Below are 54,918 nucleotides of genomic sequence, written 5' to 3'. Positions count from 1 at the left end.
AGCCAGTATGCTTCTGTTGACTACCAAGAGCGTTTGAAAACGTACGAGATCAAGTCGAGTATGAGCCGAAAAGGCAACTGTTACGATAATGCTTGTATCGAATCGTTTCATAGCGTGCTGAAGAAAGAACTCATTTATTTAGAGAAATTCAAGACTCGGCAACAAGCTTACCGTGAACTTTTTGAATACATCGAATACTTCTACAACCGCAAAAGAATCCATTCGTCTATTGGCTATTTAACGCCAGATCAGTACGAACGTACGTACCGTAAAACTGTGTAACTTTCTCGATTCTATGTGTCCAATCTATTGACTGAGGTCCACAATCATTGTTGTTTTTAGTAGAAGGGAAAGTGAAAATAACTTCGAGTGTTGAAACCGGAAAGGCACTCTTACTGCGATTTATGCATCCATTTTCCATCATTGGTGATATTGAATTAATTCGTGATATTCCCGTCCAATCAGAAGTTAAAGCAGTTAGTAAATGTTTACTGATTGGGCTCTCGTTCGACTATATCAAGCAACATGAAATAGGTAATCCAAAGTTCTTATATACACTTTTAGAACACGTAAGCTATAAACTCCAAACTTGTACAACAGCTTCTCGTGTTAATTTATTAGCATCTGTTGAAAACAAGTTTGCGAGCTACCTTTTGTCTACAATATCGCCTGAACCTGGTAATAACTTCGGAATAGAGCTAAAGACTTCCAACGTTAAAGAGATTGCAGATCTACTCGGCACGACATACCGCCATCTAAATCGAATTATTCTTTCTCTATCCCAGAAAAAAATCATTGAGAGAGGCAAAAATTCGATTCGCATATTAGACTGGGCCAGTTTAGAAAAAGAATCCAATGGGATTCGGTACAAATAAAGAATGAATAACTTTTGACGTTCAAACCATAGCGTATATGCATAAAAAAAGGAACAACTTACCAAAAAAATGTAGACTACTCCGTGAATAGCCTTTATTCTAATATGAGTATTAATTCATCTGAGAAAGGGTTGAAGATCAGGCGTATCACTATTTTATAAATGAGATTGGTTTCGATAAATCATTACATGAAGTCAAGCAAATAGTAAATGTGAATAGAGAGAAGTATGATCAGATATATATTATTGGATTTAGTATAGGTGCAACAATTGCTTGGATGAGTAGTGAATATGATGTTGATGGAGTAATCGGATACTATGGATCGAGAATTAGAAATCATGTAGAGATAGAGCCAAGATGTCCAACCTTATTATTCTTTTCTAGAAATGAGAAGTCATTTAATGTATTAGATTTAGAAATAAAATTAAAAACTAAGAATAAAACTGTACTAGAAATTATTGAAGCTGAACATGGATTTATGAATCCTTTTTATAAAACCTATAAATCAAAAGAATATAGGGACTGTATACTGATTAGCTTTGAGTTTCTAAAGCAGATTGAGAGTCTATCAAATAATCCGTGTAACCTTGTAAAGTGAAGTTAGTAAACTGCAGTACCGCGGCTTGACATGGAGCCTGTGTTTGTAAAAATAATTTGGAATTATTAGCTTAACCATTACAGACTTTGGCCCAAGTATCTTATATCACCGTTTTCCCACTGATCTGCAGAAAAAAGCCATAAATTACATCAATTTATAAAGGAGTGACTTGTATGAACCCACCCAAGCATATAGTTTCGGCAGCTGCCATTGTAATAAATGACAAAAACGAATTGTTACTTATTAAAGGACCAAGAAGAGGCTGGGAGATGCCTGGTGGTCAAGTTGAAGAAGGTGAATCCTTAAGTCATGCAGCCATAAGAGAAACCAAAGAAGAATCCGGAATAGACATAGAAATTATCAAATTCTGTGGAATATTTCAGAACGTAGGAAACTCAATTTGCAACACACTATTTTTAGCGAAACCAATAGGTGGAGAATTAATACAATCATCAGAGAGCTTGGAGTCAGGCTTTTTTCCAATAGAAGAAGTTCTAAAAATAGTTGAATGGAAAGATTTCAGACAAAGAATTGAGTACTGTTTAAACCCTGAAACGCAACCCTTTTGTATTGAATTTATTGACGAGAAGAATATTTGAGAGGTGGGCGGATTTAGCCGGACACATCCATTCCCCTAAGATAAGAGCTATAATAAAGAATCTATTAAAAGAGGCAAATTATGAATAAATGCATAAAAGTACATAGAAGGCCAGAAGAAACACAAGAAATATTGCAAATAATTAGGCTTCTTACTCCGATGTGGTTTACTCAAAATGTGTTTGAGGACACTCGAAAAGATTTGACGTTTCAGGACGCTATTTGTTTACAGATAAATGATGAGTTAATGTCTTTTATTATTTTTACGTGCTGGGAAGGAACTATTTACATTACCTTAATGGCGACTCATCCAGATTATCAAGGTCGTGGATATGGCTCTGAATTAGTAACTGCTTTTTTTGAGCATGTGCAGGAACTTGGATTTAATGAAATAAAATTGCTAACAGTACCACAGGAAGTAAAGCCTATATATGAGAAGACAATAACTTTTTATAAGAAACAGGGATTTAATATATCGAGAAGATACAGTGAAATATGGGGAAGTGGAGCTATTGAATTGACAATACAATTAAAACAAAGGTGATTAAGATCAAGAAAATAAATAAAAAAACGAAATTCATTCTTGTTACTTTTATTGTATTTATTACAATTTACTTCTGCCTTGATAAATTTATTATAATAAATAATACAGAAACTACATATGGTATATATGATTTTGGTAAGACAAGTATAGATGCCGAACTTAAAGTTAAGGGTACAGGAAAACAGATGATTGATGGTGAAATAGTTTCTACTATGGTAGAAGTATTAGAAATAAAAAATATCCAAAAAGATCTGAATATAAAACGTGGAGATGAAATTAAAGTAAATGAATATTTTAAATTATTTAAGAACAGATACATATATGGAATACCGTTTTTACCAGGTAGAAGTGTAACGGGTATGGGAACTAACTATAAAAGATTACTTAATGGAGAGATTGGATTAGTTAGAATTCAATATGATCGAAAGTATGATAAGTTATGGATAGAACCGTATATAATAAGAATACCTTAGGATAGTTAGGTCTGGATAAGGTTTCTTTTTACATTTAGCAAACTGATAAGAAAAGCAGAAATTGGAGAGATCATTTTGAAAAAATATCAAACGTTATTATTTGATGTAGATGATACACTGTTGGATTTCGGATCAGCTGAGAAATTAGCGTTGCGTTTACTTTTTGAGGAACAAAAGATACCTTTAACTACTGAAATCGAGGCACACTATAAAAGAATTAATCAGGAACTTTGGAGAAACTTTGAACAAGGAACAATAACTCGTGATGAGGTCGTAAATACGCGGTTTTCGGTTTTATTTCAGGGCTACGGTAAAGTTGTTGATGGCGTCTTATTGGAAAAGAAATATCGCAGCTACTTAGAAGAGGGGCATCAGCTTCTTCATGGGGCTTTTGAATTGATAACAGATCTACAACATCAATTTGACTTATATATTGTTACGAATGGTGTTTCGAAGACTCAGGATAGACGTTTACGTGATTCAGGATTACATCCGCTATTTAAGGATATTTTTGTGTCGGAAGATACAGGATTTCAAAAACCTATGAAAGAATACTTCGATTATGTCTTTGCACGAATTCCAAATTTCACTGTGGAAAAGGGATTGATTATCGGAGATTCCTTAAGTGCGGATATTAAAGGCGGACAGCTAGCCGGACTAGATACATGTTGGTACAACTCTGATATGAAACCCAATAACACTGGGATTGTGCCAACCTATGAAATACATCATCTTGATGAGCTGTATCGGATTTTGAACGTATAGAAAGAATTGGTAGCTGTGAGTTAGTGCTTGTCCTGAATATCAAAGTAACGTTAAGGTATTCCGTTCACAATAGTGAGCATATTCATAGAGCAGAAAAGGCATACTCTACATGAGATGCGTTTCCTGCTCTATTGGTTCGTTTATTTATTTAAAATACTGTCCTCTAAAACAGCGAACTTATCACCGTATTCTTTAATGATGTGCTGTTCACCCCAATTACATAACGAATTCAAAATACTTTCCAGACTCGTTCCATATTCACTAAGTTCGTATTCCACTTTTGGAGGAATCTGATTATAAATAATTCGATTAATGATTCCATCAGCTTCTAATTCTCGCAGTTGCTGTGTTAACATTTTATGTGTAATCCCAGGCATTAACTTTTTCAATTCCGAAGTGCGCTTCTTTCCGTGGGTTAAATGACATAGAATTACACATTTCCATTTCCCACCGATGACCTCAAGTGTTGCTTCTACTGAAATGTTATATTTTTTCTTAATCATGATGTACCTCCGATTTAAATATTATGGGTACTTTAAAGTACTTATATCACTTTTAAGTACGTACTATTATTTTTGATTGATTTCATCTATCATAGCACTTGTAGGAACGGCAGACTATAACTTAAATACTAAAATAATAATGGGGGAAAATATAATGGTAAAGAATTTGCAAGATACAACAACACTGCATAATGGTGTGAAGATGCCATGGTTTGGATTAGGCGTATTTCTAGTGGAGGAAGGTCCTGAACTTGAAAATGCAGTGAAAACAGCGATCAAGAATGGTTATCGAAGTATTGATACAGCAGCTATTTATGGAAATGAAAAAGGTGTTGGTCGAGGGATTCGCCAAGGCATGGAAGAAGCGGGTGTTTCTAGAGAAGAACTTTTTATCACATCCAAAGTATGGAATGCAGATCTTGGTTATGAATCAGCGATAGCTGCTTATGAGACGAGCTTAAGTAAACTTGGATTGGAATATTTGGATTTATATTTAATTCACTGGCCTGTAGAAGGTAAGTTCAAAGAAGCTTGGAGAGCATTGGAGACTCTCTATAAAGAAGGACGCGTAAAAGCGATTGGTGTAAGTAACTTCCTTAAGCATAAGCTTGAAGAGCTAATGAACGATGCGGAGATTAAGCCAATGGTGGATCAAATGGAACATCATCCACGTTTGACTCAAAAGGGACTTCAAGCATTTTGTAAGGAAAATGGCATTCAATTTGAAGCGTGGTCTCCATTAATGCAAGGTCAGTTATTAGATAATACGGAGTTAAAAGAAATTGGGAATAAGTATGAGAAATCCATTGCCCAAGTGATCTTGCGCTGGAACTTACAAAGTGGCGTTGTAACGATACCGAAATCAACGAAAGAACATCGCATCATTGAAAATGCATCTATTTTTGATTTTGAGTTGACTAAAGAAGATATGGAACGAATCGATGGATTGAATCAGAATCTTCGAGTGGGTCCAGACCCAGATAATTTTGATTTCTAATCCTATGATAATCCGTTATTATACTGATGGTGGATTTAAGCACAGGTATGGTATGAAACTTATGAATTCTGGATTGAATCTTGGACAAGATCATATACTCATTGCAAATGTGACGTCAGAGATGTCTTTGATATATGCAAAACAAAAAGGTTGATCTCCTTCGTTGGAGATCAACCTTTTGTTTTGTAATATCTTGATTTAGTACATATTCTTGTCAGCCGACACCACCAGCTTCCAGATGTCGGACGACACCTAACATTGTCCCATACACGCCTTCAGAAACGTAAAACTCAGTTTATAAATAATCCAACAGATCTGATCTAATGTAATGTAGGATGCCTAACGATAATGTGACTAATGATAGCGGAAATCAAAAAAGAACCTGGTAATTTTATCAGGTTCTTGTATATTGCATATAAACAGACACGATGATATAATCTGATTACAACTTTTAATATCTATATGAACATAATTATTATATCTTACACTTTAATTCTATCATGCCGGTAAACTCTTGTCAATTGTTTTTTCTCAATTTAATGGTTAGGAGAGATATTGAATGAGTTCTTTGGTTCTCGGTTTTCAGGAAACGGAAAAAACGCAGCTTTTGCTCGTAGGCGGAAAAGGGTTAAATTTAGGGGAATTATCAAAAATTGAAGGAATACAAGTACCAGCAGGATTTTGTGTTACAACAGTGGGATATCAAAAAGCCATCGAAGAAATCGAAACGTATCATGCTCTGTTGGATCGACTAACAATGCTAAAAGTAGAAGATCGAGATCAAATTGGTGAAATCAGCAGGAAGATTCGACAAATCATTATGGAAGCAGAAATTCCTTCCGATGTTGTAAAAGCAGTTACTCACTATCTCTCCCTGTTTGGAGATGAGCATGCTTATGCAGTGCGTTCTAGTGCGACTGCTGAAGATTTACCATATGCCTCTTTTGCTGGTCAACAAGACACTTATTTAAATATCATCGGCGTCGATGCCATCTTGCAGCATATCAGCAAATGTTGGGCCTCCCTATTTACGGATCGCGCAGTAATCTACCGTATGCAAAATGGATTTGACCACAGTCAAGTTTATTTATCCGTTATCGTTCAAAGGATGGTTTTCTCACAGGCTTCAGGGATTTTATTTACCGCTGATCCGATTACTTCTAACCGAAAGCTGCTATCAATCGATGCCAGTTTTGGACTTGGAGAAGCACTGGTCTCTGGCTTGGTATTTGCCGATTGTTATAAAGTACAGAATGAGGAAATCGTCGATAAGATAATAGGAACCAAAAAATTGGCTATCTATGGACTAAAAGAAGGCGGAACCGAGACACAGCAGATCGATCCTGAGCAGCAAAAGACGCAAACACTCACTGAACAACAAATTTTACAACTGGCACGCATAGGAAGACAGATCGAAGCTTATTTTGGTTGCCCACAAGATATCGAATGGTGTTTGGTTGATGATACATTTTATATTGTCCAGAGTCGGCCAATCACTACTTTATACCCGATCCCTGAAGTTAATGATCAAGAAAATCACGTCTATGTATCAGTCGGACATCAACAAATGATGACCGATCCCATGAAACCATTGGGACTGGCTTTTTTCCTGTTAACGACTCCTGCACCCATGCATAAAGCTGGTGGAAGGTTGTTTGTTGATATCTCACATAATCTGGCTTCGCCTGACAGCAGAAAAAAGGTAATAGATGCCTTGGGAAAATCCGATCCGCTCATAAAAGACGCACTCATAACCATCGTAGAGCGAGAAGATTTTATCAAATCGTCACCAGATGATATAAAAGTGCCGAGTCACATTAAAAACAATACAGGTATATCGTCTTCGGGCTTTCAAGCACAAATCGATAACGATCCGACAATCGTTTCTGATTTGATTAAGAGTAGTCAAACATCGATAAAAGAGTTAAAACAAAACATCCAAACGAAATCAGGATCAGATTTATTTGATTTTATTCTAGAAGATTTCCAGCAATTAAAGAAGATTTTATTTGACCCACAAAGTTCGCGTGTATTTATGACTGCTATGGATGCTTCATCATGGATCAATGAAAAAATGGACAAATGGTTAGGTGAAAAAAACGTAGCAGATACGCTTTCTCAATCTGTCCCTAACAATATTACTTCGGAAATGGGTCTGGCGCTATTGGATGTCGCAGATGTGATTCGTCCTTATCCAGAAGTAATTGATTATTTACAACATGTAAAAGATGATTACTTTTTAAATGAACTGATTAAGTTTGATGGTGGACAGGAAACTGGGGACGCTATCTATGCTTATCTCAATAAATACGGAATGCGATGTGCCGGAGAAATCGATATGACTAAAACTCGTTGGAGTGAAAAACCAATTACAATTGTCCCGATGATTCTGGGTAACATCAAAAACTTTGAGCCTAATGCTGGCAAACGGAAATTTGAGCAAGGGCGACAGGAAGCTTTAGAAAAAGAACAAGAGTTATTAGATCGATTGAAACAATTACCGGATGGTAAACAAAAAGCCAAAGAGACAAAACGAGTGATCAGCCTAATCCGGAATTTCATCGGTTATCGTGAATATCCAAAATACGGCATGATTAATCGCTACTTCGTATATAAGCAAGCTTTACTGAAAGAAGCCGAACAACTCGTACAAGCTAACCTTATTCGTGAAAAAGAAGATGTATACTATCTCACTTTTGAAGAATTTCGCGATGTCGTATGCACCAATAAACTGGATTACCAGATCATCAGCAAACGAAAAGACGAGTACAAATTATATGAAAAACTAACTCCCCCACGTGTTATTACGTCTGATGGTGAAATCATTACGGGTAAATACGAACGAGAAAATCTCCCAGCCGAAGCTATTGTAGGTCTGCCTGTTTCTTCCGGAGTGATTGAGGGACGAGCACGTGTCATCTTACGTATGGAAGATGCTGATCTAGAAGATGGAGATATATTAGTCACCTCCTTTACTGACCCTGGCTGGACACCATTGTTTGTATCCATAAAAGGTCTAGTTACTGAAGTTGGTGGACTGATGACCCATGGCGCAGTTATCGCGCGTGAATATGGCTTACCAGCAGTTGTTGGTGTGGAAAATGCTACCAATCTGATAAAAGACGGGCAACGAATTCGCGTGCATGGAACAGAAGGGTATATCGAAATATTGTAATGGCTGAATACGTCAAGTAAGAACCTCTGTCATAATGGACGGCATTAAAATGTAACTTGCCATCCAACAATTGGATAGAATGAACATCTCTTTACGACAAGTATCCCATATGATTTTATTAATTTATCTTTTACAGCTTAATCGAACCGAAAGCATCGGGGGTTTGCAAAGTCTATCAGAGGCTTTGTGAGCCTCCTTTTTGATTTCCATATTTTACAATGATTGATATAATGGAAAGGCGGATCATGATGTACATGTGTGCAAAGGAGTTTCAAAAAAGATGAATAAACCACAGCTCATACTTGATATAGCAGGGGTAATTCTAACAAACCTATCTCCATCGTATTGGCAAGAAATTGCTCTTGCTGCGGAAATTCCTTATGACTACTTGAAAGTTCTATTTAAAAATGAAGTACGAGAAGCTCTATGGACTGGGAGAATAAGCGAGGAAGACTTTTGGGTATGGCTTAACAAGCATTTTCCAATTGTTGAACCTCAATATGCGCGTAATTTGATTGATAAACATCTAAGACAACTGCCTGCATTTGATCACCTTTCAAGTTGGAGTCAGTTAGCAGATATTCATCTACTTAGTAATCATCGTAAAGAATGGTTAACATAACATCTAAAATCAATCGCACCATATGTTAAGAGCATTACAATTTCTAGTGAGATGGGTAGTTGCAAACCAGATCCTCAAATCTATAAATTTGATGAATCTCATTTTGACAATGACAATAAGCAAATTATTATATTTGTAGACGATCAAGAGAAAAACCTCGATCCTGCAAGAGATTTGGGTTGGGTTACCCTAATTGCAGATTCAAAAGGTTAGTGGATAAATGATATATCAGTTCTATTAAAAAATGCTAATAAGATTTGAAAGTAGATTCAAAGAAGAGGTTCCTACGTATAACACCGTGTTCCCGCGGCAGATCGCAAGCGATCCTTGGTCTGCCAGAGGAATCTCGAAGAAGCGGATTCAGCAGACACATCTGCACCGACTAACCGCGTCGCGGCCAGTCCTTCGGGCTTTAAGTCGGAGAGGCATTGGGAACTCACAAACGTTATATGTAATTCCCGCAAACAAAACTATCAAAAATAAATCAAGTTCAAATTGAAAAGAGATGATTATTTTGTTAATACGAAATGCTGTATTTAAAGATATAGCAGAACTAATAAAGATGAGATGGGATTTTTCATTTGAATCCAAAAAAGAGGAATTAAGTATTTATAATGATTTTTTTGAGGAATGTAGAGTGTTTTTCGAAGAGATAATTGAAGGAGATAAATGGCACATTTGGGTCGCTGAAGATGAAGGTAAGCTAGTTTCTCATATTTTCCTTCAAGTAATAGATACTATTCCACGACCAGGACGAAAGAAATTACCATTCGGCTACATCACAAATGTCTACACTATACCTGATTATAGAAACAAGGGAATTGGTGGAATGATTATAGAAGATGTTAATAAATGGGCTCAGAATAATAACATGGAATTATTGATAGTATGGCCAAGTGACAAAAGCATAAATTTTTATGACAGACATGAATTTAAACCTTCTAAAGAAATATTGGAAAGACATTTAAACCCCTTTGAGTAAGTGACAAGCTTCGAAGTCGGGAACAACAAATAACACCACATTCACGCTGCGGGATTTTCGTCCCTTGATCTGCCAGAGGCAGTTCGAGGAAGTGGATTCAGGCAGATTACCCTGCATGACTAAGTCCGTCGGACCCGGCGCTACGCGCCTTAAGCCAATGAGGATTCGTGAATCTACGAACGTTAAGTGAAATTCCTTCAAGATCATAAATGACCTCTTAAAGGAGATTACATAAGATGATTCTATTTGGTGCACAAGAAATAAGTATTAGATTCCTTGAAGACGATGATGCTGATTTACTTGTGAAATGGCTCTCAAATCCCGTTTTATTAGAGTTCTATGAAGGTCGTGATCGTCCTCATAATAAAGACTTAGTAAAAAAACACTTTTATGAACACAGAGAAGAAATAACTCAGTGTATTATTCAATACAATTCAACTGCTATCGGATACATTCAGTTCTATATCATCGATGATGAAGAGAAAGAAAAATATGATTATAAAGATTATAAAGGCAACATATATGGAATGGATCAATTCATTGGGGAATCTGATTTCTGGAACAAAGGAATTGGCTCGCTTTTAATACAAGAATCAGTTAATTACTTAATAGGGATTAAAGGCGCAAATAAGATAGTAATGGATCCACAAGCCTGGAATACGAGAGCCCTTAGAGTTTATGAGAAGAATGGTTTTGTTAAGAAGAAGTATCTTGAAAAACATGAATGGCATGAAGGCGAATTAAGGGATTGCTGGTTAATTGAATATGAAAGATGAAAAGATAATTTTAAGATATTGCTTCTAAGGTGGGAACATCACTTAACACAGTATTCAAGTTGCGGCTATGCCTTGGTCACTGTGATGCTTTAGTAGAGTAGCAGATTCATGTGACAAATTCCTATGGAAGTTCGTGAATACAAGAACGTTATCGGGAATTACCTGTAAATATTTTTGTGAGGAGACAAATCGATGAAGAAATATTATTTTGAAGAACACGAAACGACCTATCAAGAAATAAAGAAAGACAATTTGGAAGCATGGGATCAATTCCATGATCCTAAACAATATAATTTTGAAAATTTTATGATGAGACCATTCTTAGAGAGAGCATTAGAATTATTCAATGTTAATTCTACGGAGTCTAAAGTGTTTGAATATGGATGCGGAACTGGCACGGGAGCTTGTTTTTTAGCTAATAGGGGATTTACTGTAGATGCAATTGATATTTCACCAACTGCAATTGAACTTGCAAAATCCATGGCATTAGATCGAAATTTAAAGATAAACTACAGTAACCAAGATTTATTAGAAATGTTAGAACTGAACAAAGAATATGACCTTATACTAGATAACTACTGTTTACAAAGTATTGTTACTGATGGTGACAGATCAAAACTGTACTCAGTTGTAAAATCAGGATTGAAGAAATCTGGTTACTATATTATCTCAACGGCAATGTATGATGAATTACGTTCCTATGATGAAGATACGTATTATTGTGAAGACACTGGAATTGTTTATGATCGGATAATATCTCCAGAATCGTACAATGAAGCCGTTAGGATCAATAATGAATGGTGGTTACCTCACAGAAGACATTTAAAGACAGAAGAATTGAGTGAAGAACTAACAAGAAACGGTTTTTCGATTCTTTTACAAGAAAATGGAAATATAGTATGCAGGAAGAATAAATAAAGCATGTAGAGACTTGAATGTATTTCAAAGTAGCAGGTAACTTCCGATAACAGCGTATTCATACTTAGGGGGACAAGCCCCCATGGTCTGCCCGATGCAATTCGGAGAAGCGAATTCAGACAGACAACCTAGAAAAAACATTAGCTCTCATAGTGCCGCGTTGATCGCGGCTTTCTTGTTTTAAGGGATAAAGTTCTTGTCATGGATAATTGAAAAGAACTTTATCCCATTTCCGGTTTTGACAAAAACATGATCTCATTCCCGACAGATCGCTGCGAAGGTCAGGTCAGTTATGGTTAAAACAGTTTATACCCTAATCAACAAAATTCGTGTAAAATAAAATTATTCTTTTGAAAGTGAGTTGAAAACTGATGATGTGGTCACCACTATTTGAAAATGATGTACCTGTAGTTATTCTCCCTTAACGGTAGAAAAACTACATCTCCGTTAAGGACAGGAATTGTCTAGATAAACGGAGGGTACAAAATGAAAAACACCTTATTAGGTTCTTTGTATTTATCACTCGCTGCTAGTATTTGGGGCGGGATGTATGTTGTGGTAAAACATGTGGTAGACGTTGTGCCACCACTTGAATTAGTATGGATTCGCTATGTAATTGCGATGTTTGCATTGTTAATTATTGGTGTTGTTACCAAACAATCATGGCGTATGGCGAAACGAGACTTGCTATTAATTTTCATAATTGGACTTATTGGAAATACAATTTCTATCTTAACCCAAGAAGTGGGTACGATGCTTTCTACTGCACAAATGGGTGCTATTATTACTTCAACGACACCTGCATTCATGGTGCTATTTGCGAGCATCATCTTAAAAGAAAAAATTACGTTTAAAAAAGCAATTTCTATTGTTTTAGCAACAATCGGTGTCGGTATTATTGTAGGAAGTGCCGATATAGAACCATCTCTTCAACTTGGTGGCGTATCCCTTCTTATTGCAGCACTTACATGGGCGCTTATGTCTGTTCTTATAAAACGAGTACCCACTCAATATTCACAAATTGTCGTAACGTGGTATACAACCCTTGTAGCCGTTGTTTTACTTACCCCTTTTACAATTAGCCGGTTACCTGAGCTTGATGTTCAAGCCATGATGCATCCATCTATTTGGGGCGGTCTTTTGTACTTGGGAGTTATTTCGACAGCCTGTGCCTTTTTAATGTGGAATCGTGGATTGCAAATGCTTAATGCTTCAAGTGGCGGATTATTTTTCTTTTTCCAACCTATTGTCGGTACTTTTTTAGGGTGGTTACTATTAGGTGAACAAATTGGCTTGTCTTTTGGGTTAGGTACTCTATTAATTTTTATTGGTGTACTATTAGTCATTAGAGAAGAGTGAGCATCGAAAAAAGTTGATTGGCATTACTTGCCGATCAGCTTTTTTCTGTGAAAAGACATCAGCACTCATGATGGGTCTCGTTTTTAGAAGTTGAAGGTTAGCAGAAAAATGACAACAGGATGCTCGGGAAACGAAATATTCGGTCCCATGGTTTAAAATATATGAAATGGGTTAATGCTTATAAGTTTGGCATCTTATGAGGAGCATTCTCGATATAAACTTGCTTGGTTTTAAGCATCTGATAGAGAATAACGAGCATTTTCTTCGCGAGAGCAACGAGCGCCTTTTTCTTGCCCCGACGTGAGGCTAGAGACCAGAATTTAGCAGATAAACGAGTGTTGCGGGTTTTGGAAGCCGCCCAGGCTGCCTCGCACAAAGCTGTTTTGATATGGGGATTGCCTTTTACCGTGCGGGTACTTTTTTTTGACCAGCGCTTTCGTGATTTCCTGGTGCCACACCAGCCCATGATGTGAGGTGAGCTGCCGTTGGAAATTGATCCATGTTATGACCCATCTCAGCGAGTATGCTGGCGGCTGTTGTTCGTTTAACGCCAGGCATCGTTTGCATGATCTCCATTTCTTCCTTGTAGCTGACGAGATACGCATCCATTCGCTCATCCAACTGGCGAATGGATTCCTCATAAAAGGCGATTTCATTCCAAAGAAAGCGGATCATAAATAGTTGGTGCTCATCGAGTGTTCCGAATAGGGAATCTGCCAAGGCAGGAACTTTTTTCTTCACGTTACCTTTTACGCGTTCTTCGATGTCGCTGGGATCAATAAATCCTTGTTCCATTAATCGCTGGAGCAGATTACGACCTGAAACGCCAAAAACATCGCTAATGACGGTTCCAAGTTTGATGTTGGCACATTCCAGAACCTTTTGAAGTCTGTTCTTCTTTGCCGTCAGTCCGCCAACTTGCTTCTTACGAAGACGCGTAAGCTCGCGGAGTTCGCGAAGGTCTGCCTGAGGTACAAAGCTCGGCTCGATTAAACCGTGACGAAGAAGTTTGGCAATCCATTCGGCATCGGATACATCGGTCTTGCGTCCCGGTACATTTTTAATGCGCTGGGCATTAGCCAGCGTGATGTCAAAGTAGCCCTCAAGTATATTGTAAACGGGACGCCAGTAAATGCCGGTACTTTCCATCGCGATATGCGTAACTTCCTTGGATTCGAGCCATTGCAAAAGTTCAAACAAGCTCTTGGTCATCGTTGAAAATGTGCGGGTTTCTACATGGGGAGAATCTCCAGCAGTTCCTGTAATCGCGCAGACGACAATAGTTTCCTGATGTACATCCATGCCGGCGCAGTGTGTAAGTAAGGTTTCCATACGTTTGCTCCTCATTGTAAAGGTACGCAATTGGTGGATTCGAAGGAAAAGTAACCATTTTTCTGTACGTGGTCATCCCTTCAAGAGAAGAGAGCCAACAAGGGGTTGTGCACGCTTCGAATCCTCACTGTTTTGTTTGCAGGGTCGAACCACCATAAAAAACTGCGTGTTTATTCCAATTACGTTCCTTACCAGTATGGAAAAACACTAAAACCGCTAAACCCAACATGTGATACTTTTCATGTCGGGGTTGCGGTAAAAAACCATGGATGTTTTGTTACGTTAAACATTCCTGTAAAGCCTTAATATTGAGGGACGAATTTATATGATCAATTAAACAAGCTGGTTCAGTTTGTATCCACGAGTGATGAGGGCTGTAAGATGATTAGCGAAGCTGTTGGGAAAATCGTCTATAATTTGCTTAAAAAAAGATACTTGCTCCATAAAAAAATAAAAGGGATTCACACTAATGATAAATATTAAGGTTTTAATAATGGACTAGTGCGACTACACTGGGAAAATCATTAATTGTGCTAAATGATATAGCGTTATAGCCCCTTCATTTTCTACTAATCTACATATGATATTACTAGATTAGTCCTTAGGATATATTGGAATAAATGGGATTAATTAATAAAATGTAGAGGCGGAGATTTAGTAATGGGAGACGATGATTACAAAAAGAAGTATAAGGAATACAAGAAGAAATATGAAATCCTTGTAAACAAACAAAAACAACAGCAGCTTCAGGGACAAGCCCAAGGACAGTTACAAGGACAAGCACAAGGAGTGACCGACACAGATACTATCTCCAATGTAGGTAATCCTGTTATCAATGTGAATGTATCCACAAGCACAAGTGATGCGTCAAATCTAGTGAAGGCTTCAGCATTTAAGGCTACTGCTATACAGGATGTGCAGATACCTCTTCAAACACCAACCAAGCTTTTATTCACATCTGAAATATTTGATTTAGATAATGAATATGATACATCTACATCTACATTTATCCCCAAAACAGCAGGTGTATATGTTGTCACTGCATCTGCAATGTATATTAAAAACCTTTTTTCAGCCAGTAATGAAAGTAATGTAATTTTGTATATTACTGTAAATGGTCAGATGATCGATGAAGAAGATGATTTTAGAATGAACTTTGGATTATCTACAACAGGTCAGATCGTATCAGTAAATGATATTTTAAACTTAAATGCGGGAGATCGAGTGGAAGTGGGATGTTTTCAAAGTATTTTCACAGATGATGTTGGTGGTACAGTTTTAGGTAGACCATTCGCCACATTTTTTACAGCAGCAAGGGTCCCTTCATCAATAACATAGACAATAGATAGATCAAATTATGTGCTAACGACTCCATGCTAAAGCCAACCCAAAGGGTACCCTTTTTTCTAGTTTAACCCAAGAAGTGGGTACGATGCTTTTTACTGCACAGATGGGCGCCATTATCACTACAACGACACCTGCATTCATAGTGCTTTGCGTGCATCACCTTAAAAGAAAAAAATTACGTTTTAAAAAGCAATTTCTATTGTTTTAGCAACAATCGGTGTGGGCATTATTCTAGGAAGTGCCGATATAGATCATCTCTTCAACTTGGTGGTGTATCCCTGCTTATTGCAGCACTTACATGGGTGCTAATGTCTGTTCTTATTAAACGGGTACCCGGTTAATATTCACAAATTGTCGTAACGTGGTATACAACCCATGTAGCCGTTGTTTTACTTACACCTTTTACAATTAGCCGGTTACCTGAGCTTGATGTTCAAGCCATGATTCATCCATCTATTTGGGGCGTTCATTTGTACTTGGGAGTTAACTGAGTTGCAATCGATCATACAATTGTCCTATATTTGGAAACATCAATAAAAAATTAATTTGCATGAGTCTTGGTAGACATATCAAAATCAACCTCTTCAATAAATTCGATAACTTCTCCGTTGGGACTGTGAATGACAGCATTCTTGACTACAAGGGGTGGTTCGCCAAGTGAAAGGTAATCCGGTTCTACAAAAGCCTTTGCTCCATGAGCAAGGGCTTTTTGAAACATTTCATCTACATTATTCACATAGAAGGCTAAATGTAATAACGCTCCGTGAGCTATATCTTCTTCGGACGATGCTTTCTTCCCTTGTGCAGGAATGACTGCGTCGTTATCAAAGACTTCAATACAAGTCCTTCGGTCAGGTGAAACTAGCATGGAAGCTTCTTTGATTTGAAAGGATGGCAGACGCCAATGATGACCAACCTTGAATCCTAAAACTTCAGTATAGAATGTAATTGTTGCTTTATAGTTTTTGGCTTGGATCGCCACATGTGAAAGACCGTTTACGCTCATTCGAAATTTCTCCTTATTAATAATTTGTTTATAGTATACAGAAATTAACTTGATGAAATACATATGTTAAATGAGGATATAGTGATAAAGTGGTTATTAAATATAAGTTAATTTGATTGGATATGGCTTAATTTTATTATTTAATTATGGAGGTCTTATGATTATGGATAATCTAATCGATGATATTGATAAAAAGATTATGCAACTGCTTCAGCACAATGCACGAATGTCTATTTCTCATATCAGTAAAGAAATCAGTATGTCCCAACCTTCGGTTAAAGAAAGGATTTTGAAGCTAGAAGACAAAAAGATCATCACCGGGTATTCGACAGAATTCAATTTAGGAAATCTGAATCGGGGCATGACTACTTTTATTCTACTAAAAACTGAACATTGTCAGGAGACCGTTGAGTTTTGTGACAAGGCTAGGGAAGTAACGGATTTATATCGAATAAGCGGGGAATATAATTATCTTATCAAGGTACAAACGGCATCCATTGAGGAACTTGCCGAATTTCAAGATTCCCTTATAAAGCTTGGACCTTCAAAGTCTCATATCAGTTTGAAAAATATATTGGAACATAGACTTTTAATCTAAATCTGCAAAAATCATTCTGAAAATGATAGCTTGTCAAACTTGCCGTTATAGTCAGCGCGGTCAGGCAGTATGTCGGTGTTGCAACCGGTGAAGTCATCATGGGTGCTAATATCGGGAGAGACCTTCTTGCTTCATTTAGAGATCTTGTAGGTGGGCGTTCGAAAGCCTATGAAACCAAGCTAAGGGAAGCAAGAGACGCAGCCTTTAAAGAAATGACACACCAAGCTTCGCAAATGGGAGCCAATGCCGTTATCGGTGTAGATATCAATTACGAAGTTGTCCGCCAGGACATGCTGATGGTCGCTGTCAGTGGAACAGCAGTTATTCTCTAACACAGTGCGGCGAATGCGTCCTATCAACCGCTGACAAACACGATTACGTTCCATGCTGCGGCTAGTCAGGCGCCATCTTATGATAAAAACCAAAGCGCAAGTCAGAATTATGGGGGTATAGGTGCAATTATTGCGCATGAAATCTCTCACGCCTTTGATACAAATGGATCAAAATATGATGAGGTTGGAAATTTGATAAATTGGTGGACAGAAGAAGACTACAAGAAATTCGAGGCAAAAGCAAAGGCTGTTGTTGATCAATACAATAAAGTGGAGTATCTGGGCCAAAAAATCAATGGGCAACCATGACAGAAGGCTCGTCCTGAAATTGAAGCATTGCTTTTAACAATCGATGCTCATGCGCCAAATAAAGTTAGGGTCAATGAAGTTGTTTCAAATACCTATGATTTCTACTCCACATTTGATGTAGAAGTAGGCGATGCTTTGTACATTGCTCCAAAGGACAGAGTTACTCTTTGGTAAAATAATATATGTACGAATAAAAGCTGCGGGGTTATTAGCCTGGCAGCTTTTATTCTTTAGTAATCTTAGAAAATAAGATGAAGTGTTCGCAAAACATGTAAAAATCCCTTATTCACAAAAAGCCGCGGCCGTCTGCCTGACATGGGAATGAAGTGTTTCCTGTTTTCGCTCAACAGGGCAACCAAATCTCAATTTTTGTGCCTTGCCACACCTTGGATTGAACCTGGATTTCGCCGTCGTGCGATTCCACGATGGTTTTGGCGATGCTCATCCCGAGCCCTGAGCCATTTGTCGATTCTTCAGTATTTGTTCCCCGGTAATAGCGATTGAACAAATGGTGGAGTGTTTCCTCGTCCATTCCTTTGCCATTATCAATTACTCGGATGTATGCCTTGTCGTTCATCCTGCCGACAGAGACGGTTATGCTCACGCCCGGCGGATTATGCTTCACGGCGTTGGACAGCAGATTGTCCATCAGCCGCTGGAGCCAGATTTCATCTGCCTTTACCAGTAGGGGAAGCTCCTCCCCAACGTAGAGAAACTGATACTGAGGTATCGTGACGTCGTTGACGTACTTTAGTACGGAGCAGCGCACCAGTTCAACCAAGTCCATCTCCCGGAGCTCCATGATCGAATCTCCTTGCTTGAGCTGATGAATCATAGAAAAGTCGGAGATTAGCTCCAGCATATAATCCCCCTTTTCGCGGATCGTCGAACCCATGATTCGCATCTCCTCTTGGCTCCATTGCTCAGGCAAGCTCTCCAGCATATAACCATAACCTTGAATCGTGGATAGGGGCGTGCGCAGATCATGGGAAATCCCTGACATCCACTCTGCTTGCGACTTCTCCAGCCTCTCGCGCTCCTTCTCGGTTTGAGCTAATTGATGGGTCATCTGATAGAAAGATTCAATTACTTCCTTATAGAGCCTGTAGCGGGTTCGCATCGTGCCGTTGCGGCGGAATACCTTGCGCTTGTCCTTGTCGGTCAGTACCTGGTCGTACTGTCCCCGGCCCATACGTTCGAACCAGCCTGCGAACAGAATCAGAGGCTGACCGTAGCGGTAGCCATGCCAGATGGAGACTGGAACCGCCAAGAGCAGGATTAGACCTGCAAACCAGACGAGTCCACGCGTTGCCGTATCCAACGCAGGATGCTTCAGAGGACCCCCTTCTGCATTGGGTGTATAGAGGATCCAGGTCATACCGCTAGATTGGTCCCGATGGGTGACAATATTCGTGTCATAGTTGCTGGGCGATTGCTGAATGGCCAGGATATCCAGCAGACGATACGCCTTCTGCACGTATGCTCCATCGCCGATGCCTTGTACGATATGGCTCCCGGGGTCGATCACCTGCAGATAGCTTCCGGTTTCGCGCAATCGCTGGTCCAAGAGGGGAACCGCTTCGCTCCGCACGATTCCATGCTGCCCGTAGGCATCGAACCAGGCCACGAGCTGGTCAAGTTCAGGACTATGGTAGCCTAACATATACAGAAGCGGCTCGTTGAAAGCAAAATTCAGTTGAGTGTGTATGGCATACGTCCCAAGCGTCCGTGTCTCTTGGATATCGAGTAGTTGAGCGATGGAGTAGGAGGTAGGCAGGGCATAATGCGGAGATGTATTGAAGGCATAAATTACCTCACCTTCGGCATTGACAACCTGCAGCCACATTCCTTTCTCTTTGATGAGCTTGTCCCACTCGGGGGAGATTCGAATCGTCCCGTCCTTGGAATATGCTTCTTGAGCGATCGGTTGCAGAGCGCCAACCGGAAAGTTTCGGCGTAACTCATTATTCGTCATGTTCTGGAAGAACATGACGCAGGCAACCAGAGTAATGGCCAGAATTAGCAGGGCATAGAAGATCAATTGATACGTGAAGTGGAATGCCATGCGCTGTTGTATCTTCATCGCTCTTGCGACTCCTTCGCCAGCTTGTAGCCGAGCCCGCGTATGGTAAGCAGCAGCTTCGGATTGCCAGGATCGATCTCAATCCGCTCCCGTATGCGCCGGATATGCACCATCACGGTCGAGTCATCGCCCTGTCCATTGATCCCCCAAACCTTGTCGTAGAGCTGTGTTTTGGAAAATACGACCCCGGGAAACTTACAGAAGTGCAGCAGCAGCTGGAATTCCTGCGCGGGGCAAGGAACTGGCTGTCCCTCCACAATCAGCTCGCCTTCCGACTCGTTGACAGTGAAGCGGCCGAACCGGTAAACCCCCGAATGGGGCCGCTTCACCAGACTGGCTGTGGGGGCTTCCGTCTCCAGACGGCGTATGCGTGCCTGAATTCTTGCGGCTACCTCCAGAGGATTGAAGGGCTTCGTGATATAATCGTCCCCACCCATGGCGAAGCCGCGCAGGACATCGAGATCGGAAGCCTTGGCCGTCAGAAACAGAATATGCGGATTCCCGTATTCGCGTAGCTTGGAGCAGAGCTCCAGGCCGCTGCCGTCGGGAAGCATAATGTCGAGCAGGACGATATCAGGAGCTTCACGTTTCGCTAAATCGAGTGCTTCCGCGCAGGTGGAAGCCGCGTACAGCTGATGAAACCCTTCTCTGCGAAGCACCATTTGCAGCATCGTGACAATCGAAGGCTCGTCGTCGACGATTGCAATTTTAATATCGGAAAGACAAGTCATCGTTTTCACCCTTTTCCATAGTAGCATAATCACCTTAACAGAACCTAAACGGTGAGAGCAAAATTAAGCTGATGTTTATCTAACCGTTTAAGTTCTGTTTCATTGGGGCTGGTAGGATAGGGGATGAGAAAACTATACTTTCAATTAAAATTTGCTGGCGGTGGAGAAGTCGACTGGCAAGCGACCGCAAACACGACGACCGCCAAACCTTTTATCACATTGCATAATATGAAGGGGACAAGCAGCTTATCCAGGTAAGTTAGTCACTAAAAGCCTCTGATTATCTACATTTTATCATTTTACAAGAAGGAGCTTATATGCAGATGATAAAAATTAGCGCTTTATTTCTCTACCTATTCTTGTTTTCTTCTTTATACTCTTCCGTTCATGCAGCAGAGCAAGCCATGACCGTATGGCTAAATGGGGAGCAATTCCAGTTCGGCAAGTCCGAACCGATCTTAGAAAATGGTGTGACACTCGTCCCGATGCGTCCGATTCTGGAGAAGCTTGATGTGAAAGTGAATTGGGATGAAGCGACCCGTACCGCTAGTGGCGCCAAAGTAGGTCTCTCCTTGTCCTTTCAGAATGGCGGCACAAATGCCACTGTAAACGGTAAGGCGGTCAAGCTGGAAGCAGCGCCAAAGCTAATCCAGAATGTAACGTATGTGCCGCTCCGTTTTGTCGCTGAAACTGCAGGCTATAAAGTTGCCTGTAACCAGTCGCTGCGCCAGGTTACACTTACCTCTGAGCAGCAATCAGATGGAAGCCGCGGCTTTTTGTGGAAGGTAGAGAATAAAGGCAACACGGTGTATATGCTGGGTTCACTTCATTACGTGCTCGATGGGATGTACCCGCTGCGTCCGGAAATTGAGGATGCATTCCAAGCTGCTTATTACTTAGGTGTAGAGGTTGACTTGTCTCCCGAAAAATTACAAAAACAGATATTGGAACTAGGTGTTTATAAAGACGGAACCACACTGAAGGATCATATCCCCGCAGAAACGTATAAAAAAGTTACAGCATTAGTGAAAGCAAATGGGTTACCGGAAAACAGCTTCGATAACTTCAAGCCGTGGTTCGTCCAGCAAAACATCTTGGGCATTATAGTTGGAAATGAAGGCTATCAATCGGAAAAAGGGATTGACCAGTACCTGATCGATAAGGCTAACAAAGCGAAAAAACCAGTTATTTCGCTGGAAAGTATTGATTCCCAGTTCCAGACGAACAACAACTACTCCGACTCTTTGCAAGAAAAGCTGTTGCTCCAAACACTGGACCCGTCTTCTTGGGTTACCCTTGCTCCGAATGGAGGGATCGATGAGTTTGCTAAAATGTGGAAAGAGGGCGATTATAACGCCTTGCATGAATATACCAACTCTTCTGATTGGGATGCTGAATATCACAAAGCCCTGCTGACTGACCGCAATGCAGAAATGGCCGACAAGATTAAAGGATATCTGAACGGTGATAAAAAAGAAACGTATATGGTTGTCGTTGGAATGCTGCACATGCTGGGCGACCAAGGTGTGGTTCCATTACTGGAGAAGAAAGGCTTCACGGTGGAAAAACAGTAGCACTTTATTATCCTTGTTCATTACACGACGAGGGTGTCCCAAAAGCCATGAAAATGCTGAGGAGCCCCCTCTTTTTTATGTCAAAAATGATTCTAAGTTATTGTGGGGACAGGGCTGTAAAATGGAACATGGAACTTTTGAAATCGATCCAAATGGGGATACTAGACCCATCATCATTCGATTTCGGAGGGAACAATTAATGAAATGATGGATATCAAGAAAGTGAGGCAATAGTATCTATGGGCGAACAAAATAGCAGAAGCCGACATCTGATTGATCTGGAGATTATTAGTGCCATTGATTTAATTCCAACAAGCGATCTTTCCGAAACTACGCTAATGGAATCACGTAAAAATCAATCAAAGATGTTACCGCAAATCGATGTAACACAGATGTTCCCTGTCACATTTGAAGAAAGGGCAGTGCCAAGTTATTTTGGCGGTCCTGATATTCGCATAGAAATTATTAAGCCCAGCCAACCAAAATATAAAAAGATGCCGTTATATTATTCGATTCACGGTGGAGGGATGGTTTTGGGTAGTCCAGTCGGTGATCGTCCAAGTAATGCGTCACTAGCGGCACAACATGGTTTTTGTTGTGTATCTGTGTATTATCGCCTAGCACCAGAACATGTTCAGCCAAGTCAATTGCAGGATTGTTATTCGGGCCTAAAATGGTGTATTGAACATGCCGAGGAATTAGCGATAGATACTCAGAAAGTCGCTCTTGCTGGCAGCAGTGCTGGCGGTGGTTTAGCAGCGGGTCTAGCCCTATACATTCGTGATCAGAAGGAATTCGATATCCATCATCTGAGGCTACGTAGCCCAATGCTCGATGACCGTACTGGTATTTCGCCGGAACATCCATATGCTGGTGAATTTGTTTGGACAAAACGAAGTAATTATTTTGGCTGGAAATCTGTATTAGGGCATGAACCCGGTCAGGAGGGGGTTAGTGAGTATTACGTGCCTGCGCGTGCAAATTCACTTGCTGGCTTACCATCCACTTATATCAGTATAGGCAGCATTGATTTGTTTATAGATGAAGCCTTATCATTTGCAAAACAACTGGTTTTTGATGGCGTCTTAGTCGAATTGCATGTATACCCTGGATATCATCATTTGGCCCCAATGTTTCCGAATGCACATTTTTCTCAAGAAGGCATTAAATCAAGTGAATACGCCTTACTGAAAGGTTTAGAGCTACTTTGATTGTAAGCCCAACTTAGGAGTGCCGTCGGAGTGGAGTCATCAGTCAAGGAGCAGTAATCATTTAAAAGCGACTATAGTTTAAGAAGAGCAGCGGTAATCTAAGACTTATTTTTCAAGTCCTAGAGCACCGTTGTTTTGTTGTACCACCACTAATGAGCTTTCCAGATTCGTCGCCACTGGAAGCGAAGTTCGGATTAAGTGTCATTGCAATTTGGAGTTGGATCGTATATTATGGATACTGCAGGTCTATATTAATGATAATCATGTGAACGGAGGTGGGAAACTTGCAGTTCTCCAAAAGTACAGATTATGCTCTACACGCCTTAATTCATCTGGGACTGGGACATTCGGAGCGGAGCAACAATGTCGGGATCAAGGAATTATCTGGGACACTTGGTGTTTCGGAAAGCTATTTATCCAAAATCATGTCCAAGCTAAGGCAGGATGGAATCGTACGTGCTGTGCCAGGGGTGAACGGCGGTTATGAGCTTGCTAAGCCGGCTGAACAGATTACGTTTCTTGATGTGATTCAAGTGATTGAAGGAAGACAGAAATTGTTCGAATGTTCCAATACGAAGTCGCAGCAACATCGGTTGTTAGCGGAAGAGGTGACTGCCCAGAAGGAGCGGGATCAGGAGCATTCAGGAAAGAGCGAATGTTTGGTCGAGAAGGTGATGGAGGGCGCGGAACAGCATCTGCACCAATACTTGCGGGATCACACGATTCAGTCGTTACTGGATGAGGCTTTCAAGCGTTGCAACCATGAGGCAAACAAGAAGTGACACACTTCTTGCGTCACAATTATGGATATCATAGATCTATGGAGGTATATATTCGTGATGGAAAAACAACTTTTCGATGTGGCAATTATTGGCGGCGGACCGGCTGGGTTGAATGCCGCCCTGGTGTTTGGGAGGGCAAGGAAAAAGGTAGCGGTGATCGATGAAGGCCGTCCCCGCAACGCTGTGACTCGCGAGATCCACGGGTTTCTTACCCGCGACGGGATTAGTCCGAATGAGTTTCGGCGAATTGCGAAAGAAGAGATCCGCGCCTATCCCGCCGTATCATTCGTGGCGGATACGGCGGTGACCATCGTGGGAACTGACGGTCAGTTTCAAATTGAGACGGAGCAGGGACAAACTTTTGCAAGCAAAAAAATATTGTTTACCATCGGCATGAAGGATCAGCCCCTTAACATTCCGGGACTGGCGGAAGTATACGGGAAGAGCGCTTTCGTCTGCCCGTATTGCGACGGATGGGAGTTAAGGGATCAGCCGCTTGTCATCATTAATAGGGGGTCTGAGCTTATGCATTTTGCTCCACTAATATCCGGATGGACGAACCGTTTTACCGTCTGCACCAATGGCCCCGATGAACTGACAGATGCCGAGCGCGAGGAGTTCCAGTGGAATCATGTGCCTCTGTTCGACTCGCCGATTCGGCACATAAACTCTAGCGACGGGATCGTTCAGCAAGTCGTTCTTGAAGACGAGACGATCGTTCCATGCAAGGGGATCTTTTTCAAACCGGATCTGGTTACAGGATCGGACTTGCCGCAAACGATCGGATGCGAGATGACGGAATGGGGGGCGATCGTCGTCGATGAATTCGGAAAAATGAACATTCCGGGCGTCTATAGCGCTGGGGATTCTGCATCGCGAATGCATCAGGCTATAGCTGCCGCTTCGATGGGCGCATTTGCCGCAGCGGTCATAAACAATGAGCTAAATGCAGAGGCTTGGAGGAAAAACGGATGATCGATTTAAATAATATTAAGCGCGGTCCGATCATGTTTGCTCTGATTGTCGGCATGTTCGTCGCCGCTTTGAACGAGACGCTAATGGGCAATGCCCTTCCCGAATTAATGAAATCGTTTGGCGTGTCTGCGGCAACGGGGCAGTGGCTTTCCACCGCCTACATGCTCGTCGTTGGCGTGCTTGTTCCGGTGACGGCAATCCTGCAGCAATGGTTCACCACCCGGCAAATATTTCTGTCGGCGATGAGTCTGTTCTTCGTCGGTACGGTCACCTCGGCGGTGTCGCCGGAATTCGGCGTGCTGCTGGTCGGGCGGATTATTCAAGCAATAGGAACCGGCATGCTGCTGCCGCTTGTAATGAACGTAATCATGACCATTTATCCGCCGGAAAAGCGGGGAGGCGCAATGGGGATGTTAGGGCTCGTCGTCATGTTCGCACCGGCGATTGGCCCGACGATATCGGGTTTAATCGTTGACGGGCTTTCATGGCGCTGGCTGTTTTATCTTGTGATTCCGTTTGCGCTGCTCTCCATTATTATAGGAGCCGCCGTCCTGAGGAATGTGTCGGAAGTCACCAAACCGCGAGTGGATCTCTTATTCATCGTGTTGTCGACGATCGGCTTTGGCGGAATCGTCTATGGGTTCAGCAGTGCTGGCGAATACGGTTGGTCGGAACCGATTGTCATCTGGACGATCGCCGCGGGCAGTGTTTCCTTGTTGCTGTTCGTCTGGAGGCAGCTATTGTTAAAGCAGCCTGTCATGGATTTACGTGCGTTTCGGTATCCGACATTTGCGCTAGTCGCGGTGCTGATGGTTGTGCTTATGATGACATTTTTCTCATCGGCGATCATGCTTCCGATGTTTATGCAAGGCGTGCTCATGGTAACGGCATTCAAGTCCGGTTTGATCCTCCTTCCTGGCGGGATTGTGAACGGGTTCATGGCCCCGATCTCAGGCAAGCTGTTTGACAAGTTTGGGCTTCGCGTACTGGTCATCCCAGGACTGGCCGTTGCCGTCGTCTCGTTGTGGCAATTCACCCGATTCGACGAAGCTACGAGCACTGGCTTCCTCGTCGCCGTTCACATCGCGCTGATGATTGGCATCGCGTTAGTCATGATGCCCGCACAGACAGCGGGCTCAACCAGCTGCCAAGCCATCTGCACCCGCACGGGACAGCGATCTTGAATACGCTGCAGCAGGTGTCCGGCGCAATCGGTACTGCCTTGTACATCATTATTATGTCGGGCGGACAGAAGCAGTACTTGAGCGGAGCGAGCGATCCGCAGGCTCCGGCGGAAATCGAGAAAGGACTCGCAGCCGGTATCAACAACGCGTTCTGGTTCGGCGTCATCATCGCGCTAGTTGCGCTCGTACTTGGTCTTTTTCTCCGTAAAGGGAAATCGCCGGAACATGAACAGGCGGCAGGATGATTCAGGCCGTTCGTATAAGGAAATCCATAAACTATAAGGAAAGCGTGGGATATATTCATGAACGATTTTTTTAATGCAGCCAACTGGGAAAAAGCGTGGAAAGACGAGTCCGATTTGAAAATCAACAGGATGAAAAAGAATGGAATTGATCCTACCAGATCTTTTGACCAAAAAGCAAAGACCTTCAACGAACAATCGTTTAGCGAAGAGGGAAGAAAACGAACCAAACGAATCGTGAACTGGCTTGAAGGACTAGGAGTTCGATTCGAAAACGCCTCCGTTCTGGATATTGGCGCCGCATCGGGAGTGTTCTCAGTGCCGTTTGCGGAGCGTGGGGCCCGTGTAACTGCCGTAGAGACCTCACCCCCGCTGATCGAATTACTGGAAGAAAACATCTCGAACTTCGCCGAAGACCAGGTGAAGATTGTACCCATACCGTTTGAAGATATTGACGTAGAGGCCAAGGGCTGGAACCAGGCCTACGATCTCGTCTTTGTCTCGATGAGCCCGGTCATTCACAATTGGGAGAGCGTGGAGAAGGTGCTTCAGTGCGCTCGAAAGTTCTGTTATATCAGTATGCCGATAATTCCTGCGGAGCACAGCCTAGTGAATGAAATTTGGCCGCTCATCACCGGTCAGCCCTACCATACGAAACTTACGGAAATGGGATATTTGCTGCATCTGCTGTATCTTAAAGGTTATGCATACGAATCGCTAATCACGCGGGAAGCGAAAACGACAGAAGTCTCCAGAGAAGCGGCGTTACAGGAAGCGTTGACTTGGCTTGGCCATCATCGTATGCCTGTAGATGAGCAGAATCGGAACATCATTGCTGACTATTTGGAGCAAGCCTATCCGTCCGGAAAAGTCGTCATCCATGAGGGCGGACGTTTTGGCAAAGTACTGATTCAATTGCAAGATCAGAACATATACAATAGAGAGATTTGATTCAGATGTTGATTTTTAAGAAGCTGGACTGGATGTCAATTAGGACTCAGTTATGATTGCAAATATCTTTGACGGTCATCGTTTGGTTCATTTTGCAGCCAAAGTTGGAAAGGGAGCTGAGTTAACAGAATGCCTTATTCGCGCTTACCTTCGCAATCCATGAATATCGCCGACCACAACGTAAACGTCATCCGATACAGTTGCTCAGTAATCCCGCCATTGTGGAACAGAGGCATCAACATGTAGTACTCAGCAATTTAAAACGGCTTTTGATTGAGATATAATAAATGGAAAGCATAAGATATTACTTTATAAACAACTAAGGAGTGTCTTCCACTTATGAAAACCGACTTTACTATAATAAACCCATATATCGAAGGTAATTACACGGTTAGTGTTGCTAAGACAGAAGAAGCAGATGAAATAATGTCCCTTCTACTAGATACAGCCAAATGGCTGCAAACTAAAGGTTCTCAGCAGTGGGGCGAGCTATTGAAAGGACATGATTCTCACAATACTGTAGGTTCAATCCAACAAGAAGAAGTGTTTGTATGTAAGCATTACAATGAAATCGTAGGAGTCGTCATACTGAAACGTCAACCAAGTTCTTGGGATTATCAGCTATGGGGAAGTAAAGTATATGTGGATGATGAAGCCATTTATTTGCATCGACTTACGATTAGCAGAAAGCGTGCAAACTCGGGGTTGGGTTCTGCTCTTTTGAATTGGTGTGATTCGGCTATAAGCTTTAGGAATAAGAAGGTGATACGCTTAGACTGTATAGCCAGTAACGCTCAACTATTTTCTTTTTACGAGAGTAATCGATACCAATATATGGGGCAGGTGGGAGACTTCAAGCTTTTCGAGAAAAAACTATTGACTAACTAAAATTGCTTCAAGTATCTGACTTTTTGATGAACCTAATCATTACCCGTAAAAAATATTTTATAAAAATCTGCAAGATGAACAGGGAAAGTCCTTCTATTTATACGGTACAAAAGCATGCCACGTTGTATTAATAAAGGTAAAGTTAAAGAGTTAAGCTAAAAGGCAGTGAAGAATTTTTTAGCCTTATCATTAAATGACTCTTTTTTCTAGTATTGCGGATTGTTTTATTGATATGTGAAAGAATGAGTAAGCATGTAATCCTAGTGGCACGCCAGACTAGGATTTTTTATCTAGAATTTAACATAGCTCGATTTATGTCATCGGTTTGCTGTCGCCTTGATAAGTTAGTGATTAATCAATCGGCATTTACGAAAAATAGCATGGAAGCCATGCGGCAGCTTCAATCGTTTTTTTTGAATGACGTACGAAATTTTATTCATCCGATAAAAGCGGCCATTGCTCTCATCCCGAAACAGTAAAAGAAAAGAAAGAACAACGTTCCAAGAAACTTAAGGGCACCGTGTGGGTGGTTTAAATTCAGTTTATATTTTCATGTCATTATATATGTAGTTGTTAAGTAATTGCATAATTTGCTGTACAATCGGAACTTTTACTTTTGAACGAACAATGTACTTATAGTGTGAATTAAACAATATCGTTATTCTACATTTAATCATCGAGGAGCTGATCTTATGTCAACAGCAGCAACAAACAAGAAACAACTGCGCATCGCAATCATCGGGGGAGGTCCGGGCGGACTGACATTCGCCCTCATTTTGCAGAAGCACGGTATTCAATCCGTCATTTATGAACGCGAACCCTTCGATACCAACACCCAAAGAGGCGGATCCTTGGATCTTCATGAAGATTCCGGACAATTCGCACTTAAAGAAGCAGGTCTATACGAGCAATTCCAATCGATTGCCCGTTATGAAGGAGAAGACTTCCGCCTTCTCGATAAAACCGGAAAAATATATATGGACGAATCGGCGGACGCCGAAGAAAAAGGGGGCCGCCCGGAGATCAATCGCGGAACGTTATGCGACCTTCTTCTTAACGACCTCCAGCCCGATTGTATTCGCTATAATTACAAATTAGTTCATGCGATACCTCTGGCTAATGGCAAACATGAACTTCACTTCGAGAATGGACATAAGGATACCGTCGATCTAGTGATCGGTGCAGACGGTGCTTTCTCCCGGATTCGTCCGCTTTTAACGAATGCCATAGCCGAGTATACCGGTATCAGTATGATCGAGCTTAATGTTGAAGTCGAAGCTCATCCCGATCTCGCCAACTTTAACGCCCGAGGCAAACTGTTCGGTCTTGGTGATAATAAGGCGATCATGGGTCAGTTGAATGGGGGCGGACTCATCAAGGCCGGGTTATGTTTTAGTGTCGGTCAGGAATGGCTGGATACCTGTGGTATTCCGTTCGATCAGCCCGAGGAAGCGAAACGGCAACTGCTGGATCATTTCGACGATTGGGACGAGTCACTAAAGAATTATATCCGTTACGCCAACGACACCATCCTTCCAAGGCGTATCTATAAGCTGCCCATTGGTCTTCAATGGACCCGTAAACCGGGCGTTACGCTGATCGGCGATGCGGCGCATCTGATGTCGCCTTTTGCGGGAGAAGGCGTGAACATGGCCATGTTGGATGCCGCAGAATTGGCGCTCGCAATCATTCAGAATGACGATGTCGACAAGGCCGTCGGAGAATACGAGGAAAAGATGTTCAAATATTCGTCTAAGTCAGCCGAGGAATCGGATTACAGCCTCAAGATTATTTTCTCCGAGAACGCAGCAACCCAATTAAAGGGCATGTTTGATCAGTACATGTCTTGAAATAACATAAAATCATTTCCAAGTGAAAACATCGTTTGTCGGAAACATCGGTTATGAAAAAAAGAAATCTCCAAAAAGGACGTGTAGTATTATCAGCGTTTTCTGAAGGAATGTACCCCGCCGAGCTTGTTATTAATGTTGTGTAGTGATTGAGGATGTTGATCGAGACTTTAAGGGACTATTCGGCGGAAGACGAACAGGAGAAGAATTCGATTCAATCTAAGGGTGGAAAGCTTCTGAAACTTTTCAGAAGTTTGTGAGTAACAACGTGCTTAGACAGACGTTGTTATTGCTTTGTTAATTTGCGAATAACGGGAATGAGATCAAGCTCTTGTCAAATCTCAGTGACAAGAACTTGATCTCATTCCCGACAGATCCAGGAGCTTATACTTTACAACGGCCTTGGGGACAATACCACATAGGGTAACATATTATCCCTGCCTGTATACATATCGCTTTCATCCAATTCGATTAGCCAGAAAAATGCTTGCCAGTACAGAAGGAATGAGAAAAATTTATCAAAAAAGCATTCATTCCGAGTCTTCCAGGTTTAACTCAAATTTTAGTTCCGTAAGATTGTCTTTCCAGCTATCGTTTTCTTTTTCTGCCACTTTGACAAAACCGGCTTTGGTGTACATGCTAATCGCCTGATCGAGGTCGTTCGTCGTCTCGAGATACACCGTCTTGAACCCCTTCTGTTTGCAGAAGCCAATGGCATCGTTAAGCAGATGTTTTCCAAGCCCAATACCGCGATAATCGGGATGTAGAAGAAACCATCTCAGCTGAGCTCGGTCGCCATAATCCAAGATTGCAATAGAACCAACAATCTCATTATTGTGCTCTGCAATCCATAGCTTGTATTTGTTGGGGTCGTAATTCATTAGAAAGTCATGAAAAGACTGTGCAACATAACCCTCAAAAACAGGAGTATTATAGTTATATTCCTTGCTATAAATCCTAGCATGCATGTAGGTGATATAACTGGCATCGCCCGGTCTAACATGATTGCGGATGGTAATGTCTTCGAGCTTCAGATTTTGACGATCAGTGAGAATATGTTCTAGCGACACCACATTCTGCACAATCTTTATTCGGTCTTCTTCCGACAATGATTTAACCAGTTGGTAGAGCTGTTCATCGGAACGTGCATTCAGTTCAGCTATTTTTTCTTCACCTTTTTCGGTACAGTACAAATAGTGTGAACGACCATCCTCAGACGACGGTTTTTTGTCTACCAGCCCGTCTTCTTGTAACTTTTTCAGAATACGACTCAGATATCCGGGGTCCATGCTGAGTAACTCTGCAAGGCTTTTGGATGTACAATTCTCCGACTTTTGAATTTCGTGCAGCACACGCGCCTCGGACAAAGAAAATTCACTTTTCAGAATATCTTGGTTCAGTAATCCTAAGACGTTTGTATAGAAACGATTAAATTTCCGAATAGTAGCTACTTCTTCATTCAATGTGCTATGCATGTTTTCTCCTCCTTTATAGAACAAGAATAGCAGAAATAGTTGACTTTGGCAACCTTTATAGTTGACTTTGTCAATTATAATTTCATGCCGGATGAGTTATGCATTTTTGGACGTCTTTGTTCAGTCCTCTTAAATGGTTCTGTGGGACCTTTTATCCATACTGAATTGATTTTCTGCTTATGGATGGCTCGTAATTTAACTCTGTGTGCTTTCAAGTCTGCGCTAATCACCTTGTATTTTTCGAACTTAGAGGCTAATCACTAGAAGTCCAAATTTGTGGCAGCATAGAATCTGAGTATTGAGATTGTTACTAACCCGGAGTTGCTATTTATTTTTGCCACTATACTAAAAAAATTTACAAATACATTCTTTATTCTTCCATCCAAATAGATTATAATCATTATTATAAAGTTGGTCTTAAGCAAAAAAATTGAATATGGTAAAGACGAGAATCGTTCTCGTTTAACATGCTGCTCCTTACCCGGAGCAGCATGTGTCATTTTAGGGGAGTTAATAATGGGATTCATTCTCAATGAGGAGGCGTGATTGTTATGAGTTCGTTTTTTCAAACAACAGATGGTTGTGTTAAACAACAGGAAGTTCCGATCTCCAAAACAATGGACAAAGAAAGAAGGAATGGGCTGAGCCGTTACGGGGAAGGTGTGGCAGCTTTAGCAAGTGGAGTTTTAATCGCTATTGCATGGAGTTTAGGGAACGTATCATCCCTATGGTCGGTCATTTTCTATTTGCTTGCATTTGCTGTCGGGGGATTTGTGAAAGCCAAAGAAGGCTTATACACCCTCTTCGTGGAACGAGACCTGGATGTTAATTTGCTAATGCTTGTCGCAGCTATGGGTGCTGCCAGCATCGGATATTGGACAGAAGGAGCGTTACTTATCTTTATTTTTTCGCTCAGCGGAGCTTTGGAAACCTATACGATGGATCGAAGCAGCCGCGACATCTCATCGCTGATGGATCTGAAACCGGAGACCGCCGTTCGTTACAAAGATGGAGTAGAGACCAATATAGCAATTGAAGCCCTGAGAATTGGAGATGTCGTTGTGGTCAAACCCGGAGAACGGATTCCTTCTGATGGTGTCGTAATTGAAGGTTCTTCAGCCGTCAATCAAGCTTCCATTACGGGTGAGTCGGTTCCTGTAGACAAAGTTGTAGGAGAAGATGTATTCGCTGGAACATTGAATGGTCAAGGCGCTTTATTTATTGAAATCAGTCAACGGAGCGAATCCACCTTGTTCGCGAAAATCATTCGTCTTGTGCAGGAAGCGCAAAGCGAGAAACCTGCCTCTCAATTGTTTATGGAACGGTTTGAACGCATCTATGCGAGGATCATCATTTCGATTTGTTTACTCCTAATCGTGGTTCCTCCTTTTCTTTTTCAATGGTCATGGCATGATGCATTTTACAAAGCGATGGTGTTTCTGGTCGTAGCATCGCCTTGCGCACTAGTCTCTTCCATTATGCCTGCCATGCTGTCGGCTATATCTAGCAGTGCAAGGAAGGGACTACTTTTTAAAGGGGGCGCCCATCTCGAAAATCTTGCAAGTATCAAAGCAATTGCATTTGACAAGACGGGAACGCTGACATCTGGAAAACCTGTAGTCATGGACACCTATTCATTTCAGGGATATGACGAAACCGAAATGCTGCATATAGCAGCATCTATTGAAAGTTTGTCTGAGCATCCATTAGCTAAAGCTATTGTACTTGAAGCTCAGAGACAGGGGATAGCGCTTGATCGCCCTGCTTATTTTCGTGCCTTTACGGGTTGGGGAATTGAGGCGCAATGGAAGGGAGATTTGTGGAAAATTGGAAAACCAGCATTTCTGGATGAACGATTTTTAACAGAAGAATTGTTGGAAGTGATTTACAGATTAGAACATGAGGGGAAGACCGTAACAGTCATGTACAATTCGCAGGGAGTTGTCGGTGTGATTGGCTTACGCGATACCATTCGTTCTGAGGCTAAACATGCAGTCGCCATGCTTAAAGAGTTAGGTGTTCAAGTAGTGATGTTAACAGGCGATCAGGCCCAAACCGCACATGCCATTGCAAAAGAACTGGGGATTGAATGGGTTTATGCCGATTTATTGCCAGAAGATAAGGTGAGTCGGATCAAGGAGCTTAAGCAAATCTATGGCACCATTGCCATGGTAGGTGATGGCGTCAATGACGCTCCTGCTCTGGCAACTGCTACCGTTGGGATTGCGATGGGGGTGGCAGGAAGCGATGTGGCGCTTGAAACAGCTGATCTTGTTTTAATGAATGATGATACAGGGAAAATTGCTGAAGCGATTGTGCTTGCTAAACGATCCCTATCTATAGTCAAACAAAATATGATATTCGCTCTTTCTGTCATCTTACTTTTAATCTCGGCTAATTTTATACAAGGTATTACTCTTCCTCTTGGTGTAGTAGGTCATGAAGGAAGTACAATACTTGTTATTCTAAACGGACTAAGGTTATTACGATAAACTAATAAGCCTGATGCATTTGGGCCCTGCAAAATGAATCCGCGGGGTCCATTTATTGGTCTGTTCTACCCGTGTAGGAAACATTTGACTGAGTGTCAGGGAGTAAGGAAATATCTCTTGTTTTAATTTTTTTTCGGATTCTTCGATCATTTTCCATGGTTGTAAAAATACAAAATGCTCCGAGTCCAATGAGAATCATTGTAGTAATAGGAAGCAGAAAACTCATCCTCGCAACTCCTTAATATAAAATAATGATAATCATTATCATTATCAATATTATAACCGATTTTTGTGAATGAGCAACCATTTAATCAAATTGGAAAAACAAATAACTTTCCCCAAGCATTGAGAAATCGGAGGTTATAAAAATGAAAAATGTCATGGATGTTATAGAGGAAATCAATCAACGAATACAAGAACTCCAATCTATGGAGGATGAATCTAGAAGGAAAAGAAATATAAACGGCCGGCTTAACGCAAAAACGAAGCGTGAAGAACTGGAACGATTAAAAAACGTTATTTTGGGCTTATGTACGAAGTAAAAGCATTAGGAAACATTCATGTTCAAACCCAAACGATTCCTGTCTTCAAATAATAGAGCCTAAATAACGTTATAATGAACATATGAAGCCCCTTCTTTTTAACATAGGCAACTTCGTTGTTTATTTTCTGAAATGTAGTACTGTAAAATAGAGCCAACCCTTTGTCTTTCCAAAAAGGAGAGATTGAGGGTATTATTTATTTTTTGGGTCACCTAGAACAAAAGAAAATTCTACCACCAATTAGCATGAGATAATGCGTAAGTCCACAATATTCTGAAGTTTAAGGAGAAATTATCTTGAAATATAACAATGAAGTAAGCATTACTTTAAAATGCACAAAATCTATATCTAGGAAGTGTTTAATAAGCTTAATCCTATTGCTTTGTTTGTTTTTTGTTCCCGTTTCCACGTTTGCTGAAACAACCATACTTATGGCACAATCAACTGAATCTATCGCTGCAAAAACTATATCAGAATCAGTCAAAATACCATCGATCAGTTCACTCAATCTTAAACTTAAATCAGCTGTACTTTTGGAACCTATAACAGGTCAAGTCTTATTATCGAAAAACGCAGATAAGGCTTATGCGCCTGCAAGTATGACTAAATTAATGACAGGATACATTATCGAAGATAAAGTCAAAAATAGAGAAATTTCATGGAACGACGTTGTAACAGTCAAAGAAAACGCTTCTAAAACTATTGGTTCACGTGTTTTCCTTGCCAAAGGGGAGACGCATACTGTAAAAGAACTATTTTTTGCGATGCTCATACATTCCGCTAATGACGCAGCCGTTGCTCTTGCGGAATACGTGTCCGGATCTGAGAAGCAATTCGTTACATTAATGAACCAAGAAGCACAACGGATGGGAATGGTAAATAGTTACTTTATTAATTCATCTGGACTTGACCGTGCGGATATGCCGATTACATTTCGTTCTGAGGAAAAAGGGGAGAACATGATGTCTGCAATGGACGTCGCGAATTTGGTGAAATACATTATTCAGGACCACCCAGATTTTTTAGAAACTACTACTATTCAATCCTATAAGTTCCGCGCATCTGACAGAGAAGCACTAGTAAACACGAATTGGATGCTGGAATCAAATAAAAATGTTACACAATTTAAGCAATTCGCTTATGAAGGTCTTGACGGGTTGAAGACTGGATTTACCGACAGTGCTGGCTATTGTTTTGCGAGTACTGCCGAACGTAATGGTATGAGATTGATTAGCGTTGTAATGGGAACAGAATCGACGGTAGAACGATTCACAGAGACAAAAAAAGTATTGGATTTTGGATTCAATTATTTTGAAGTAAGACAAGTAGTGGCCAGTAATAGTACAGCAAAAGGCGTGGATAAAGTTCCAGTCAAAAAGGGTACCAAAACAGAGGTTCCTGTGGTGACTGAACAAGCCATCAATTTTATAGTTCCAAAAGGGACCGATGCATCTCAGCTTTCATTTAAGACGAGCATTATGGTAGATGAGCTCACGGCTCCTTTTCATGAAGGAACAAAGACGGGGACAATTACTTATACCTACCAAATTGAGGGGATGGCAAATACCCAAGAGAAAACCGTTAACTTGGTCTCATCGCAAGAGATGGAAAAGGCAGGGTGGTTCCGCCTGATGTTACGTTCTTTATGGGAGGGATTTCATAATATTTTTTGAGTTCAACGAATTTGAAAATTGCAAATAAAGTATTGTTTTAAGTGCAGTCGTGATATCGTATTGCCCGCAGATGAACAGGTATTGTTTGAGCCAATTCGTCTCTATGACCTTTTGAAGGATCGGTTTCTGGTGGAGAAATGCTTACCAGTATAACTTGTCATTAACGACTTGTGTCATTACAAATAGATACTCATGATTAATGGGACTAGTTTAATGTTATTAAAAGTAAACGACCTAACTAAATAAGCGGTTATCTCCATCATAAAGAGGCAACCGCTATAACCGGAGGAAGCACCTCTCATGTGCCAATTATTGGCTGGGAGAAGTGTTTCCTTTTTTATTACTTTTTCTCAAAGGGGAATTATATTGACCAGTTGCCTTATGCGGCTTCCCAACGGATCACGGGAGGCCTCTTCGGCTGTAGCTGCGCAGTTTTAATGGTGTGGACTTCTATTGATTAGCATAAATGATTTGGAGCAAGTCCTGAAGCATATCGCGAAGCTCGCTCGAGCTCTTGGCAGTCGTTTTATAGCCGCGCAGTGCACCTATTACCAGATGTGCCAATCTCGCTGGATGAATATCGTTTGCAGCGGTAGGGTGCATTTGCAGTAAGGCTGCCAGCAAGGTTTCCAATTTTCCGTAGCTCGTCTCGAGCGCCTCCCGGGCGAACTGGTATGAGCTGTCCGTTATTTCCTTATATTCCGGCGAGTGTAGCGAATCGTCGAAATTACGGATCGCCCATACTTCGAGGGTATATAAAATTTTATCTTCCGTTGTTTTATCGGACAACAGCCCATTCTTTATCTCCTCTATGAGAATGTCGCCGTAGTGAACAATCGCGGCGTTAAATATTTCCTCCTTACTCTTAAAGTATAAATAGAGACCTGCGCGTGAAATGCCAACGGCCTCCGCAATATCGTTCATCGATACCCGCTTGTAACCGTACTTGAAGAAAACCTCTAAAGCTTTCGCAACAATATCAAGTTTCTTTTTATTTTCCATATCTCTATTTTATACACTTTACAAGCTTTGTCCAATCGTATAGTATGTACAAATAGACATAATATGTTTTTTGTCTATTATTTAAAAAATCAAAGGAGCAAACAACATATGATGATCGAACAAAAACCGTTACAGTCAGGATTCGGACCCGAAACGACAGCACAAGAGGTGCTGGCTGGACTAGACCTCAGTGGAAAAGTGGCAATCGTCACAGGCGGACATGGAGGCATCGGGCTGGAAACAACGCGCGCACTTGCCGGCGCAACCGTTATTGTCGGCACCCGTGATGTCAATAAAGCGCAAGAAGTGCTCGCATCGTTGAAAAATGTCGAGGTAATGCGGCTCGATCTTGCGGATAACGCCTCGATTGACGAGTTCACCGCCATCTTCCGGAGTTACAATCGTGCGCTCGACCTTTTGATTTTGAACGCCGGCGTTTGCTTCCCTCCGACGATTAAAGATGAGCGGGGATTCGATACGCATTTGGCGACGAACTACCTAGGGCATTTTCAACTGACGGTAGGTTTATGGGAAGCGTTAAAGCGATCTGGGAATGCTCGGGTCGTCGCTCTTTCGTCGATCGGCCATATGACAGGACCGATCGATTTGGACGATCTGCATTTCACTAGAAGGCCGTACGACAAGGTTATTTCCTACGGCCAGTCGAAAACCGCATGCTCGTTGTTTGCCATTGAGCTCGATAAACGAGGACGAGAGCACGGAATACGCGCTTTTGCTGTTCATCCCGGCGCTATCCTGTCGGGTTTGGCCCGACACTTGAGCGATGAGGATTTAGTTGGTTGGGGCTTAAGACGGAACGAAGACGGCACCTATACGTCTTCCGGAGGCTTCAAAACCGCCGAACAAGGCGCCGCCACATCCGTATGGTGCGCAGTCAGTTTGATGCTGAACGGTAAGGGAGGCGTCTATTGCGAAGAGGGCGATGTCGCCGAGGTCGTATCGGCAGACAGCCAGATGCAACGTGGAGTCCGTTCGTGGGCCATAGACCCGGTGTCGGCCGAAAGGCTTTGGACGATCAGTGAAGATCTTCTTCACATTCCTCATGGAACAATTCCTCAGAGTCAGAATTGACTCATGGGAATAGAACAAAATAATAATTAACTTGATGAGATGGAGGGAGATTTAAATGAAAACAGTTGAATTAGGCACACAGGGTTTAAAAGTGAGTGTAGAAGGCTTGGGCTGCATGGGAATGAGTAGAATGTATGGCCCGAGTAACGACGAGGAGAGTTTGGCTACGCTTCGTCGTGCAATCGAACTCGGTATCACGTTTTTCGACACAGCAGAGATTTATGGTCCTTTACACAACGAGGAACTGCTTGGACGCGCATTCGCAAGCATTCGTGACCGTGTAGTCATCGCGACCAAGGTCGGAATCGGCTTCACTGATGACGGCAAGCCCAAAGTCGTAGACGGCGCTGCTGTCATAGATGGCAGTCCAGAGAACATCATCAGGGCAATCGAGGGGTCACTACGCCGGTTGAAGACGGATTATATCGACCTCGTTTATCTTCACCGCATCGATCCAAAGGTACCGATCGAGCAAACAATCACGGCGATGAGCAAACTGGTCACTGACGGTAAGATTGGGCACATCGGTCTGTCTGAGGCAGCAGCCGGTACAATCCGCCGAGCACACGCAGTTCACCCTATTACTGCCGTCCAGACCGAGTACTCCCTGTTCGAGCGCGGTGTGGAGTCAAACGGCGTGTTTGAGACGGTGCGCGAGTTGGGCATTGGTTTTGTTCCTTACTCACCGCTAGGACGTGGGTTCCTGACCGGTCAGTTTAAGGTCGACCAGCTCGACCCTACCGACTTCCGTAACTATGACCCTCGGTTAAGCGGAAAGAACTTAGAGGCTAACATGCGTATCGTCGAGGCGATCAGCCTCATCGCTAATGATAAGGGGGTTAAGCCCTCTCAATTGGCATTGGCTTGGACCATCGCACAGGGTGGCGTCCCTATCCCTGGCACCCAACGAATCCAGTATCTTGAGGAAAATATCGCTGCGGCGGATATCGTTCTGTCGAAGGAAGAGTTGGCTAGGCTTGACGAAGTCGCCCCCGTCGGAGTCGCAACGGGTGACCGTTATTCCGAAGGCGGTATGTCACAACTCAACCAATGATCGATTAGCCAGTCTCTGGATTCAATACAAGACAAGAAGCAGCTTAACAATGCTCAACAACGTTCCCATCATTCATTCAGTGAAAAAGCCAAGAGACACAATTGAAGCACGATGACGCTGAGGTATATATTCCATAAGGGCAAGGACCCGGTGTGACATGAGAGGGTAATCACCAAAGGTGATTTGAGGAGATCCAAAGTGCGATCATAATTACATCCAAGGATTAGAAAAGCTTATCCAAACTTTGCTCCCCATTGGGACTTCTTCGAAAAATAGGGATTATCTGATTACCAGTCTCATAATTGTTAATGGCTTAAATACTAAGAATGAATGAGATAAGCGAAGAAAATACTATCTTATAGTGGAAGGAATGTTTTGAATGTCGGATCAAAAAGTATGGTTTATTACTGGAGCTTCACGAGGTTTGGGCTTCGAGATAGCCAAAGCGGCTTTGGCATCTGGAAACAAGGTGGTGGCTACTTCAAGAAATATACAAGAACTGTCTACTATCGGAAATCTAGGAAATGCTAATGATATGCTGTTGACCCGCTTGGATGTAACAGATGAACGGCAGGCCAAGAATGCAGCCCGTATAGCCATTGAAACCTTCGGCCGTATTGATGTTTTAGTCAATAATGCCGGTTATGGCTTGCTTAGCGCAATTGAAGAGGCAACCGATAAAGAAATCAGGCAGGTATATGAGGTCAACGTATTTGGCCTACTAAATGTGACGCGCGCCATCCTTCCTTACATGAGAAAACAGCGTTCTGGGCATGTTATCAATATGTCTTCCGGCGGTGGATTAAGCGGTACTGAAGGTTGGGGGCTTTATGGTTCTACAAAATTTGCTGTAGAAGGAATTACGGAAACCTTAGCCCTAGAGCTTGCACCGCTTGGTGTTCATGCAACTGCGATTGAACCGGGTTTCTTCCGTACGAATTTCCTTGATGGCACATCTCTGGCTCAATCGAAAACGGAGATTGAGGACTATGCGGAAACTGTAGGAAAGATGAGAACCTTAACAGCACAATTTAACAAGCATCAGCCGGGAGATCCAGTCAAGCTAGCCCAAGCTATTCTTCGTGTTGCCAATGCAGAACATCCTCCAATACATTTGCCATTAGGGAATGATACGCTAGCAGCATACCGAGCAAAAACTGACGCTTTTCAGAAAGAAATTCAGGAGTGGCTAGACGTGATTACGGATACTAACTACGACGAAATCATCAAATGAACCAATTTTTCAATGGTTTCGCAACATACACTTGGATAAGGTAAAAGAATGGTTACCTCATTTCAGCTTTTCAAAACCGGATGCGTCCTTTGCTTCCGGTTTTGAAATTCGGATCACTTTTCAGCTTTTTTTAAGAAGATGTATGGAATTTCACCCTCTGCGATTAAAGCAAAATATCACTGATTCAAAAATATTTCATCGATAAAGTGCCCAAGCATATTAACCCCCGTGACAGCAATCACAATCATAGACTTCATGAAAACACAAGCCACACTGATCAGTGCCAGCACTAGGAATGCATTTGATTTGTAAGCGGCATAACGCCGATTGTCCACAATTACATCTTTTGACTCCGATTTCAAATAGTTTTCTAGATTACTTACCTATAGAAAACATCCTTGTAATCATATTTGGCATGCTCGTCAATTATTTTACACACAGTTAGCTTATGGTAAAGATAAAAGATAGTTTACCATAGGTACAGCTTGATTCTAGCGTTTCATTTTCTGGTGCTATCAGCGTTGGCTCTGCTACCGCGATTGCCTATCATCGCATCCATCAGGAGCTTCATCTCTCCCTTTATAAATGGGTCGTCATCGCTTTCCTGATCTAGTTTTATTTAGGCAATGGCGACAGAGCTTCTGACGAACCCTCAATGGATAATTAGCAATGATGGTTGACCATCGAATCAGGTTGCGAGGGGTTAACGAAGAAAAACCGATATAACTTATCGTACAGGAAAAACGGATTTTCTTACAAGATTGGAGAGCTAAATAAATGAAGGTTATAATATTTGGGGCTACTGGTATGGTTGGTCAAAGTGCATTACGGGAATGTTTATTGGATGAAAAAGTTCAGGAAATTCTTACGATTGGTCGAAATCATACGATTGGTCGAAATCATACAGGTCAAAAACATAAAAAGCTAATTGAAATTGAGCTTAATGATTTAGCTGATTTATCGTCAATAGAAAATAAAATAACAGGATCTGATACTTGCTTGTTCTGCCTTGGAGTAACTTCTACGGGTAAGAAGGAGGAGGAATATACAAGAATAACGTATGATATCACGCTATCAGTTGCCAAAACTTTACTAAGACTGAGTCCTCAAATCACATTTATTTATGTATCAGGTAGTGGGACAGACAGTTCAGAAAAAGGGCACTCTATGTGGGCAAGAGTAAAGGGGAAAACCGAGAATGCTTTATTGCATCTTCCATTTAAGGCGGCTTATATGTTTCGTCCAAGTGTAATCATTCCGCTACATGGTGTGAAATCAAAAACAAAACTGTACCAATTTATTTATGATATAATGAAGCCTTTCAATTCATTACTATTGAGATTGAATAGTGTCATTACATCTGAACAATTGGGAAAAGCTATGATTGAGGTAGCAAGAAACGGTTATTCTAATCCTATTATTGAAGGTAATCAATTAAAAAAGTTGCATTAATGTTATTACAGATCAGGACATCCGTTACAGCGGCGCCCTGTTTTTTCGTCTACTGTGCGATACTGGACGGTGTAACGATCACCGATGAGAATGCTAATGGTGGGACGAACATGAAAATGGCGGCGGGATGTTTAACGGAGGGTCTAGCAGCCCAACCTTGACGCATGTGACGATCAGCGGCAATTTAGGTGGGATGTACAACACTAATAATAGTAATCCCAACATACGCAACAGCATCGTCTGGGGTAATACCAACGGAAGTGGTTACAACGTTTTTAATGATTCTTCCAAACCGAACATAAATCATAGTATCATTGAAGGATCTGGGGTAAGTGATAACATTTGGGACAAAAATTTAGGATTTGATGGGGGTGGAACATAGATAAGAATCCTATGTTTCATCAGTTTAGTAAGTTAAATCTTTAAAAAAATAAATGAATGCCTATTTTTTTGTCTCTTGAGAAAAGATTGGGATTAATCGGATCAATTTCTTGTCATCCGACAATGGCGATGTGATGAATACGTTCTGTATGTGATGGATGAGGCTAATCTGGAGAGCCATACCATTTTCCTACTGGGATAATGTGCTGCTCGGCAATACATGGGGCAGGGAAATAGGCAAAAGCCCTCCAGCTCATTAAATCACCGAAAGACTTTAATTATTTCAACCACAGATTCATTTTCAAATCGAATTCGAGCAGCTTTTTCGGATTTAAGGACCTGGTACCAAGGTATATGTATTGATTTCATTCACATTGGCTACGTTAAAATAAGTTAAATTATTGGGCAGAAACTTAACTGCATATGTGATTCCGCCCCCTTTGTCACTTGTACCTTTAATGGTAACTACACTAGGTACCGGGACACTGAATTCAGCAGGTGTATGGGTCAATACAACGGAATTATGAATAGGCTTGCCATCGACAAAAATCTGCACTTCATCGTAATCCTGTACGTTAAAGTCCCATATGACCAATTTGGCAGACCCACCTTGCTGCAATTCATTGACTTTGAAGTCCTTAGCTTGAAGTCCTGGATTTTCTTCTTTATTGAATAATACAGTACCTGCCGCGACCTGGCTGCCGATTTGCTCTTTATTAATCACGTTACTTCCTAAGGTTGGGGTACTTTCATTAAATGCATAATTGATAGTAAGAAAAAGCAATCCTACTCCAAGCAGGATCAGGATTGAATTCATCCATTTATTAGGGGGCTTCTTGGGCTCAGAAGGGCTTGGGTCAGGAGTTGGGTTACTTGGTGCCAGAGGTTCCTCACTATATAACTCTTCCTCAAGTGGAACTAGTGGAGCTTGTGAAGAGATACCCGCTCTCTGTTGAACGGGTTTAGGGGCCTCTTTACTTCTAACATTTCTTCTTGGGTCCATTGCAATAACCTCCTAATCAAATTTAACTCTATGTGCTATTCTGGGAATTTATGGTTTAGGCGATAAGGTGTATGTATTCACACCATTGACAGCAACGATGTTAAAACAAGTGAATCTGGTTTGCGGAAACTTGACTGCGTACGTGAGTCCGCCTCCTTGATCTTGAATACCCTTGATGGTAATTACACCAGGAATGGGAACAGTGAAAGCTACAGGCGTATTGGTCAGTACATGTGAATCTTGAATAATTTTTCCATCTACCAGAATTTGCACAATATCGTGATCCTCGGAGTTAAAGTCCCATATTAACATTCTTGTTGAGACACCCCGTGTTAAGCCGGAAAATTCGAAATCTCTAGCTTGAATACCATTGTGCTCTTCGTTGTTGAATAATTTAGTGCCAGCTGCTGGTTCTCTGCTGATTTGCTCTTTCATAAGTTTATTGCTGTCTAATGGTGTGGGGATATTTCTACAAGAAGCAATAAAAAGAAAAAAAAGAAAGATCAGAGCAAACAGGACAAGGTTTTTATGCATCCTTCCATTGGGCAGCAATAATGTATTGGCAGAGGTGGCAGCTGCGGAAACTGTCTGATTATGTAGCTTATCCTCACGAGTGATCATTGAGCTGATTGGAAATTTATAATACCAATAGGACATTAAAAGACGTATCAAGACATACGTAATAATTGCAGATAAAACAGCTCCTGCTTTCGAGAGCATCTGATTATCTGCCCACGAGTTCAGAAATTCGAGTCCGAAAACAGAAGCTATAAGCATTAGAAAGCACATTTGAAAAAAAGGGATCATGACAGGTAGCCCATCATAAATGGCCCGGATCCTCGGAATGACCATAGAAGCGTACAATAGTATTCCTATCAAAAAGAGTATATTAAATGTAAAATTAGCGAGTGGAACCTCCAATACAAATACCTTAATGGATACAAAAATAAAGTATAGGGGTCCAAAAATGACCTTTTCCGGGTAATTATTAAAAATATACTTGAATATCAAAGATAGACTTAAAAGAATAAAGATAAAGATAGGCACTAAGAAGAGGCCGAAGCCTGCATCAGAAGTTTGATTGGAATTTTTCAACTGATGTCCCCCAAGATCCTCAAAAGAGAAGAGGCTTTTATGCTGATACCTAAGGTGTAGGCTTCAAGGTGTATGTATTCACACCATTCACAGCGACAATGTTGAAGAAAGTGTATCTGGTTTGCGGAAATTTGACTGCGTATGTGAGCCCGCCTCCCTGGTCTTGAATGCCTTTAATTGTAATTACGCTTGGAACAGGAACAGTGAAAGCTACAGGCGTATTGGTCAGCACAATTGAATCATGTATAGGCTTTCCATCTACCAAAATTTGTACTTTATCGTTGTCCTCTAAGTTATAGTCCCATATTAACATTCTTGTAGAGACGCTCCTGGTGAGGACTGGAACTTCAAAATTTTTAGCTTGAATACCATTTTTTTCTTCATCATAAAACAATATAGCACCAGCCGCTGCTTCTCTGCTAATTTGCTCTTTCATCAACTTATCTGTGTCTAAAACAGGGGGGGTTTTACTAAGAAAAAAAATCGTAAGGAAAAAAACAAATATCAGAGCAAACAGTACAAGGTTCTTATGCATCCATCCGTGGGGAAGCGGTGTTTGACTAACAGAGCCGCCATTTACCTGGATGGCCTGAATATCTTGCTCTTCCTCACGGGTAATCATCGAGCTGATTGGAAAGCTGTAGTACCAAAATGACATTAACAGACGCATCAGCACAAATGTGGTAACGGTTAATAAGACAGCTTCTACTTTTGCGTACGTTTGGTTATCTGCCCAAGCGTTTATGATATAAAAACCGATGATCGAAGCAATAAGCATAAGAAAGCACATTTGAAGAAAAGGGATCAGGACAGGCAGTTCATCATAAAGGGTCCGGATCTTTGGAATCATCATAGAACCGTAAAGTATTACTCCTATGAACAATAGGACGCCATAAGGAAAATTAGAGGCTGGTACCTCCAGTACCAAGACTTTAATCGAAGCGTAAATAATGTAAAAGGATCCAAAAAAAATCTCTTTCTTGTAAGTATCAATCATATAAATGAAGAATATTATCGGACTTAAAACAATAATTAAAGGCACCACTAAGCACCCTAAGCCTGCAGCTAAGCCTGCAGCTGAGCTTGCATTTGAATTTTTCATCTATATCCTTCCAATATCTTCATAAATGATAGTAGATAATTCTTCGACCGTTGCCATAGGATTACCGCTTAGCCTAACAGCGTGATTGCGAATAGCCTTTTCACATATATTTCTAACCAACCGCCCATTTCCGGCTGTGGGATCACCAATATATTGCAGGAAAAGACCTAATAATGCCGTATCCGCACCCCCGGCAGCTTGATAGCCTTTGGATTTGAAAATTAACCGGCTGATCTGCAGCATTTCCTCAGGAGAATAATCGGGAAACGAGATGATGTTCGGAAAGCGTGATTTCAAGCCGGCATTACTGGCAATGAAGTCGTCCATATCCTGCTCATAGCCGGCCAGAATGACGACCAGTCTGTCTCTGAAATCATCCATCGCTTTAACAAGTGTATCAATGGCTTCTTTGCCAAAATCGTCCTGTCCGCTAGCCAAGGCATAGGCCTCATCAATGAACAATACTCCGCCTAAAGCCTGGTCGATAACATCCTTTGTTTTTAGTGCAGTTTGTCCCAAATACCCTGCTACAAGGCCTGAACGGTCCGTTTCAACAACGGAATCGGATTTAACCGCGCCCAGCTCCTTGAGCCGTTTGGCGATTATACGCGCGATTTTGGTTTTACCTGTTCCCGGATTGCCCTTGAAAATCATATGCAGCGTTTGCGTTCCTTCCACAGGCAAGCCCATTGCTTTGCGGCGATTATCCATTTCGATCTGCGCAGAGATTCCTTTTACAAAGTCCTTAACCTCAATTAATCCAATCACTTCCTCAAGCTCGTGCAGCGCATTGTGATTCTCACGTTTGTAGGAATCGGGGAGAATATTGAAATCCGCCTTTTTGAGAAGGTTAAGCTGGTGCACAGGCAGGTCTGGTTGATCAGCGATACGAATCGATTGGTTACGGATCGCTTCCTCCAACGTATTCCGAGCTAATCGGCCGTTGCCGCTATCGTTTTTGCCGAGAATCTGTTTTGTCTCATAATAAGCCATAAGCCCCTCGCGAATATCGGTTTCTATGTTGAAGCCACGAGACTCTGCCATTTTTAAAGTGATCTGTTCCAACTGCTCGGCGGTATAGTCAGGAAACTCGATCATCAATGGAAAGCGGGAGGACAAGCCGGGATTTATTTTCAGGAAGCTCCTCATTTCTCCCGTATAGCCTGCCAAAATGACGATCAAATTGTCCTTGTGCAGCTCGATCAATCTGACTAAAGTATCTACGGCTTCCTTGCCAAATCCGCCACCCTGGATACCTTCCTCAACGAGGGCGTACGCCTCGTCAATGAATAGAACACCGCCCAATGCTGACTCTACCAGCTCCTTGGTCTTGTTTGCGGTCTGGCCCATATATCCAGCGACCAAATGGGAGCGGTCGACCTCAACGAGATGCCCCATCTTCAATATCCCCATCGACTTCATCATTTGTGCAATCAGGCGGGCGATGGTCGTTTTGCCGGTTCCCGGGTTTCCTGAAAAGACCATATTCAGACTTTGATTGGTGTCGACAATAATTCCGGCTTCCTGTCGACGATGGTTGACGATAATTTGCTTCTCCAAGGTTCGGATGAACGTCTTCACATTGTCTAGTCCGATAATGCCAACTAGTGCTGTTTCAATATTAAAGGCTTCTTTATGACCCAAGCCAAAATCTTCAAGAACAAGGAGTTTCCAATCGACAGCTTTAGCTGACTCTTGTTTGCTTAATCGTACCGATTGCTTGCGGATCGCTTCCTCCAGTAGGTTTCTCACCAAACGTCCATTGCCGCTGTCGTTTCTGCCGGGAATTTGCCTGGTCTTGAATAGCTCAAGCATACGAGGGCCGGCGCTGGGATCAATCTGATAATCGCGGCTTAATGCGGTCCGTTCCATAATTTCCAACATATCATCGGGTGTGTAGTCTGGAAATTCTACGATAAAAGGAAAGCGTGAACGCAGCCCGGGGTTTGATTTCAGAAAGGTTTCCATCTCGTTCGTATAGCCTGCAAGCACGACAACCATCTTCTCGCGATTGTCCTCCATGCCTTTGACGAGCGTGTCGATCGCTTCAAGGCCAAAGATATCATTGCGGTTTCGTGCTAATGTGTAAGCCTCATCGATAAACAAGACGCCGCCCAGAGCCGCTTCAATTTGTGCAGAGGTTTTGGGTGCGGTTGATCCGACATATTCGCCAACCAGGTCCTGCCTTGTCACCTCAATGAGCTGCCCTTGACCTAATAATCCCAACGCTTTCAAAATACGTGAAACAAGTCTGGCTACAGTTGTTTTACCCGTGCCTGGATTACCAGAGAAAACCATATGAAGCGACATCGCTGTGTTTTTTTGTCCCGCTTGCTCGCGTTTTTTCTGTGTGTTAACCGTCACCAGCAGCTCGTGGATAAAGGCTTTGACCTGAGTCAAGCCTGTTAGCCTATCCAGCTCAAGCATAATATCCTCAAACGTTTCTTCCTTAATAATCAATATGCGCTTAAGGACAAAGCTTTGAGTAGACGTAACCACTACGATCTCCTGATCAACACAACGTATGGTTACTTGCTCTTTGGTCTGGAGCTCGCCCTTGGAGCGCAGATCGAGAATACGATCCACAAATTCCCTTTGACTCCACTCGTCGATAGCCTGTCCATAACGCTTACTTTCCACAAAGATTTCCGCAAGCCGATGAAACACATTCGCTTCATAGGAGATACTCAGCTGGGTTTGATAGGCTAGTGTTGATGCAGCCTTAGTAAATTTCTGCTGGACGAGCCGCTCAACCGTTTCCACATTTAATGGTGCAGATATGGCGTAGGATCGTATACTCTTGAGAATAACTGGCGGAATTTGTGAGGCTATAACGGCTGGTAGTGCATTATAGACATGCTTTTCCTTGACCCATTGATCCATCTCAAAAATGATAAAATAATCGCCAGCATTTACTTGGGTGCCTTCAGGTGTTCGGAAGCTGCCTGTGCTGATCAACTGGGAGATGTAGTTCAGAACCTCAGAATGCGCGTTCTTCATTCCGGTAAAGCAGACCGTTCCAATGCCATCCTGGAAGGTAGCTGAGCAGTCGACAATAAAGTTGCTTTTGACATCTACCTCGCTATAGCGGCTTAAATCGAATTCATAGTAACGCTTATAAGGAATTAGATTTTTTTTATTTAGTAATTGGATAAGCAAGCCGAGAGATGTCTTTTTGCCTGTTCCAGTAGGGCCGGAGATGAGGATAACATTTTTGACCTTCCCTTTTTCATTGGCAAAAAAAGCTTTCTTGAAAGCAGCTGTAAGCTGCTCGATATAGCTGTGTTGCACCCATATTCTCTCATTGAGTTCTCTGATGATGTCGGCAAATTTGTCATCCAACTCCAGGGGAGACTGATCAATCCCAAGCTGCTTCACTCCACGCTTTACATCGGCCAATACCTCACGGACCGGAGAAGCAGAATTGGGACCAAGTGGAGCTGTACTGGGAAGCGATGTTGAAGTATGAGTTACAGTGGAGGGAGGACTATCGTCTTGTCCACGGTTCGTACTAGATAAATTTGCAGAACTTCTCATACGAGCGGCCGCTTTCTGTTCTTTCAAAAAGTCAATCAATTGGATTTCAGGAAAAACGATCCTTATCCATTTTTTAAAATTCATTCAGCTGCCCTCCAACCCAACTCGAAACGTATCGAATTATGTATAATCAATAGTAAAGATATTCCACATTACACAAATGATTTCCTGCTGTTAAGAGATTTTTGAGTTTATTCACTTAGAGAGATGACTTGAATCTAACCATCAAAAGCCCCTTCGCTGAATTAGCGAAAGGGGCTAGTTCAAATCTATGCCGAAAAGCGATCCTACAAAACTTGTCGTTCTAGATCAGTTCTTAAAATAATAATCCCCCTCCAGATCATCCAGAAGATCTGCATGCTCAGGCTTCCACCCGAGCAGTTCTTGGGTCAACTTACTCGAAGCCTGAATGTTCTGCGAAGCGAAATGTGCAAGCCAACCAAAGTGACCAGGAGCAGCTTCAATCGACTTGCTGATTACAGGCAAATCGAGGCTGCGACCGATAACTACTGCGATATCGCGAATAGACACACCTTCCTCGCCGATCGCATGCAGTTTGGAGCCTGCAGGAGCAGTTTCAAGTGCCAGTCGGAAAAGTCGTGCAGCATCCAGTCGATGAACAGCAGACCAGCTGTTTGAACTTTCGCCCACAAATGCTGAGGCGCCTGTACGCCGAGCGACATTAATCAATGCTGGAACAAAACCGCCACGGTCACCATCGCCGTGTACCGAAGGTGGGAGTCTCAACACGGATACTCGCACGCCTTTAGAAGCCAAGGAAAGAGCCTCCTCTTCAGAAGCGATGCGGTGTTTACCTGCAGTGTTGATATCAGGAGCATCTTCCTCTGTGCCAATTCGACCTGGTACAAGATGAGCAATCACGGAAGTAACAACCAATGGGCGGCCAGAACCGGCAAGCGCTGCACCGAAAGTCTGAACTGCACGTCGGTCCGTGAGTCCAGCAGCTGCCATGTTAGAAAAGTCGTGGTTGAAGGCAGTATGAATGACACCATCTGATACTTCTGCACCGCTTCTAAGGCTTTCGAGATCATCCAAAGAACCACGGTGTACAGATGCCCCGACTTTAAGAAGAGAATAGGCAGCTTCATCCGAGCGAGCCAGACCCATAACTTCGTGCCCCGCTCTTAACAATTCACTTACAACGGCAGAGCCGATAAAACCTGTAGCTCCAGTTACAAAAATACGCATAATTAGATCCTCCTCTGAATAATAAACCTACTTGAACCGACGAAATACTAACGCGTAATAGAAATTCGTGATTACAAGGTTAAGTTTATTGTAGAACGCATCCAATCCAGATGATTGCCTGTTCTGCTTCACTTGTTGCCTATTCCAACGGAAGATTCGAATCAGTAGTCACTTGTTGACGTAATCCTACAACATCTCTTTTTGGCGGACTTCCAAAAAAGTGGCTGTAATCTCGACTAAATTGCGAGGGACTAGCATAGCCTACTAGATGGCAAGCTGTTGTCGCGTCCATTGATTCGGATACCATTAACCGTCTCGCTTCATGCAAGCGAAGTGCTTTTTGGTATTGTAATGGACTCATTGAAGTCATGGACTTAAAATGCACACGAAAAGTGGACTCACTCATATGTGCCATTTCAGCCAATTTCGCAACTTTCATTTGATGGGAGAAATTATTGCGGAGCCAAGCAACCGCTTTCGTAACTAGATGCGCTTCCGAACCTGCAAAACCAATTTTAGCGATCCTAGATCCAATAGGGCTGCGTAGGACGCGTATCAAAATCTCCTCCATTACAAGGGGGCCGAGCAATTTAGCATCGCTGGTATTGGTCAAACATTCTACAAGTCTTGATGCAGCGTTAATCATTCCTACATCGGCGCTAAGAATATAACCGGAACTCCATTTTGTTACGGCAGGCACACCATGTGGATATACCCTGAGGGCTAACTCAGCAATTTTATGCGGGTCAAGAACCAGTTTCACACTTAGATAAGGTTCGAAGAGGCTAGCGTGTGTGACCTTCAAAGCAATCGGCAGAGCAACTGGAAGCATAAGTATTTGCGATTGATTGAATTGATAGACCTCTTGCTCTACTGTCACTGTCTTAGCTCCTTGTGCAACAATTAACATTGAGGGCAAGTCGAAAGATTTCACATCGTCCTTATTTGCTTGAGAATAACGGCTCACGGACAAACCAGGAATACGCTGGCTAAAGGTACCATCATATGGAGCATGGCCACTAATCAGGTTTGCCAAGCGAACTGTTTCTATAGTAAGTGATTCCTTGATGCTACCGTTCGTAGGTATAGCCAATGTATGTTCGGATTGGATCGTCATAAGTACAAGAGCACCTCCAATGGCTCAATATATTTGTGTCCGGAAATGGTGTTGTGGTGACATCCATTTTACATTAATGGAATTTAATGGAATTTATTTAGAGAAGTGGAGTTGGCAGGCAGGGAAGAGGAGAGCATATGCAAATTTCAGACCTTACACGAACAAGTGACGGGGTTTACCGATTCGAAAAGCGAATCTTAATTTAAGAGTACAAGTTTAAGGCGAGCATGGAGTTGATTGGTAGACCTTTTAGTAGTCATTATTTTTTTGGTGGATGACACCCAGCGCTCTTAAAACACACACTTAGCGATTTTTTTTGCACACTGATATCCCAACCCAGAATTGCCTCCTGTAATGATTAAAGTCTTTTTTTTCATAAATACCTTCCGTATAAATTCGCTTCATTAGGATGGTATGAATATAATCCACTGAATGAATTCAGTCAATGTACTTGTGAATGCTTTGTTAATGCGGCTTTTGATAAGGGATTCATACTCAAATCGACTTTGTAGTTCGGGAATCAGTAAAACGACTGCAGAAGAGTTGAGCATAGAGAATGCTCGAATCAGGGGATATGGTATCTGGCATATTGCTTATGCTGTTGAACATATTGAAGCCGTCGTTGGCAAATTGAAAAAGAAAGGTATGGAAATCTTTAGTGAGATACAAAACTATGAAGAAAGATATAAGTTATGCTACTGTCGTGTGCCAGAGGGAATTATTTTAGACTTGGCAGAACGAATCAAATAAATTGACTCGTCTTGGCTCAAACTATACTTGTCATTGTCAGTGTCAAGAACATGATCCTCATTGCGGTTCTTATGGTCGCTGTAACCATTCCCAAGGTCAGTTCTAGGTGAATGGACAGATTTTTGATGTCACTGAAGGAACGACGGTTCGCGTTGCACCTGAAGGAGAACGCACTCTATGCAATAAGGGTATTGGCGATCTGTATTTCATCGTAATTCAAGTCCAGGCAGGCACTCCGCCAATGGGTCGAGACGGATGGCGTTATAATTGATAAATCAGTGACCTGGTAGGAATAAACAACCAGGACGAGTCCGTCGCGGTACCGAGCGGCAGCCTCATTACGCTAGGGACAGAATAGTTTAACAATTTATGGGAAAGATACCTCTAAAACTTGAGGTAAAAAATGAAACTTAAAAATATTTTAACCTTTGTTCTTACTTTAGGAATTTCAGTTTCTAATGTGTATGCCAACCCCAAATACCAGAAAACTGATTCTGAAACCTTAAAAAAAATTAAGGAGATAACAACTTTTAAGTTGCTGCTTCCAGCAAAAATACCATCTAATTGGACTTTAGAAATTAAATATCCGTACCCGTTGGAAATAACAAAGCCAATTACTAAAGTTAGGTTGCATTATTTCGATAAAGACGAATCATATATGTTGGGTATCGAGCAGTTCAAAGCATCGGGATATGTAACAAAAGAGGAAATAAGAATTGATCCAACAGGAAATCAAATTCATCAACTGACAGCTGAAAAATTTTTACCCGATTTGAGTGGTGAGATACTATACGTGAATGGACATCAGGGACGGTTTATGCCCACTCAGCCCAAAGGTGGTGATCTGTGGTGGATTGAAAATGACACTTTCATACGTATGAATAGCTTAATTCTTACCAAGGAAGAGATGTTGAAGATAGCCATAGTTATGAAGTAAAACAATCTGCTGCTAACGAAACACAATAGTGGAGGGAATTGTTTTTTGGGAAGCTCCTATTTTGTTTATTGAAGTAACAGGAGTATAGTTGAAAAAGGAACTTAAATTTAAATCTCGAATAACTAATGTAATCGGATAGCTATTAATTTGATGACAGACAGGAGTTAGGTACGATGATAAAAGGTTTTGGAGGAATATTTTGGAGAACGAAGAATCTTGAAGATATAAAAAAATGGTACAGTGAAGTATTGAAGATTGAAATAGAAAACTGGAATGGAACTGTGATAAAACCCCAATTAGGAAATGAGACTATCTTTTCTTTCTTTACCGAGAATGACAGTTATTTTCCAACAGAACAACAAGTGATGTTAAATTTCCAAGTACATAATCTAAACGAGACTATTAAGCATCTTGAGCATATTGGTGTACCTCTTGCAAAGAAAAAAGAGATTAGTGAATTTGGAAAGTTTATTTGGATTGAAGATCCTGATGGTCGACTGGTCGAGCTTTGGGAGAAATAACGAGTTGCAATTGAGCTAACGGATAACACTTAAGATTTAGCCCCATGGCTAGCTGGATGGGGTATTGTTTCGATGAGAACGGCCAAGATTGTTGAAGTTCTACGCCTCATCGCCAAAAATCCTCAACATCATGTTCTCATTGCAATGGTTCTATACCGATTGGAGCTGTGCTTGTTGACGGAGACTATAATGTTGTCAGTTAAGGTAGGAATAGGATTAATGAATCTGTGGCAACCGGCAACCAAACAAGTTCTAATCGATTAACCCACGCAGAAATTAATGCTTTACTGCAAATTAATATTGCAAATTCAGATGATTTGAATGAGTATGTTAAATATACCACTTTATGACATTGAGTTCTTGTCAACATTCTTTTTGTAAATAAAGGATGGCTTATTTTCGTTTTGGGGGTATTCGAAAATTTTAGCTTGATGGGCGTGTGGCGGGACCCCTATAAGTATCCCTGTCAATCGCAGATCTTGGACTGAGGAACGGGAAGAGACGGCTCTAGTCGCATCGTATGCGATAGAGCCGTACTTTGATTCACGAAAGGATTTTCTTGATATTTCGCCCTAACCATTAGCCTAAAGGATACCGTGGAGTTAAACAGAACTCTCCTTGGTATACAGGTGTAAATGGAGCAGCTCCTGTTCCTTCTAACGTTATTGAAG

Annotated in this window: 49 protein-coding genes and 4 pseudogenes; 40 read left to right on the top strand and 13 right to left on the bottom strand. The window is 41.8% G+C overall.

The features are described from left to right. From BM210_RS31130 to BM210_RS31100, 7 genes are all read left to right on the top strand, one after another. Positions 1-282 (top strand): IS3 family transposase (locus BM210_RS31130; protein ID WP_143101127.1); only part of this gene is annotated, 282 nt, incomplete at its 5' end. 47 nt (positions 283-329) lie between these two features. Beyond that, on the top strand, positions 330-875 hold the full coding sequence (locus BM210_RS31125) for a Crp/Fnr family transcriptional regulator (protein ID WP_091176559.1): 546 nt from the start codon (positions 330-332) through the stop codon (positions 873-875). Between the two features lie 157 nt (positions 876-1,032). Then, complete coding sequence (locus tag BM210_RS31120; RefSeq protein ID WP_091176557.1) at positions 1,033-1,473, top strand: dienelactone hydrolase family protein; 441 nt, start codon at positions 1,033-1,035, stop codon at positions 1,471-1,473. A gap of 173 nt (positions 1,474-1,646) precedes the next feature. Next, the gene (locus BM210_RS31115; protein ID WP_091176556.1) at positions 1,647-2,072 is read left to right on the top strand and encodes an NUDIX hydrolase; all 426 of its coding nucleotides are present in this window, start codon (positions 1,647-1,649) and stop codon (positions 2,070-2,072) included. Between the two features lie 80 nt (positions 2,073-2,152). Then, positions 2,153-2,614, top strand: a complete 462-nt coding sequence (locus tag BM210_RS31110) for a GNAT family N-acetyltransferase (protein WP_091176554.1) — start codon at positions 2,153-2,155, stop codon at positions 2,612-2,614. Then, complete coding sequence (locus BM210_RS31105; RefSeq protein ID WP_091176553.1) at positions 2,611-3,087, top strand: hypothetical protein; 477 nt, start codon at positions 2,611-2,613, stop codon at positions 3,085-3,087. The genes BM210_RS31110 and BM210_RS31105 overlap by 4 nt, the downstream gene beginning before the upstream one ends. A gap of 75 nt (positions 3,088-3,162) precedes the next feature. Further along, a complete protein-coding gene (locus tag BM210_RS31100) occupies positions 3,163-3,852 on the top strand; it encodes a YjjG family noncanonical pyrimidine nucleotidase (protein ID WP_091176551.1) in 690 nt (229 codons plus the stop codon). A gap of 140 nt (positions 3,853-3,992) precedes the next feature. Here BM210_RS31100 and BM210_RS31095 read toward each other — a convergent pair whose 3' ends face one another. Beyond that, entirely contained in the window at positions 3,993-4,355 is a 363-nt protein-coding gene (locus BM210_RS31095) for a winged helix-turn-helix transcriptional regulator (protein ID WP_091176550.1), read from the bottom strand. A gap of 154 nt (positions 4,356-4,509) precedes the next feature. On the opposite strand from BM210_RS31095, the gene BM210_RS31090 reads away from it, so the two are divergent. From BM210_RS31090 to BM210_RS31050, 8 genes are all read left to right on the top strand, one after another. Continuing rightward, a complete protein-coding gene (locus BM210_RS31090; RefSeq protein ID WP_091176549.1) occupies positions 4,510-5,352 on the top strand; it encodes an aldo/keto reductase in 843 nt (280 codons plus the stop codon). A 559-nt stretch (positions 5,353-5,911) separates the two neighbouring features. After that, positions 5,912-8,527, top strand: coding sequence for a phosphoenolpyruvate synthase (gene ppsA / locus BM210_RS31085; protein WP_091176547.1), 2,616 nt, complete (start codon positions 5,912-5,914; stop codon positions 8,525-8,527). A 280-nt stretch (positions 8,528-8,807) separates the two neighbouring features. After that, positions 8,808-9,149, top strand: a complete 342-nt coding sequence (locus tag BM210_RS31080) for a hypothetical protein (RefSeq protein ID WP_091176546.1) — start codon at positions 8,808-8,810, stop codon at positions 9,147-9,149. Positions 9,150-9,200: 51 nt separating this feature from the next. Beyond that, the gene (locus BM210_RS36355; protein WP_091176544.1) at positions 9,201-9,362 is read left to right on the top strand and encodes an HAD-IA family hydrolase; all 162 of its coding nucleotides are present in this window, start codon (positions 9,201-9,203) and stop codon (positions 9,360-9,362) included. Positions 9,363-9,663: 301 nt separating this feature from the next. Further along, positions 9,664-10,131 carry a GNAT family N-acetyltransferase gene (locus BM210_RS31070; protein ID WP_091176543.1) on the top strand — a complete coding sequence of 156 codons (468 nt, stop codon included), beginning with the start codon at positions 9,664-9,666 and terminating at the stop codon, positions 10,129-10,131. Between the two features lie 236 nt (positions 10,132-10,367). Next, positions 10,368-10,907: a GNAT family N-acetyltransferase gene (locus BM210_RS31060; protein WP_091176540.1), complete on the top strand. Its 540-nt coding sequence runs from the start codon at positions 10,368-10,370 to the stop codon at positions 10,905-10,907. Between the two features lie 192 nt (positions 10,908-11,099). Next, a complete protein-coding gene (locus BM210_RS31055; protein ID WP_091176538.1) occupies positions 11,100-11,825 on the top strand; it encodes a class I SAM-dependent methyltransferase in 726 nt (241 codons plus the stop codon). A gap of 486 nt (positions 11,826-12,311) precedes the next feature. Beyond that, positions 12,312-13,184, top strand: a complete 873-nt coding sequence (locus BM210_RS31050; RefSeq protein ID WP_091176537.1) for a DMT family transporter — start codon at positions 12,312-12,314, stop codon at positions 13,182-13,184. Positions 13,185-13,362: 178 nt separating this feature from the next. Here the strand turns inward: BM210_RS31050 and BM210_RS31045 are convergent. After that, positions 13,363-14,516: pseudogene (locus tag BM210_RS31045) on the bottom strand (IS110 family transposase). Positions 14,517-15,176: 660 nt separating this feature from the next. Between BM210_RS31045 and BM210_RS31040 the strand changes: the two are divergent. After that, a complete protein-coding gene (locus BM210_RS31040) occupies positions 15,177-15,854 on the top strand; it encodes a hypothetical protein (protein WP_091176535.1) in 678 nt (225 codons plus the stop codon). A gap of 550 nt (positions 15,855-16,404) precedes the next feature. Here the strand turns inward: BM210_RS31040 and BM210_RS31030 are convergent. Further along, entirely contained in the window at positions 16,405-16,869 is a 465-nt protein-coding gene (locus BM210_RS31030; RefSeq protein WP_091176533.1) for a VOC family protein, read from the bottom strand. Positions 16,870-17,032: 163 nt separating this feature from the next. Here BM210_RS31030 and BM210_RS31025 point away from each other — a divergent pair, with 163 nt between their 5' ends. The 4 genes and pseudogenes from BM210_RS31025 to BM210_RS36350 all read left to right on the top strand — a co-directional run. Next, on the top strand, positions 17,033-17,467 hold the full coding sequence (locus BM210_RS31025) for an Lrp/AsnC family transcriptional regulator (protein WP_091176531.1): 435 nt from the start codon (positions 17,033-17,035) through the stop codon (positions 17,465-17,467). 47 nt (positions 17,468-17,514) lie between these two features. Beyond that, a complete protein-coding gene (locus BM210_RS31020) occupies positions 17,515-17,799 on the top strand; it encodes a YbjQ family protein (RefSeq protein ID WP_256224163.1) in 285 nt (94 codons plus the stop codon). 24 nt (positions 17,800-17,823) lie between these two features. Next, positions 17,824-18,108 (top strand): annotated as a pseudogene (locus tag BM210_RS31015) (M13-type metalloendopeptidase); the annotation flags it as partial. A gap of 15 nt (positions 18,109-18,123) precedes the next feature. After that, positions 18,124-18,282 (top strand): annotated as a pseudogene (locus tag BM210_RS36350) (M13-type metalloendopeptidase); the annotation flags it as partial. 169 nt (positions 18,283-18,451) lie between these two features. On the opposite strand, the gene BM210_RS31005 reads toward BM210_RS36350, so the two are convergent. Continuing rightward, positions 18,452-20,191, bottom strand: a complete 1,740-nt coding sequence (locus BM210_RS31005) for a HAMP domain-containing sensor histidine kinase (protein ID WP_091176525.1) — start codon at positions 20,189-20,191, stop codon at positions 18,452-18,454. Then, complete coding sequence (locus tag BM210_RS31000; RefSeq protein ID WP_256224160.1) at positions 20,188-20,949, bottom strand: response regulator transcription factor; 762 nt, start codon at positions 20,947-20,949, stop codon at positions 20,188-20,190. Before BM210_RS31000 ends, BM210_RS31005 begins: the two co-directional genes overlap by 4 nt. Positions 20,950-21,045: 96 nt before the next feature. On the opposite strand from BM210_RS31000, the gene BM210_RS35920 reads away from it, so the two are divergent. The 9 genes and pseudogenes from BM210_RS35920 (at position 21,046) to BM210_RS30960 (ending at position 30,579) form a co-directional block, all read left to right on the top strand. Further along, on the top strand, positions 21,046-21,180 hold the full coding sequence (locus BM210_RS35920; protein ID WP_256224159.1) for a hypothetical protein: 135 nt from the start codon (positions 21,046-21,048) through the stop codon (positions 21,178-21,180). A gap of 65 nt (positions 21,181-21,245) precedes the next feature. After that, the gene (locus BM210_RS30995; protein ID WP_177238100.1) at positions 21,246-22,496 is read left to right on the top strand and encodes a TraB/GumN family protein; all 1,251 of its coding nucleotides are present in this window, start codon (positions 21,246-21,248) and stop codon (positions 22,494-22,496) included. Between the two features lie 239 nt (positions 22,497-22,735). After that, positions 22,736-23,707, top strand: a complete 972-nt coding sequence (locus BM210_RS30990; RefSeq protein ID WP_091176520.1) for an alpha/beta hydrolase fold domain-containing protein — start codon at positions 22,736-22,738, stop codon at positions 23,705-23,707. Between the two features lie 284 nt (positions 23,708-23,991). After that, positions 23,992-24,489 (top strand): RrF2 family transcriptional regulator, encoded by a 498-nt coding sequence (locus BM210_RS30985; RefSeq protein WP_091176518.1) that lies wholly within the window; start codon positions 23,992-23,994, stop codon positions 24,487-24,489. Between the two features lie 57 nt (positions 24,490-24,546). Continuing rightward, positions 24,547-25,464 (top strand): NAD(P)/FAD-dependent oxidoreductase, encoded by a 918-nt coding sequence (locus BM210_RS30980; RefSeq protein ID WP_091176517.1) that lies wholly within the window; start codon positions 24,547-24,549, stop codon positions 25,462-25,464. After that, positions 25,461-26,893: pseudogene (locus BM210_RS30975) on the top strand (MDR family MFS transporter). The gene BM210_RS30980 and the pseudogene BM210_RS30975 overlap by 4 nt, the downstream one beginning before the upstream one ends. A gap of 57 nt (positions 26,894-26,950) precedes the next feature. Then, a complete protein-coding gene (locus tag BM210_RS30970) occupies positions 26,951-27,841 on the top strand; it encodes a class I SAM-dependent methyltransferase (RefSeq protein ID WP_091176515.1) in 891 nt (296 codons plus the stop codon). Positions 27,842-28,180: 339 nt separating this feature from the next. Next, a complete protein-coding gene (locus tag BM210_RS30965) occupies positions 28,181-28,729 on the top strand; it encodes a GNAT family N-acetyltransferase (protein ID WP_091176513.1) in 549 nt (182 codons plus the stop codon). Positions 28,730-29,421: 692 nt separating this feature from the next. After that, positions 29,422-30,579: an FAD-dependent oxidoreductase gene (locus BM210_RS30960; RefSeq protein ID WP_091176512.1), complete on the top strand. Its 1,158-nt coding sequence runs from the start codon at positions 29,422-29,424 to the stop codon at positions 30,577-30,579. A gap of 530 nt (positions 30,580-31,109) precedes the next feature. Here the strand turns inward: BM210_RS30960 and BM210_RS30955 are convergent. Beyond that, positions 31,110-32,054, bottom strand: coding sequence for a bifunctional helix-turn-helix transcriptional regulator/GNAT family N-acetyltransferase (locus tag BM210_RS30955; RefSeq protein WP_091176510.1), 945 nt, complete (start codon positions 32,052-32,054; stop codon positions 31,110-31,112). Between the two features lie 617 nt (positions 32,055-32,671). On the opposite strand from BM210_RS30955, the gene BM210_RS30950 reads away from it, so the two are divergent. The 3 genes from BM210_RS30950 to BM210_RS30945 all read left to right on the top strand — a co-directional run bounded on the left by BM210_RS30950 (position 32,672) and on the right by BM210_RS30945 (position 36,761). Then, positions 32,672-34,546: a heavy metal translocating P-type ATPase gene (locus tag BM210_RS30950; RefSeq protein WP_091176562.1), complete on the top strand. Its 1,875-nt coding sequence runs from the start codon at positions 32,672-32,674 to the stop codon at positions 34,544-34,546. A gap of 368 nt (positions 34,547-34,914) precedes the next feature. Next, positions 34,915-35,088: a hypothetical protein gene (locus tag BM210_RS35135; protein WP_177238099.1), complete on the top strand. Its 174-nt coding sequence runs from the start codon at positions 34,915-34,917 to the stop codon at positions 35,086-35,088. Positions 35,089-35,384: 296 nt separating this feature from the next. Continuing rightward, on the top strand, positions 35,385-36,761 hold the full coding sequence (locus tag BM210_RS30945) for a D-alanyl-D-alanine carboxypeptidase family protein (protein WP_256224157.1): 1,377 nt from the start codon (positions 35,385-35,387) through the stop codon (positions 36,759-36,761). A gap of 450 nt (positions 36,762-37,211) precedes the next feature. Here the strand turns inward: BM210_RS30945 and BM210_RS30940 are convergent, their stop codons facing one another. Further along, positions 37,212-37,763 (bottom strand): TetR/AcrR family transcriptional regulator, encoded by a 552-nt coding sequence (locus tag BM210_RS30940; protein ID WP_091176508.1) that lies wholly within the window; start codon positions 37,761-37,763, stop codon positions 37,212-37,214. Positions 37,764-37,871: 108 nt separating this feature from the next. On the opposite strand from BM210_RS30940, the gene BM210_RS30935 reads away from it, so the two are divergent. The 4 genes from BM210_RS30935 to BM210_RS30915 all read left to right on the top strand — a co-directional run bounded on the left by BM210_RS30935 (position 37,872) and on the right by BM210_RS30915 (position 42,595). Next, positions 37,872-38,855: an SDR family NAD(P)-dependent oxidoreductase gene (locus BM210_RS30935; RefSeq protein WP_091176506.1), complete on the top strand. Its 984-nt coding sequence runs from the start codon at positions 37,872-37,874 to the stop codon at positions 38,853-38,855. A gap of 55 nt (positions 38,856-38,910) precedes the next feature. Further along, positions 38,911-39,909, top strand: coding sequence for an aldo/keto reductase (locus BM210_RS30930; protein WP_091176504.1), 999 nt, complete (start codon positions 38,911-38,913; stop codon positions 39,907-39,909). 379 nt (positions 39,910-40,288) lie between these two features. Then, complete coding sequence (locus BM210_RS30925; RefSeq protein ID WP_091176503.1) at positions 40,289-41,143, top strand: oxidoreductase; 855 nt, start codon at positions 40,289-40,291, stop codon at positions 41,141-41,143. 777 nt (positions 41,144-41,920) lie between these two features. Continuing rightward, complete coding sequence (locus tag BM210_RS30915; protein ID WP_091176499.1) at positions 41,921-42,595, top strand: NAD-dependent epimerase/dehydratase family protein; 675 nt, start codon at positions 41,921-41,923, stop codon at positions 42,593-42,595. 712 nt (positions 42,596-43,307) lie between these two features. On the opposite strand, the gene BM210_RS30905 is transcribed toward BM210_RS30915, so the two are convergent. The 6 genes from BM210_RS30905 to BM210_RS30880 form a co-directional block, all read right to left on the bottom strand. Beyond that, the gene (locus tag BM210_RS30905; protein WP_091176496.1) at positions 43,308-43,979 is read right to left on the bottom strand and encodes a hypothetical protein; all 672 of its coding nucleotides are present in this window, start codon (positions 43,977-43,979) and stop codon (positions 43,308-43,310) included. A gap of 48 nt (positions 43,980-44,027) precedes the next feature. Then, a complete protein-coding gene (locus tag BM210_RS30900; RefSeq protein WP_091176494.1) occupies positions 44,028-45,074 on the bottom strand; it encodes a hypothetical protein in 1,047 nt (348 codons plus the stop codon). A 49-nt stretch (positions 45,075-45,123) separates the two neighbouring features. Further along, a complete protein-coding gene (locus BM210_RS30895; protein ID WP_091176492.1) occupies positions 45,124-46,176 on the bottom strand; it encodes a hypothetical protein in 1,053 nt (350 codons plus the stop codon). Next, positions 46,177-49,797, bottom strand: a complete 3,621-nt coding sequence (locus BM210_RS30890; protein WP_091176490.1) for an AAA family ATPase — start codon at positions 49,795-49,797, stop codon at positions 46,177-46,179. A 225-nt stretch (positions 49,798-50,022) separates the two neighbouring features. Beyond that, positions 50,023-50,922 carry an SDR family oxidoreductase gene (locus BM210_RS30885; RefSeq protein ID WP_091176488.1) on the bottom strand — a complete coding sequence of 300 codons (900 nt, stop codon included), beginning with the start codon at positions 50,920-50,922 and terminating at the stop codon, positions 50,023-50,025. A 139-nt stretch (positions 50,923-51,061) separates the two neighbouring features. Continuing rightward, on the bottom strand, positions 51,062-52,039 hold the full coding sequence (locus BM210_RS30880; protein ID WP_091176486.1) for an AraC family transcriptional regulator: 978 nt from the start codon (positions 52,037-52,039) through the stop codon (positions 51,062-51,064). A 432-nt stretch (positions 52,040-52,471) separates the two neighbouring features. Between BM210_RS30880 and BM210_RS36345 the strand changes: the two genes are divergently transcribed. The 4 genes from BM210_RS36345 (at position 52,472) to BM210_RS30860 (ending at position 54,511) form a co-directional block, all read left to right on the top strand. Further along, positions 52,472-52,789 carry a VOC family protein gene (locus tag BM210_RS36345; protein WP_371263570.1) on the top strand — a complete coding sequence of 106 codons (318 nt, stop codon included), beginning with the start codon at positions 52,472-52,474 and terminating at the stop codon, positions 52,787-52,789. Between the two features lie 403 nt (positions 52,790-53,192). After that, on the top strand, positions 53,193-53,726 hold the full coding sequence (locus BM210_RS30870) for a hypothetical protein (protein ID WP_091176484.1): 534 nt from the start codon (positions 53,193-53,195) through the stop codon (positions 53,724-53,726). A 173-nt stretch (positions 53,727-53,899) separates the two neighbouring features. Beyond that, positions 53,900-54,247, top strand: a complete 348-nt coding sequence (locus BM210_RS30865) for a VOC family protein (RefSeq protein ID WP_091176482.1) — start codon at positions 53,900-53,902, stop codon at positions 54,245-54,247. A gap of 72 nt (positions 54,248-54,319) precedes the next feature. Continuing rightward, positions 54,320-54,511, top strand: coding sequence for a hypothetical protein (locus BM210_RS30860; RefSeq protein ID WP_091176480.1), 192 nt, complete (start codon positions 54,320-54,322; stop codon positions 54,509-54,511). The last annotated feature ends 407 nt before the right edge of the window (positions 54,512-54,918 follow it).

Source organism: Paenibacillus sp. 1_12, assembly GCF_900114475.1.
In the GTDB taxonomy this organism is placed as follows: Bacteria; Bacillota; Bacilli; order Paenibacillales; family NBRC-103111; genus Paenibacillus_S.
This window is presented reverse-complemented; position numbering and strand designations above follow the sequence as displayed.

Excerpts from the sequence above, each read along its gene's own strand:
- BM210_RS31115 (WP_091176556.1), top strand. The coding sequence starts at position 1,647 with ATGAACCCACCCAAGCATATAGTTTCGGCAGCTGCCATTGTAATAAAT.
- BM210_RS31110 (WP_091176554.1), top strand. The coding sequence starts at position 2,153 with ATGAATAAATGCATAAAAGTACATAGAAGGCCAGAAGAAACACAAGAA.
- BM210_RS31095 (WP_091176550.1), bottom strand. The coding sequence starts at position 4,355 with ATGATTAAGAAAAAATATAACATTTCAGTAGAAGCAACACTTGAGGTC.
- BM210_RS31090 (WP_091176549.1), top strand. The coding sequence starts at position 4,510 with ATGGTAAAGAATTTGCAAGATACAACAACACTGCATAATGGTGTGAAG.
- ppsA (WP_091176547.1), top strand. The coding sequence starts at position 5,912 with ATGAGTTCTTTGGTTCTCGGTTTTCAGGAAACGGAAAAAACGCAGCTT.
- BM210_RS31080 (WP_091176546.1), top strand. The coding sequence starts at position 8,808 with ATGAATAAACCACAGCTCATACTTGATATAGCAGGGGTAATTCTAACA.
- BM210_RS36355 (WP_091176544.1), top strand. The coding sequence starts at position 9,201 with ATGGGTAGTTGCAAACCAGATCCTCAAATCTATAAATTTGATGAATCT.
- BM210_RS31060 (WP_091176540.1), top strand. The coding sequence starts at position 10,368 with ATGATTCTATTTGGTGCACAAGAAATAAGTATTAGATTCCTTGAAGAC.
- BM210_RS31055 (WP_091176538.1), top strand. The coding sequence starts at position 11,100 with ATGAAGAAATATTATTTTGAAGAACACGAAACGACCTATCAAGAAATA.
- BM210_RS31050 (WP_091176537.1), top strand. The coding sequence starts at position 12,312 with ATGAAAAACACCTTATTAGGTTCTTTGTATTTATCACTCGCTGCTAGT.
- BM210_RS31040 (WP_091176535.1), top strand. The coding sequence starts at position 15,177 with ATGGGAGACGATGATTACAAAAAGAAGTATAAGGAATACAAGAAGAAA.
- BM210_RS31030 (WP_091176533.1), bottom strand. The coding sequence starts at position 16,869 with ATGAGCGTAAACGGTCTTTCACATGTGGCGATCCAAGCCAAAAACTAT.
- BM210_RS31025 (WP_091176531.1), top strand. The coding sequence starts at position 17,033 with ATGGATAATCTAATCGATGATATTGATAAAAAGATTATGCAACTGCTT.
- BM210_RS31005 (WP_091176525.1), bottom strand. The coding sequence starts at position 20,191 with ATGAAGATACAACAGCGCATGGCATTCCACTTCACGTATCAATTGATC.
- BM210_RS31000 (WP_256224160.1), bottom strand. The coding sequence starts at position 20,949 with ATGCTACTATGGAAAAGGGTGAAAACGATGACTTGTCTTTCCGATATT.
- BM210_RS35920 (WP_256224159.1), top strand. The coding sequence starts at position 21,046 with ATGAGAAAACTATACTTTCAATTAAAATTTGCTGGCGGTGGAGAAGTC.
- BM210_RS30995 (WP_177238100.1), top strand. The coding sequence starts at position 21,246 with ATGATAAAAATTAGCGCTTTATTTCTCTACCTATTCTTGTTTTCTTCT.
- BM210_RS30990 (WP_091176520.1), top strand. The coding sequence starts at position 22,736 with ATGGGCGAACAAAATAGCAGAAGCCGACATCTGATTGATCTGGAGATT.
- BM210_RS30980 (WP_091176517.1), top strand. The coding sequence starts at position 24,547 with ATGGAAAAACAACTTTTCGATGTGGCAATTATTGGCGGCGGACCGGCT.
- BM210_RS30970 (WP_091176515.1), top strand. The coding sequence starts at position 26,951 with ATGAACGATTTTTTTAATGCAGCCAACTGGGAAAAAGCGTGGAAAGAC.
- BM210_RS30965 (WP_091176513.1), top strand. The coding sequence starts at position 28,181 with ATGAAAACCGACTTTACTATAATAAACCCATATATCGAAGGTAATTAC.
- BM210_RS30960 (WP_091176512.1), top strand. The coding sequence starts at position 29,422 with ATGTCAACAGCAGCAACAAACAAGAAACAACTGCGCATCGCAATCATC.
- BM210_RS30955 (WP_091176510.1), bottom strand. The coding sequence starts at position 32,054 with ATGCATAGCACATTGAATGAAGAAGTAGCTACTATTCGGAAATTTAAT.
- BM210_RS30950 (WP_091176562.1), top strand. The coding sequence starts at position 32,672 with ATGGACAAAGAAAGAAGGAATGGGCTGAGCCGTTACGGGGAAGGTGTG.
- BM210_RS35135 (WP_177238099.1), top strand. The coding sequence starts at position 34,915 with ATGAAAAATGTCATGGATGTTATAGAGGAAATCAATCAACGAATACAA.
- BM210_RS30940 (WP_091176508.1), bottom strand. The coding sequence starts at position 37,763 with ATGGAAAATAAAAAGAAACTTGATATTGTTGCGAAAGCTTTAGAGGTT.
- BM210_RS30935 (WP_091176506.1), top strand. The coding sequence starts at position 37,872 with ATGATGATCGAACAAAAACCGTTACAGTCAGGATTCGGACCCGAAACG.
- BM210_RS30930 (WP_091176504.1), top strand. The coding sequence starts at position 38,911 with ATGAAAACAGTTGAATTAGGCACACAGGGTTTAAAAGTGAGTGTAGAA.
- BM210_RS30925 (WP_091176503.1), top strand. The coding sequence starts at position 40,289 with ATGTCGGATCAAAAAGTATGGTTTATTACTGGAGCTTCACGAGGTTTG.
- BM210_RS30915 (WP_091176499.1), top strand. The coding sequence starts at position 41,921 with ATGAAGGTTATAATATTTGGGGCTACTGGTATGGTTGGTCAAAGTGCA.
- BM210_RS30905 (WP_091176496.1), bottom strand. The coding sequence starts at position 43,979 with ATGGACCCAAGAAGAAATGTTAGAAGTAAAGAGGCCCCTAAACCCGTT.
- BM210_RS30895 (WP_091176492.1), bottom strand. The coding sequence starts at position 46,176 with ATGAAAAATTCAAATGCAAGCTCAGCTGCAGGCTTAGCTGCAGGCTTA.
- BM210_RS30890 (WP_091176490.1), bottom strand. The coding sequence starts at position 49,797 with ATGAATTTTAAAAAATGGATAAGGATCGTTTTTCCTGAAATCCAATTG.
- BM210_RS30885 (WP_091176488.1), bottom strand. The coding sequence starts at position 50,922 with ATGCGTATTTTTGTAACTGGAGCTACAGGTTTTATCGGCTCTGCCGTT.
- BM210_RS30880 (WP_091176486.1), bottom strand. The coding sequence starts at position 52,039 with ATGACGATCCAATCCGAACATACATTGGCTATACCTACGAACGGTAGC.
- BM210_RS36345 (WP_371263570.1), top strand. The coding sequence starts at position 52,472 with ATGAATTCAGTCAATGTACTTGTGAATGCTTTGTTAATGCGGCTTTTG.
- BM210_RS30870 (WP_091176484.1), top strand. The coding sequence starts at position 53,193 with ATGAAACTTAAAAATATTTTAACCTTTGTTCTTACTTTAGGAATTTCA.
- BM210_RS30865 (WP_091176482.1), top strand. The coding sequence starts at position 53,900 with ATGATAAAAGGTTTTGGAGGAATATTTTGGAGAACGAAGAATCTTGAA.
- BM210_RS30860 (WP_091176480.1), top strand. The coding sequence starts at position 54,320 with ATGAGAACGGCCAAGATTGTTGAAGTTCTACGCCTCATCGCCAAAAAT.